General features: G+C 54.7%; 53 protein-coding genes and 1 pseudogene. 23 read left to right on the top strand and 31 right to left on the bottom strand.

Annotated elements, in window-relative coordinates:
- Positions 1 to 28 precede the first annotated feature (28 nt).
- Entirely contained in the window at positions 29 to 445 is a 417-nt protein-coding gene (locus ACOSDM_RS14760) for a GIY-YIG nuclease family protein (protein WP_420725310.1), read from the top strand.
- Between the two features lie 88 nt (positions 446 to 533).
- On the opposite strand, the gene ACOSDM_RS14755 is transcribed toward ACOSDM_RS14760, so the two are convergent.
- From ACOSDM_RS14755 to ACOSDM_RS14720, 8 genes are all read right to left on the bottom strand, one after another.
- Positions 534 to 1,433, bottom strand: coding sequence for an alpha/beta fold hydrolase (locus tag ACOSDM_RS14755; RefSeq protein WP_420725309.1), 900 nt, complete (start codon positions 1,431 to 1,433; stop codon positions 534 to 536).
- Between the two features lie 18 nt (positions 1,434 to 1,451).
- Entirely contained in the window at positions 1,452 to 2,396 is a 945-nt protein-coding gene (locus ACOSDM_RS14750) for a DMT family transporter (protein WP_420725308.1), read from the bottom strand.
- 87 nt (positions 2,397 to 2,483) lie between these two features.
- A complete protein-coding gene (ugpQ, locus tag ACOSDM_RS14745) occupies positions 2,484 to 3,230 on the bottom strand; it encodes a glycerophosphodiester phosphodiesterase (RefSeq protein ID WP_420725307.1) in 747 nt (248 codons plus the stop codon).
- A gap of 25 nt (positions 3,231 to 3,255) precedes the next feature.
- Complete coding sequence (locus ACOSDM_RS14740) at positions 3,256 to 4,827, bottom strand: alkaline phosphatase family protein (protein ID WP_420725306.1); 1,572 nt, start codon at positions 4,825 to 4,827, stop codon at positions 3,256 to 3,258.
- An 82-nt stretch (positions 4,828 to 4,909) separates the two neighbouring features.
- Complete coding sequence (locus ACOSDM_RS14735; RefSeq protein ID WP_420725305.1) at positions 4,910 to 5,872, bottom strand: calcium/sodium antiporter; 963 nt, start codon at positions 5,870 to 5,872, stop codon at positions 4,910 to 4,912.
- A gap of 153 nt (positions 5,873 to 6,025) precedes the next feature.
- The gene (locus ACOSDM_RS14730) at positions 6,026 to 7,330 is read right to left on the bottom strand and encodes a TRAP transporter large permease (RefSeq protein ID WP_420725304.1); all 1,305 of its coding nucleotides are present in this window, start codon (positions 7,328 to 7,330) and stop codon (positions 6,026 to 6,028) included.
- Positions 7,330 to 7,842 carry a TRAP transporter small permease subunit gene (locus tag ACOSDM_RS14725; protein ID WP_420725303.1) on the bottom strand — a complete coding sequence of 171 codons (513 nt, stop codon included), beginning with the start codon at positions 7,840 to 7,842 and terminating at the stop codon, positions 7,330 to 7,332. Before ACOSDM_RS14725 ends, ACOSDM_RS14730 begins: the two co-directional genes overlap by 1 nt.
- 44 nt (positions 7,843 to 7,886) lie before the next feature.
- A complete protein-coding gene (locus ACOSDM_RS14720) occupies positions 7,887 to 8,867 on the bottom strand; it encodes a TRAP transporter substrate-binding protein (protein ID WP_420725302.1) in 981 nt (326 codons plus the stop codon).
- A 277-nt stretch (positions 8,868 to 9,144) separates the two neighbouring features.
- On the opposite strand from ACOSDM_RS14720, the gene ACOSDM_RS14715 reads away from it, so the two are divergent.
- The 10 genes from ACOSDM_RS14715 to ACOSDM_RS14670 all read left to right on the top strand — a co-directional run bounded on the left by ACOSDM_RS14715 (position 9,145) and on the right by ACOSDM_RS14670 (position 19,587).
- Entirely contained in the window at positions 9,145 to 10,011 is an 867-nt protein-coding gene (locus ACOSDM_RS14715; protein WP_420725301.1) for an AraC family ligand binding domain-containing protein, read from the top strand.
- A gap of 64 nt (positions 10,012 to 10,075) precedes the next feature.
- Entirely contained in the window at positions 10,076 to 10,786 is a 711-nt protein-coding gene (locus tag ACOSDM_RS14710) for an AzlC family ABC transporter permease (protein WP_420725300.1), read from the top strand.
- Positions 10,783 to 11,082, top strand: coding sequence for an AzlD family protein (locus ACOSDM_RS14705; RefSeq protein ID WP_420725299.1), 300 nt, complete (start codon positions 10,783 to 10,785; stop codon positions 11,080 to 11,082). The genes ACOSDM_RS14710 and ACOSDM_RS14705 overlap by 4 nt, the downstream gene beginning before the upstream one ends.
- An 81-nt stretch (positions 11,083 to 11,163) precedes the next feature.
- A complete protein-coding gene (locus ACOSDM_RS14700; protein WP_420725298.1) occupies positions 11,164 to 14,811 on the top strand; it encodes a hydantoinase B/oxoprolinase family protein in 3,648 nt (1,215 codons plus the stop codon).
- Positions 14,812 to 14,815: 4 nt separating this feature from the next.
- Complete coding sequence (locus ACOSDM_RS14695; protein ID WP_420725297.1) at positions 14,816 to 15,325, top strand: winged helix DNA-binding protein; 510 nt, start codon at positions 14,816 to 14,818, stop codon at positions 15,323 to 15,325.
- A 192-nt stretch (positions 15,326 to 15,517) separates the two neighbouring features.
- Positions 15,518 to 16,579 (top strand): Glu/Leu/Phe/Val family dehydrogenase, encoded by a 1,062-nt coding sequence (locus ACOSDM_RS14690; protein ID WP_420725296.1) that lies wholly within the window; start codon positions 15,518 to 15,520, stop codon positions 16,577 to 16,579.
- Between the two features lie 12 nt (positions 16,580 to 16,591).
- Entirely contained in the window at positions 16,592 to 17,122 is a 531-nt protein-coding gene (locus ACOSDM_RS14685; RefSeq protein ID WP_420725295.1) for a gamma carbonic anhydrase family protein, read from the top strand.
- A gap of 144 nt (positions 17,123 to 17,266) precedes the next feature.
- Complete coding sequence (locus ACOSDM_RS14680; protein ID WP_420725294.1) at positions 17,267 to 18,601, top strand: S41 family peptidase; 1,335 nt, start codon at positions 17,267 to 17,269, stop codon at positions 18,599 to 18,601.
- 5 nt (positions 18,602 to 18,606) lie between these two features.
- Positions 18,607 to 19,119: a GNAT family N-acetyltransferase gene (locus tag ACOSDM_RS14675; protein WP_420725293.1), complete on the top strand. Its 513-nt coding sequence runs from the start codon at positions 18,607 to 18,609 to the stop codon at positions 19,117 to 19,119.
- 96 nt (positions 19,120 to 19,215) lie between these two features.
- On the top strand, positions 19,216 to 19,587 hold the full coding sequence (locus ACOSDM_RS14670) for a response regulator (protein WP_420725292.1): 372 nt from the start codon (positions 19,216 to 19,218) through the stop codon (positions 19,585 to 19,587).
- A 1-nt stretch (position 19,588) separates the two neighbouring features.
- On the opposite strand, the gene ACOSDM_RS14665 is transcribed toward ACOSDM_RS14670, so the two are convergent.
- The 7 genes from ACOSDM_RS14665 to ACOSDM_RS14635 form a co-directional block, all read right to left on the bottom strand.
- A complete protein-coding gene (locus ACOSDM_RS14665) occupies positions 19,589 to 20,137 on the bottom strand; it encodes a hypothetical protein (protein WP_420725291.1) in 549 nt (182 codons plus the stop codon).
- Positions 20,138 to 20,311: 174 nt separating this feature from the next.
- Entirely contained in the window at positions 20,312 to 21,166 is an 855-nt protein-coding gene (locus ACOSDM_RS14660; protein WP_420725290.1) for an ABC transporter permease, read from the bottom strand.
- Between the two features lie 5 nt (positions 21,167 to 21,171).
- A complete protein-coding gene (locus tag ACOSDM_RS14655; RefSeq protein WP_420725289.1) occupies positions 21,172 to 22,437 on the bottom strand; it encodes an ABC transporter permease in 1,266 nt (421 codons plus the stop codon).
- Between the two features lie 136 nt (positions 22,438 to 22,573).
- A complete protein-coding gene (locus ACOSDM_RS14650) occupies positions 22,574 to 23,674 on the bottom strand; it encodes an extracellular solute-binding protein (protein WP_420725288.1) in 1,101 nt (366 codons plus the stop codon).
- 97 nt (positions 23,675 to 23,771) lie between these two features.
- Positions 23,772 to 24,860: an ABC transporter ATP-binding protein gene (locus ACOSDM_RS14645; protein WP_420725287.1), complete on the bottom strand. Its 1,089-nt coding sequence runs from the start codon at positions 24,858 to 24,860 to the stop codon at positions 23,772 to 23,774.
- Positions 24,861 to 25,270: 410 nt separating this feature from the next.
- A complete protein-coding gene (gene hemA / locus ACOSDM_RS14640; RefSeq protein WP_420725286.1) occupies positions 25,271 to 26,482 on the bottom strand; it encodes a 5-aminolevulinate synthase in 1,212 nt (403 codons plus the stop codon).
- Positions 26,483 to 26,626: 144 nt separating this feature from the next.
- Entirely contained in the window at positions 26,627 to 28,009 is a 1,383-nt protein-coding gene (locus tag ACOSDM_RS14635) for an aspartate aminotransferase family protein (RefSeq protein ID WP_420725285.1), read from the bottom strand.
- 241 nt (positions 28,010 to 28,250) lie between these two features.
- On the opposite strand from ACOSDM_RS14635, the gene ACOSDM_RS14630 reads away from it, so the two are divergent.
- Together ACOSDM_RS14630 and ACOSDM_RS14625 are read left to right on the top strand one after the other, a co-directional pair.
- Positions 28,251 to 29,177: a ribokinase gene (locus ACOSDM_RS14630; RefSeq protein WP_420725284.1), complete on the top strand. Its 927-nt coding sequence runs from the start codon at positions 28,251 to 28,253 to the stop codon at positions 29,175 to 29,177.
- Positions 29,178 to 29,283: 106 nt separating this feature from the next.
- Positions 29,284 to 30,981 (top strand): hypothetical protein, encoded by a 1,698-nt coding sequence (locus ACOSDM_RS14625; protein ID WP_420725283.1) that lies wholly within the window; start codon positions 29,284 to 29,286, stop codon positions 30,979 to 30,981.
- Between the two features lie 22 nt (positions 30,982 to 31,003).
- Here the strand turns inward: ACOSDM_RS14625 and ACOSDM_RS14620 are convergent, their stop codons facing one another.
- The 5 genes from ACOSDM_RS14620 to efp all read right to left on the bottom strand — a co-directional run bounded on the left by ACOSDM_RS14620 (position 31,004) and on the right by efp (position 36,274).
- Positions 31,004 to 32,299 (bottom strand): peptidoglycan -binding protein, encoded by a 1,296-nt coding sequence (locus ACOSDM_RS14620; RefSeq protein WP_420725282.1) that lies wholly within the window; start codon positions 32,297 to 32,299, stop codon positions 31,004 to 31,006.
- A gap of 64 nt (positions 32,300 to 32,363) precedes the next feature.
- Positions 32,364 to 33,512 (bottom strand): flagellar motor protein MotA, encoded by a 1,149-nt coding sequence (locus ACOSDM_RS14615; protein WP_420725281.1) that lies wholly within the window; start codon positions 33,510 to 33,512, stop codon positions 32,364 to 32,366.
- Between the two features lie 61 nt (positions 33,513 to 33,573).
- On the bottom strand, positions 33,574 to 34,719 hold the full coding sequence (locus ACOSDM_RS14610; RefSeq protein WP_420725280.1) for an OmpA family protein: 1,146 nt from the start codon (positions 34,717 to 34,719) through the stop codon (positions 33,574 to 33,576).
- 158 nt (positions 34,720 to 34,877) lie between these two features.
- A complete protein-coding gene (locus ACOSDM_RS14605; protein ID WP_420725279.1) occupies positions 34,878 to 35,693 on the bottom strand; it encodes an inositol monophosphatase family protein in 816 nt (271 codons plus the stop codon).
- A 14-nt stretch (positions 35,694 to 35,707) separates the two neighbouring features.
- The gene (gene efp, locus ACOSDM_RS14600; protein WP_420725278.1) at positions 35,708 to 36,274 is read right to left on the bottom strand and encodes an elongation factor P; all 567 of its coding nucleotides are present in this window, start codon (positions 36,272 to 36,274) and stop codon (positions 35,708 to 35,710) included.
- 129 nt (positions 36,275 to 36,403) lie between these two features.
- On the opposite strand from efp, the gene epmA reads away from it, so the two are divergent.
- Positions 36,404 to 37,459: an EF-P lysine aminoacylase EpmA gene (gene epmA, locus ACOSDM_RS14595; protein ID WP_420725277.1), complete on the top strand. Its 1,056-nt coding sequence runs from the start codon at positions 36,404 to 36,406 to the stop codon at positions 37,457 to 37,459.
- 81 nt (positions 37,460 to 37,540) lie between these two features.
- A complete protein-coding gene (sthA, locus tag ACOSDM_RS14590; protein ID WP_420725276.1) occupies positions 37,541 to 38,938 on the top strand; it encodes a Si-specific NAD(P)(+) transhydrogenase in 1,398 nt (465 codons plus the stop codon).
- On the opposite strand, the gene ACOSDM_RS14585 is transcribed toward sthA, so the two are convergent.
- Together ACOSDM_RS14585 and ACOSDM_RS14580 are read right to left on the bottom strand one after the other, a co-directional pair.
- On the bottom strand, positions 38,935 to 39,276 hold the full coding sequence (locus tag ACOSDM_RS14585; RefSeq protein WP_420725275.1) for a DUF2794 domain-containing protein: 342 nt from the start codon (positions 39,274 to 39,276) through the stop codon (positions 38,935 to 38,937). The two genes, sthA and ACOSDM_RS14585, sit on opposite strands and share 4 nt — an antisense overlap.
- A gap of 253 nt (positions 39,277 to 39,529) precedes the next feature.
- Positions 39,530 to 39,889: a hypothetical protein gene (locus ACOSDM_RS14580; RefSeq protein WP_420725274.1), complete on the bottom strand. Its 360-nt coding sequence runs from the start codon at positions 39,887 to 39,889 to the stop codon at positions 39,530 to 39,532.
- 232 nt (positions 39,890 to 40,121) lie between these two features.
- Here ACOSDM_RS14580 and ACOSDM_RS14575 point away from each other — a divergent pair, with 232 nt between their 5' ends.
- From ACOSDM_RS14575 to ACOSDM_RS14560, 4 genes are read left to right on the top strand one after another with little or no spacing between them, the layout of a single operon-like run.
- The gene (locus ACOSDM_RS14575) at positions 40,122 to 40,772 is read left to right on the top strand and encodes a tetratricopeptide repeat protein (protein ID WP_420725273.1); all 651 of its coding nucleotides are present in this window, start codon (positions 40,122 to 40,124) and stop codon (positions 40,770 to 40,772) included.
- Between the two features lie 49 nt (positions 40,773 to 40,821).
- On the top strand, positions 40,822 to 42,165 hold the full coding sequence (locus ACOSDM_RS14570) for a PQQ-binding-like beta-propeller repeat protein (RefSeq protein ID WP_420725272.1): 1,344 nt from the start codon (positions 40,822 to 40,824) through the stop codon (positions 42,163 to 42,165).
- 45 nt (positions 42,166 to 42,210) lie between these two features.
- Positions 42,211 to 43,626, top strand: a complete 1,416-nt coding sequence (gene der, locus ACOSDM_RS14565) for a ribosome biogenesis GTPase Der (RefSeq protein ID WP_420725271.1) — start codon at positions 42,211 to 42,213, stop codon at positions 43,624 to 43,626.
- Positions 43,627 to 43,641: 15 nt separating this feature from the next.
- Positions 43,642 to 44,067, top strand: coding sequence for a hypothetical protein (locus ACOSDM_RS14560; protein ID WP_420725270.1), 426 nt, complete (start codon positions 43,642 to 43,644; stop codon positions 44,065 to 44,067).
- A gap of 6 nt (positions 44,068 to 44,073) precedes the next feature.
- Here the strand turns inward: ACOSDM_RS14560 and ACOSDM_RS14555 are convergent, their stop codons facing one another.
- The gene (locus ACOSDM_RS14555) at positions 44,074 to 44,661 is read right to left on the bottom strand and encodes a TetR/AcrR family transcriptional regulator (protein WP_420725269.1); all 588 of its coding nucleotides are present in this window, start codon (positions 44,659 to 44,661) and stop codon (positions 44,074 to 44,076) included.
- 432 nt (positions 44,662 to 45,093) lie between these two features.
- Between ACOSDM_RS14555 and ACOSDM_RS14550 the strand changes: the two genes are divergently transcribed.
- From ACOSDM_RS14550 to ACOSDM_RS14540, 3 genes are read left to right on the top strand one after another with little or no spacing between them, the layout of a single operon-like run.
- Positions 45,094 to 46,380, top strand: coding sequence for an HlyD family efflux transporter periplasmic adaptor subunit (locus tag ACOSDM_RS14550; protein ID WP_420725268.1), 1,287 nt, complete (start codon positions 45,094 to 45,096; stop codon positions 46,378 to 46,380).
- The gene (gene devC / locus ACOSDM_RS14545) at positions 46,377 to 47,555 is read left to right on the top strand and encodes an ABC transporter permease DevC (RefSeq protein ID WP_420725267.1); all 1,179 of its coding nucleotides are present in this window, start codon (positions 46,377 to 46,379) and stop codon (positions 47,553 to 47,555) included. Before ACOSDM_RS14550 ends, devC begins: the two co-directional genes overlap by 4 nt.
- Positions 47,556 to 47,563: 8 nt before the next feature.
- A complete protein-coding gene (locus tag ACOSDM_RS14540; protein WP_420725266.1) occupies positions 47,564 to 48,253 on the top strand; it encodes an ATP-binding cassette domain-containing protein in 690 nt (229 codons plus the stop codon).
- 5 nt (positions 48,254 to 48,258) lie between these two features.
- Here the strand turns inward: ACOSDM_RS14540 and ACOSDM_RS14535 are convergent, their stop codons facing one another.
- The 7 genes from ACOSDM_RS14535 to alr form a co-directional block, all read right to left on the bottom strand.
- Entirely contained in the window at positions 48,259 to 48,948 is a 690-nt protein-coding gene (locus tag ACOSDM_RS14535) for an SDR family NAD(P)-dependent oxidoreductase (RefSeq protein WP_420725265.1), read from the bottom strand.
- A gap of 5 nt (positions 48,949 to 48,953) precedes the next feature.
- Positions 48,954 to 50,444 (bottom strand): amidophosphoribosyltransferase, encoded by a 1,491-nt coding sequence (gene purF / locus ACOSDM_RS14530; RefSeq protein WP_420725264.1) that lies wholly within the window; start codon positions 50,442 to 50,444, stop codon positions 48,954 to 48,956.
- An 11-nt stretch (positions 50,445 to 50,455) separates the two neighbouring features.
- Positions 50,456 to 51,121, bottom strand: coding sequence for a CvpA family protein (locus tag ACOSDM_RS14525; protein WP_420725263.1), 666 nt, complete (start codon positions 51,119 to 51,121; stop codon positions 50,456 to 50,458).
- A 91-nt stretch (positions 51,122 to 51,212) separates the two neighbouring features.
- On the bottom strand, positions 51,213 to 52,631 hold the full coding sequence (gene radA / locus ACOSDM_RS14520) for a DNA repair protein RadA (RefSeq protein WP_420725440.1): 1,419 nt from the start codon (positions 52,629 to 52,631) through the stop codon (positions 51,213 to 51,215).
- Positions 52,632 to 53,210: 579 nt separating this feature from the next.
- Complete coding sequence (locus tag ACOSDM_RS14515) at positions 53,211 to 53,999, bottom strand: ABC transporter ATP-binding protein (protein WP_420725262.1); 789 nt, start codon at positions 53,997 to 53,999, stop codon at positions 53,211 to 53,213.
- A complete protein-coding gene (locus ACOSDM_RS14510) occupies positions 53,996 to 54,769 on the bottom strand; it encodes an MlaE family ABC transporter permease (protein WP_420725261.1) in 774 nt (257 codons plus the stop codon). Before ACOSDM_RS14510 ends, ACOSDM_RS14515 begins: the two co-directional genes overlap by 4 nt.
- Positions 54,766 to 55,914 (bottom strand): alanine racemase, encoded by a 1,149-nt coding sequence (gene alr / locus ACOSDM_RS14505; RefSeq protein WP_420725260.1) that lies wholly within the window; start codon positions 55,912 to 55,914, stop codon positions 54,766 to 54,768. Before alr ends, ACOSDM_RS14510 begins: the two co-directional genes overlap by 4 nt.
- Before the next feature lie 235 nt (positions 55,915 to 56,149).
- On the opposite strand from alr, the gene ACOSDM_RS14500 reads away from it, so the two are divergent.
- On the top strand, positions 56,150 to 57,574 hold the full coding sequence (locus tag ACOSDM_RS14500; RefSeq protein ID WP_420725259.1) for a hypothetical protein: 1,425 nt from the start codon (positions 56,150 to 56,152) through the stop codon (positions 57,572 to 57,574).
- Here ACOSDM_RS14500 and ACOSDM_RS14495 read toward each other — a convergent pair.
- A pseudogene (locus tag ACOSDM_RS14495) lies at positions 57,558 to 57,671 on the bottom strand (IS5/IS1182 family transposase); the annotation flags it as partial. The gene ACOSDM_RS14500 and the pseudogene ACOSDM_RS14495 sit on opposite strands and share 17 nt — an antisense overlap.

Here is a 57,671-nt window from a genome sequence, read left to right as displayed (position 1 = left end):
AAGAAGAAATTTTCGGGGGGGTATCAAAATGGATGCATTGGCTGACATAAAAAAGTGGGCTTCTGAATATGCACAGCGGTATGGCAATTTGAAGCTGGAGTGGAGTGATTATTGGGATATTGAACTAGATTATGAAGAGACGTGGCCGAATAATTCAAAGCCGGGTTGTTATTTTATTTTTAATGACGGTATGGAGCTACTTTATATTGGGAAAGCTAGTCATATTGGAGCACGTTTAAGTTCATATTTTAGATTTGATGAAACAAGAACAAAAGGTGTGGCAAAAAACATTGAATCATGGAGTAGTCCTCCACGATTTATTGTAACTGTAGGATTAGAGCATTCCTACGAGGCTCCTTCGTTGGAAGAGTATTTACTTATTCACTTAAAAACATCAGACAATAAATTGTGGCAGAGCAGCAAGACGGGGGAAAACGTCTTGTAACGAATGAGATTTTTCTTGTGACTTAAAGCGAATGTTATCTTGATCTAGTAAGGATTAGTGAGGTGAAAATAAGCTTTAATAGAATTCTTTAGCACTTAAAGAATTTTTCAAACGCTGCCAGGGTGTCGGTCGGATTTTCTTCTGCCAGGAAATGACCGGATTCGATGGCATGACCTTCGGGGACGACAGCACGGTCGCGCCAGGTTTCCAGGACATCATAATGCGTGTGCATCGGGGCTTTCGCACCCCATAGGACCAGCAGGGGGCAGGTGATTTTCTGGTCCAGATCCGCTTCGTCATGGATCAAGTCAATTCCGGCCCCGGCGCGGTAATCCTCGCAACTGGCATGGATGACGGCAGGGTTGGAAAAGGCGGCTTCGTATTCCGCCTGGGCGGTGGGGTCAAAAAAGCTCAGGCCACTTTGGCTCAATCCGCCCGCCTTATGGCGGAAATAATAGATCGGATCTGCACCGATCAGGGTTTCCGGATAGGGTGCAGGCTGGGCCAGAAAATACCAGTGATAATAGGCCTGGGCGACGGCCTGGGTCGCGGTCTTAAATAGGGTGCGCGTCGGAATAATGTCCAGCACCGCTGCACGGATCACAGCATCAGGATGGTCCAGGCACAGCCGGTGCGTCACGCGCCCCCCGCGATCATGCCCCGCGACCTGAAACTGGTCATGACCCAGTTGCGCCATCAGGGCCACCATATCCGCCGCAACCGCCCGTTTGGAATAGGGCAGGTGATCCGCGTCGGTTTCTGGGGTGTCGGATGCACCATAACCACGCAGATCCGGACAGATGACGGTGAAATTGCGCGCCAGGGGACCGGCAATCTTGTGCCACATCGCGCCTGTCTGGGGATAGCCATGCAGCAGCAGTAAGGGGGGGCCATTGCCCCCAATGCGGCATTTCAGGGTCATATTATCTGCAAGACTGTGTGAAACGGTTATCCGGTCTTCACGAAAGCCAGGGAACAGATCTGTCATTATTCATCCCTTTCCAGATCACAACTTGGCAGGTTTCGCGCGCCCGCTATTGGCCAGCATCAGGCCGGGTAAAACAAAGGCGGCCCCGATCCAATGATAGATCTGGGGTACTTCACCCAGCAACAGCCATGCAAGACCTGCGCTGTATAGCGGCATCATGTACAAAAACAGACTTGTGCGGCTGGCCCCCAATGTCCGCTGAACAAATCCATGCAGCTGATAGGCCCCAAAGGAGGCGAAGACCGCCAGTATCGCAACCCATCCAAAGACATCCCAACCCCAGTCGGGAGATTGACCCTGCATTGTTTCCCAGACCGTGAAGGGGGCCAGGATAATGATCCCGGCCAGGACGATGGCACCAAGGCGTGTTGTCAGACCCATTTCACTGGGGCGGTGGCGCAGCAGAACTGAATACAGCGCCCAACTGATCATAGAGGCCAGAATCCAGATGTCGCCTTCTGTAAACGACAGGGACAGGAGGACATTTAAATCCGCACGGGTAATAATAATCATGACCCCGGTCAGGCTCAGAATCATCCCCACAATGCCCAGGCGGCGGACCTGTTCCTTATAAATCAAGGCCGATAGCAATGTGATCAGAACGGGAGAGGCGGAATAGATCAGGCCGATATTAACCGCTGATGTGGTATCCGCTGCGATGTAAACAAAGGCCCCGCATATCCCCATACCAAGGCCACCCAGAACCAGCAGGTCTTTCCATTCCCGCATAATGGCACCCCGTCGCACCCATAACCGCCCCCCAACAAGGGGCAGCAACAGCAGGAAGGTTGCCACCCAGCGCAGGAAGGCGAGATGCACCGGCGGGATGAAATCCGCCGTCGCCTTTGCAACCAGGATATTGGTGGCAAAGAAGATGGGAACGACAAATAACAGGATGGTTGCCAGACGTTCGTCAGAAAGGCCCGGAATGATACCTGTGGGGGGATGGATTCTATCGGTCATTGCATCTGTTTACAGGCATTTACCGCGATGCAAAAGCGCCGATGGTTCCTTGGATTTGTGTGCGCCGGGAACACATCGCGCCCCGGCTCAAGCAAATCGATCCGGGTAATCCGTGAAGATCGTCTCGCATCCCAGGGCGAACAGACGCTCCGCGTCGGCTGGGTCATTGACGGTATAGACGCGAAATGGGACGCCAGCATCCCGGAATGCAGCGGCGTGGCGGTCACTTAACTTCTTGGCGCTGACATGGGCAGCGGACGCGCCTAAACGCATGTGATGGTCGTGCCAGTCTTCGGGAATGTTCCACCACAGGATGGCCCGGTCTACCTGTGGGGCGACCTTCATTGCTTCCTCCAGAGCCTCAAGAGAGAAGGAGGAGAGCAGGGCTGGCGGCAGGCTGGCTGGCCACAATTGGGCTGTTTGGGCCGCGACGATCTGTCCGGTGCGGCGTTCATGACCGGTGACGGGCTTGATTTCCACATTCGCCCCCAGCCCCAGCGATGTCAGTTCTGCGATGGTCTGATCAAAACTGGGAATAGCGGTCCCTTTAAATTCTGGCCCAAACCATGCCCCCGCATCCAACCGACGCAATTCGACGAAGGATTTTTCTGACACCAGCCCTGTGCCGTTTGTAGTCCTGTCCAGCGTATCGTCGTGATGCAGCACGACCACCTCGTCCATTGACAGCATGCAGTCGAATTCAACCCAGCGCGCGCCAAGCTCTTTGGCCTTCTTTAATCCCGGAATTGTATTTTCGGGGGCATGGGCTGCGGCCCCGCGATGACCAATCATGCGGGGAACATCCGTGCGGGGGGCTGTGGAATTAGATGTCATTTAAAAACCTTACTGTTATGGCTGCTTACAGAAGATCAGCATAGCGATCATCTGGCAATTCATAGGCACCATTTTCGATGTGGAAATAGGATAAGTCCCGGTCTTCTGTCTGCATGCGCCAGGTGATAAGGCGCTGGGCCATGTCCAGCATTGCCGCCTGATAGGCAGGATCAGCCGCGCGATTGACCAATTGATATGGGTCTTCTTGAAGGTCATAGAACAAGGGCGGTAAGGCGGCGAAGTGGACATATTTATATCGATCCGATCGGATCACCGTCAGGCTGCATTCGTCTGTTCTAAGGCCCAGGGCCTGTTCCGCAGTTCGCGCGACAGGATCGCCAAAATCAAATTCAATATGGGCTTCTGTCCGCCAGTTTTCGGGTGTTTGCCCTGCCAGCCATGATGATAGGGGTTTGCCGTCAACCTGGCGCGGGATGGGGGCACCAAGGGCGTGTAGAATGGTTGGTGTCACATCAACGGATTCTGTAAAGGCCTGAACCTTGCGCCCTCGCCCGGCCTTCGCTTCCGGTCTTGGGTCCCGGATGATCAGTGGCACGCGATAACTTTCGTCAAAAAAACCGGTCTTGGAAAACAGCCAATGATCGCCGGATTGTTCCCCATGATCGGATGTGAGGACGATCAGGGTCTGGTCATATTCGCCACTTTCCTTCAGGCGATCCAGGATGCGGGTGAAATTATCCTCCACCTCGTTGATCATGCCGTAATAGGTCGCGCGCAATTGACGTTTTTCCGCGTCTGACAGGGCGGTTGCGGCGGTTTTCTGACCCACCACCATTTTCTCCACCAGGGCGGAATTCGTGTCATAGGTCGCCAGGTGATGCTTCAACCACGGATGAACATCCCCTTCCTTTTCCGGGCTGACGGCACGGTTGGGCATTGGGACAGCATCGGCATCATACCGCGCATTGTAAGGGGCGGGCGCGATGAAGGGGGGATGCGGGCTGATATAGGTCACATGGGCAAAAAATGGCTTTCCCTGGCGTGCATCCAGATAGTCCAGAACCGCATTGGTCAGGAAGGCCGTGTTGCTGTCTTCCGCCTTGAACCGCGCGGGGGCAAAGCTGGCAGGTTTATCCTCATATCCTTCTGAGGGTCGGAATATGTCCCAAGGCCGCTGCGGCAGGGTGTATCCCTTTTTCTTGAGGTCCGCGAACCAGGGGCCGAAGTCTTCATCCAGCCGGCATAGTCGGGTCATCCCTGGCAGAACACCTTCGTAGGAATTGAACACGGGGTCGCGGTGATCCGCCCCCCGTGGATCGGGTGAGATGTCGGTGTAGCCAAACAGGACAGGATCAAAATTCAGCTTGCGGGCTTCCAGCGCGACATTGGTGAAACGTCGGTCCAGTGGTGTGCCGTTGCGCAAGGCACGGTTCTTGTGCTGATAGGTGCCGGTTAACAGAGCACTGCGCCCCGGTCCACAGGGACAAGTGACCGACCAGTGGTTCGCGAAATGGGTCGCATCCTGGCAGAAGGCATCCAGATTCGGCGTACGCAAAACCGGATGATCCATCGCCGACAGACAATCCCATCGCCATTGATCGAAGGTCACGAATAGGACGTTTTTGACAGCGCTCATAGGGGCTCAATTCACATATGGGTTACGAAAGCCAGGCCACCCCATCATGATTTGATTGCCATCCTATGACGATTTCTAAGATTTACATCACTCTTGGCGCCAGGCTGGCAATATAGGCGACATAGGCCAGTATCAATACCGCCCCTGTGGCGCGACCGATTTTACAATTCTTCAACAACATAACAGTGACGAAAAGCGTCGCCGCCAGCATCACCCAAAGATCGATGTTCCGGATATCCGGCTCCACGACAAGGGTGGAAACCATAGAGGTAATCCCCAGTATCGAGAGAACATTAAAGACACAAGAGCCCAGAACATTCGCAATCGCCACATCGGTATGTTTACGATAGGCCGCAACGGCGGTTGCTGCCAGTTCGGGCAAAGACGTCCCCAGGGCAACGATTGTCAGGCCGATGACGGTTTCTGGAACACCGAAACTCTCCGCGATTCCAATGGCACCTTTGACCATCAAATCGGCACCAACGACTAGGCCAACCAGGCCCAGCGCTGTAAACAGAAAGATCAAAGGCACCGATGTCGGGGCGCTTTCCAACTCTTCCAGTTCCTCAACTTCTCGCTCATGCAGCTTTCGTGAGGCCTGATCTTTCTTATCATTAAAATAGGTCGCACCCAGATAAATCAGCAACAAGCCAACCATTATGATGCCATGCCACCATTCAATCTGGCCATACATCCCAAGGGCAACCAGAATGACGGCGGAAAAAACCATCATGCCGGCATCCCGCTTGGCCGCGGCAAGCCCACAGGTCAGCGGCCACATGACAGCGCCAACACCCAGTATCAGCAGCAGATTTGAAATATTGGAGCCAACGACATTCCCAATCGCCAGGCCACTTTTACCGGCAAGGGCTGCTTGGACTGTAACCACCAGTTCAGGTGCTGATGTTCCAAACCCCACCACAGTCAAGCCAATCACTGCGGGAGAGACACCCAGAAACCTGGCCAGTCCCACCGCGCCGCGCACCGTCAATTCGCCCCCAACGAAAAGTATGGCGAGACCGGCGACCAGAAATATTATGTCCATAAAAGATCAAGACCTCGTGTAATGTTTGCAGATGGGGCTTCTCCCCCGCCATCTGGTACCGCTGTCTCCCTCACATCACGGCACTTCCCCTGTGCATATGGGTATTCCGAGCAGGTAGTCAAATACAAGATGTAAAACGGTTGAACGGCGCGTTTACTTGAATAAAATCTGCGGTAGCCACAGGGCGATTTCCGGCCAGATGGTGATAATCGCGACAGCGGCCCCCATCAGAATGAAGAAAGGCAAGGCGGCAATTGCGACACGATTGACCGGTATCCCCGTTAAGCCCTGCAAGACGAACAGGTTAAAACCGACAGGCGGCGTCATCTGACCCAGTTCCACCATCAGCACCAGAAACACACCAAACCAGATGGGGTCGAATCCCATCGCGATGATCGGGGGCAGGGTTATGGGCAGGCTCATCACCACAATCGATATGCCATCCAGGAACAGCCCAAGGACGATGTAGAAAACCGCCAATATCATGATCAGGCCATAGGGTCCGATATCCAGAGCCGCAATCGCGGTCGCGACATCCTGGGGTACATGCATATAGCCCATTGCAGTGGACAGGAAGGCTGCGGCAACCAGAATGGAACAGACCATGGCAGACGACCGCACTGCCCCCATCAGGCTTTCCGTGATCATTTTCCAGGACATCTGACCTGTGCCGATAACCAGAACCAGGGTTCCCAGCACACCAACAGCGGCGGCTTCCGATGGGGTTGCCAGGCCGGAATAGATAGCCCCTAGAACAATGATGATCAGACCCAATACTGGGCTTAGATCCTTGAATGACTGAAACACAGTGGTTGCGTCATCTGTATTTTTGGGCGCAAGGGCCGGGTTGATTTTGCATCTAAGTGCAATATACGCGGAATATAGGAAGGCAACCAGAAGCCCGGGCAAAACGCCTGCAGCGAACAGTTGGGAAATTGATACTTCTGCCAGGACACCATAGATGATCATGACGATCGATGGTGGGATTAACAGGCCCAGACTGCCTGCTCCGGCCAGCGACCCAATGGACAGTTTTTCGTCATAGCCGCGACGTTTCAGTTCCACGGATGTGATCTTGCCTACGGTTGCCGTGGTTGCGGCTGATGATCCAGAGACAGCGGCAAACAAAGTCGACCCAACAACATTTGTATGGATCAGGCCGCCGGGAATATGGCGCACCAGCGGCGCCAAGCCCCGAAACAGTTTGGAAGATATGTCCGTGCGCAGAATCATCTCCCCCATCCAGATGAACAGGGGGATGGCCGCCAATTCCCATGAACTGGCGCTGCGGAACAGGATCTTCCCCAGAATCGCGCCAATGCGATGCGCCGGGAAATCCAGAACCAGGAACAAACCGCTGGTCGATACCAACAGCAGCCCGATGAAAACCCAAACGCCGCTGCCCAGGAAGAGAAGAATCAGGAGCAGAACGGTCAAGCCTGCGACTATCGCATCCATTATTCGGTTCCTTCGCTGTCAATCGGGTTGCCGCCCGCCGCAACGCGCAGGAAATATGCGAATAGTTGGAGCATAAGAAAGATCAAACCCAGCCATACCGCCCCGACGGGGATCCATAATGGGACTTCTGCGATGCTTTCTGACACCGATCCCCGGGTCCAGTTGCGCAAGGCATCACGACCGACCCACCAGGCGCAGAATCCGGCCATCCCAAAGCTGCTGGAGATACAGAAGAGTTCAACCCACCGACGCAGACGGCCCTTTAGACGGGTGATTGCAAGATCAACCCGGATCAAAGAGCCGGTTTCCAGCGCATAGCCAAGGGAAAGGAACGTCATCGCCGCAACGGCGTATCCGACAAATTCATCCAGCACGAAGGTTGATGTCGAAAACAGCGTGCGCAGGATAATCTCATAAATGATGTGAACGAGTACATAAAACAGCAGAAGGGCGGCTATGGCCCCGGCGATCCGATTGATCGTCGACACCACACGATTGATCATTGCGATCATCAGGCCGCCCCCCCGGTCGTTAGCTTACTGTGTCAAACCTAGTCTTACTTAAGGTAGGCGTCGAGAATTGCCTGACCTTTGGCCCCCGTTTTCTCGAGCCATTCCGACCGCGCCTTTTCGCCCGCTTTGTTCAGCGCCTCAAGGTAGCCCGCATCTACGCCGGTTACGACGGTCAAACCATTGGCCTTCATTTCGGCATAGTTCTGTTCCACACGCTTTTCAAGGGCAGCCCAGACATGGTCTTCCGCTGCCTTTGCTGCGGTTAGGACTGCTTCTTTATTGGCGTCCGACAGGTCATTCCAGACATCCAGATTAATGTGGATCATGTTCAGGGGCATGGCATAATTCACTTCCGTGAAATGGCTCAGTTGCTCCCAGAACTTTGCATTCGTGCCCCCTTCTGCAGAAGTCAGAACCGCGTCGATCCCACCAGTGGAAAGCTGCGGTACAACATCCGCCCAGCTGAGCTGGATTGGGGCTGCGCCTGCTTCCTGAAGGGTAATCGTGCCGTTGGCATCATAGGTGCGGATTTTCAGGTTCGCCAGAGCATCCAGGCTATCAACTGGCTTCTTTGCCCAGATGCCTGATGGGGGCCATGGAGAGGCCCACAGCAGTTTTTGGTTATTCGCTGCAAATACTGCGTCATAGTCCGCCTTTGCTGTCAGGTACAGCTTACGCGAATCAGCAGGCGTCTTTGCCAGGAAAGGCAATGATGGCAGCAGAAACATTGGGTCAATGCCGCCCAGGGGGCCGACATATGTGTCTGCAATAGGCAATGCACCATCGGCAACGGCATCCAACTGGTCTTTCGACTTAAAGCCAATGGACCCGCCGAAATGGTGCGTGATTTCAATCGCACCATTGGTCAGTTCATTTAATTTTTGAGAGAAGACCTTATCGCCTTCCGCGTGGATTGACGTATCGTTATATTCGTTCGCCATGTCCCAGGTGATTTCAGCGGCCTGTGCAATGACCGGGCTGAAAGCCAGCGCTGCCGCGGCCAATACGGTGGTTAGTTTGCTCATAATAATGATCCCTATTCTGTCTGAAGTCACCGGTCTGCCCAGTTCATCCGGGTCAAGTCCGCGACTGATGGTCCCCAAAGGGCACAGTCTATTGACCAATCTTAGCTGGTCAGGTCTGTGCCGCCAACATCTTCCCGTCCGCAATTATGCTCATATCGGTGAAGGCGTAACAACAATCACGATTTATCAATAAATTGTCAACGTTCAATTTTGTATCACTGGTTTTTGCAATTTTATACAAGCCTGTGCTTGGATTCGGTGATAGGAAAACGCCATTATGTCGATGATAACGCAAGAAGCCGCCGTAAATCAGGACAGCTTGTCCAAGCGCGATCAGGTCAATTTCTGGCGTGATCCGCGATGGGAGGACTTGGAATGCCTGCATGCGACTTTTGTTAATCACAGCTATTCACCCCATACCCATGATACCTATGTCATGGGCGTTATAGAACAGGGTGTTGAGTGTTATCGCCTCAACGGGGTGAATCGTCGCGCGGTTGCGGGCGATGTGTGTATCGTTAATCCTGGTGAAGTGCATGATGGAAGCCCAGGTGAAAACGGATATCGCTATCGCATGTTCTATCCCTCTGTTTCTTTGATATCGGGAATAAGTGAGCAGGTGACGGAACGCCCGACTGGTCAGGTGCATTTCAGGAATGCCCTGTTTCAGGACAATGAGGTTTGGCGGCTGTTGGCCGGGGCCCATTATGCCCTGCAGACCGCCCCACAATCACTGGAGCGGGATTCCGCCTTGACTGAGGCCGCGACACTGTTGGTCAAACGCCATGGTGAATTGCGCGGACCCGTCATCGGGATCGGGCGGGAGGCCTCTGCGATTCGGCGCGTTTGTGAGTATATTCAGGATAATCTGGATCAGGATTTGGATCTTTCCATTTTGGCCCAACTGGTCGGGTTCAGCCCCTATCGATTGATCCGCAGTTTTCGATTGGCGCTTGGAGTGACACCCCATGCCTGGGTTATCGGGTGTCGGGTGAAACGGGCCAAAGAGTTTCTGGCACAAGGTCACATGCCGGTCGATGTTGCCGTATCCTGTGGCTTTTATGATCAGGCGCACATGACTCGACTCTTCAAAGGCGCCATCGGTGTCACGCCCGGTAAGTACCGCACGGCCTTTTTGCAATAATCTACAATAATGACCGGGTCGGTCCTGATAGACCCCTTCTCATCAATGAGATGGGGAGTGTGTTATGGACCGACCTGGTTTCTGGCCCGAATTGCGGCGGGGGTTTTTGGATATTCTGCCCCTGATGGCGGGGGTTGTCCCCTTTGGCTTGCTGTTTGGGACATTGGCCGTCCAAAAGGGCCTCAGCCCGCTGGAGGTCATTTTGATGTGTGCCACGACCTATGCCGGGGGCGCGCAATTCGTGTCTATTGATGTCTGGGCAACACCGGTGCCGGTCTTTGCCGTTGTGCTGGCCACCGCCCTTGCCAATACGCGCTATTTCCTGATGGGGGCAGCCCTGCGCCCGCATGTCCGGCACTTGCCTGTCGCGACCAAGGCCTGGTTTGTTGCAATCCATTCTGATGAGACCTGGGCATTGGCGATCAAGCGCGGTGGCAGTGCCCAATTGACGACGGGTTATGTCGTCGGGTTGACGGTGTTGTTTTATCTGAACTGGCCCATTTCCTGCGCGATTGGCGCCTGGCTGGGCAGCGCGATTGAAAACCCCGCGCGGTTTGGCGCGGATTTTATGTTCGTTGCCATGTTTCTGTGTCTGATCCGGGGGATGTGGCAGGGGCGCACGTCCTTGGTCGCAGTGCTTGGGTCGGCGCTGTGCGCGCTGGTGGCGCATCTCTGGTTGCCCGGATACTGGTACATATTTCTTGGCGCATTAGGAGGGATGGCCACTGTCGCCCTGTTGTATCGTAACACTGTGACTGCAGGGGCATCGGCATGACACTTGATCCTGTTCATCTGCTGACCTTGTTGGGTATGGCGGCAGTAACGCTGTTGTTTCGAGTCGGTGGGTATATCCTGGTGCGCTATGTAACACCGGTTGGTCGTGTGAAGGTGGCAATGGAAGCAATGCCTGCCGCCGTATTGACGGCCCTGGTCGTCCCGATGACCCTGACGACCGGCCTGGCGGAGAGTGTGGCCGCATTGGTTACCGTTCTGGCGGCGTTGCGATTGCCCCTGATCGTCGCGGTTTGCCTGGGCACAGCGACAGTAGTGGCACTGCGCATATTTATTTGAGTGAAATGTCTGCACCATCGTTGACAATTTATTGATAAATTATCATTGTTGCTGTGTTCGGATATAAGGAAAGACAGCATCATGACCAACACGGCGCAAGAAAATCAGGATCAACGGGACGGCTGGCAGTTCTGGATTGACCGGGGTGGCACGTTCACTGATGTGGTGGGGCGCAAGCCGGATGGTACGCTGTTGACCCACAAGCTGCTGTCGGAAAATCCTGAAGCCTATTCTGATGCGGCGGTTCAGGGAATTCGTGACCTGTTGGGCCTGAAGAAGGGCGACCCTATTCCGTCTGACAAGATCGATGCCGTGAAGATGGGAACGACCGTTGCCACCAATGCGCTGTTGGAGCGCAAGGGCGACCGCACTTTGTTGGTGGTCACGAAAGGCTTCCGCGATCAATTGCGCATTGCCTATCAGGCGCGCCCGCGTCTGTTCGACCGCAATATTATCCTACCGGAATTGCTGTACGACCGGGTTGAGGAAGTGGTGGAGCGGATTGATGCCAGGGATGCTGTTCTCACGCCTCTGGATTTAGACGATCTGCGCCCGAAGCTACAGGCTGCTTTTGATGATGGCATTCGCTCTGTCGCCATCGTGCTGATGCATGCCTATCGCGTGTCGGATCATGAAATTAAAATCGCCGATCTGGCGCGGGAAATCGGGTTTACTCAGGTTTCGACCAGCCATGAAACCAGTCCACTGATTAAATTTGTCGGGCGCGGCGATACCACTGTGGTGGATGCCTATCTGTCGCCCATTTTGGGGCGCTATGTGCGCCAGGTTGCCGGTGAATTGGGAGATGTACGTCTGCAATTCATGCAATCTAATGGTGGATTGACGGATGCAAAGCTGTTCCAGGGCAAGGACGCCATTCTGTCGGGTCCAGCAGGTGGCATTGTCGGGTCGGTAAAGACGGCGGAACAGGCTGGCTTCGATCAGGTCATTACCTTCGATATGGGGGGCACCTCAACCGATGTTGCCCACTATAATGGCGAATACGAGCGGGCTTTTGAGACCCTGGTTGCGGGTGTGCGCATGCGCGCGCCCATGATGCTGATCCACACCGTTGCTGCGGGTGGGGGATCGATCTGTCAATTTGATGGGGCGCGATTCCGCGTTGGGCCGGAAAGCGCCGGGGCCAATCCAGGACCGGCTGCCTATCGTCGCGGTGGTCCTTTGGCGGTGACCGATTGCAATGTGATGCTGGGGAAATTGCAGCCGCAATTCTTCCCGCCTGTCTTTGGTCCCAATCAGAATGAGCCACTGGACGCTGATGCGGTCCATAAGAAATTCGCCGCCCTGGCGAAAGAGGTTGAGGCCGCGACGGGTGAGGCGCGCAGCCCCGAAGAGATTGCTGAGGGATTCTTGAAAATCGCGGTCGAAAACATGGCCAATGCGATTAAGAAAATCTCCGTTCAGCGTGGCTATGATGTTACCGAATACGCGCTGCAATGCTTTGGTGGGGCCGGGGGACAGCATGCCTGTCTGATCGCCGATACATTGGGCATGACAAAGGTTCTGATCCATCCCTTTGCTGGGGTTCTGTCGGCCTATGGCATGGGTCTGGCCGATATCCGCGCGATGCGGGAACGCTCTGTCGAGCAGCCCATGGATGAAAGCCTTTTGAGTCGCCTGAGCACGGAACTGGATGGCATGGCTGGGGAGGCAGAAAAAGAACTGATCCGCCAGGACGTGCCTAACGATCGCACCGAAATCCTGCGCAAGGTTCATATCCGCTATGATGGGTCTGATACAGCGCTGGAAGTCCCCTTTGGGTCCCTGGACGCTATGTCCGAGGCCTTTAAGGAAGCGTATCGTTCGCGGTTTGGCTTCCTGATGGGCAGTAAGGGGCTGGTTGCCTCCGCCCTGTCCGTCGAAGCAATTGGCCGGACTTTTGACCTGTCGGTGGATGATCTGGCGACCCGTCAGGCAACGCCGGAACCAATGGAGACCATCACCGCCTATATGGCTGGGAAATCGGTTCAGGCGCCCGCTTATGACCGCGATAAAATGGCCCCAGGCCAGAAGATCAAAGGCCCCGCAATCGTTGTGGAGCGGACCGGGACCAATATTGTCGAGCCCGGCTGGGAAGCGGAGATGACCGCGATTGGCAACTTGATCCTGACCCGCGTGGAGGCGCTGCCCCGCCAGGTTGCCATTGGTACGACCAGCGACCCGGTGATGCTGGAAGTCTTCAACAATCTGTTCATGTCGATTGCCGAACAGATGGGTTACACGCTGCAGAACACGGCCTATTCGGTCAATATCAAGGAACGTCTGGATTTCTCCTGCGCCGTCTTCGATTCCTCGGGTAATCTGATCGCCAATGCCCCGCATATGCCGGTACATCTGGGGTCCATGGGGGAAAGTGTCCGTGCCGTTGTTCGCAATAATGAAGGCGCTATCAAGCCGGGCGACGCCTATGTCCTGAACAATCCCTATAATGGCGGGACCCATTTGCCAGACGTTACCGTTGTAACCCCTGTTTTTGATGACGCAGGCAGTCGCATCCTGTTCTTTGTCGCCAGCCGCGGGCACCATTCCGATATTGGTGGGCGCACGCCAGGGTCGGCCCCGCCGGATTCAAAGCATATCGATGAAGAAGGTGTGTTGATCGACAATTTCAAACTGGTCAATCAGGGTCGCTATCGGGAAGAAGACTTCCGCAAGGTCCTGTTGGGGGCGAAATATCCCGCCCGCAATCCAGATCAGAACCTGGCGGACCTGCGTGCCCAATTGGCCGCCAATGAAAAGGGCGTCCAGGAATTGGGCAAGATGGTCGATCATTTCGGATTGGACACGGTTGAGGCCTATATGGGCCATGTGCAGGATAATGCCGAAGAATCGGTGCGCCGCGTGATTGATGTCCTGAAGGATGGCAGTTTCGACTATCCCATGGATAATGGTCAGACCGTTCGCGTCAAGATCACCATCGACAAACCCAATCGCGGTGCGACGGTGGACTTCACCGGCACCAGCCCTCAGGGTCAGAATAATTTTAATGCCCCGGCGGCGGTGTGTAAGGCGGCGGTATTGTACGTCTTCCGCACATTAGTCGAAGATGATATCCCGATGAATGAGGGGTGCTTGAAACCCATCGACATCATTCTGCCGGAAGATTGCATGCTGAACGCCCGCTATCCCGGTGCTGTGATTGCCGGGAATGTGGAAACGTCCCAGATCGTCACCGATGCGCTGTATGGCGCGCTGGGCGTGATGGCTGCAGCCCAGGGGACGATGAATAACTTCGTCTGGGGCAATGATCGGTATCAGTATTACGAAACCGTCTGCGGTGGATCAGGGGCAGGGCCAGACTTCGATGGGACCGATGCTGTGCATACCCATATGACCAACAGCCGCCTGACCGATCCGGAAATCCTGGAATGGCGTTTGCCAGTATTGCTGGAAAGCTTTGAAATCCGCAAAGGGTCGGGCGGTGTCGGGCGTCATCATGGGGGTGATGGCGTGCGCCGGCGCGTGCGCTTCCTGGAGGCGATGGATGTCGTCATCCTGGCCAATCACCGCATCGTGCCACCCTATGGCATGGCAGGCGGGGGAGACGCCGCTGTTGGCCGCAACTGGATCGAGCGCACGGACGGCAGCATTGAGATGATGACCGCAACCGACATGCGGGCAGTTGAAGCAGGCGATGTCTTCGTATTGGAAACCCCGGGCGGCGGCGGCTATGGCAAGGCCGATGAAACAGCCCAGGCGGCGGAGTAGGCCAATGACCAAAAGCCGTATCGTCTCTTCCTCGCATTTGGTTTCCGAAAAGGCCGCAGAGCTGAGTGAGTATGAATATGGCCTTATGGTCAGTTGGCATGCCTTCCAACGCTGGGTATCGCGCTGCATGGCGGCGGCTGGTTATGCGGATCTGGCGTCACTGGATATTCTGGTGCTGCATTCGGTTAATCACCGCAACAGGGCGAAGCGCCTGGCGGATATTTGCTTTACGCTGAATGTGGAAGATACCCATACGGTCACATACGCGTTGAAGAAGCTGTTAAAGGCGGATCTGGTCACTGCTGAGAAGCGGGGAAAGGAGGTTTTTTACACAACCTCAGACCAGGGCCGGGATGCCTGTCAGAAATATCGTGAGGTCCGGGAGGCGTGTTTGGTGGATGCCTTTCAGGGCCTTGGGGGTGTAGACTCTCAGGAAATTACCGATGCGGCCAGGACTTTGCGGGCGCTCAGTGGCCTGTACGATCAGGCCGCGCGCAGTGCAACCAGCCTGTGATCTGAAGCACGTATCCTAAGAGAATTTCTCTTTTTCAGGGTATTGTGATCAATAATTGCGTCTCTTCGGCGCTGCTTCATGATTTTCGGTCTTTCTTTGAAGACCTGTAGAATCCCCCTTTTTTCCTATCAAAATCAGGCTCATATTTTGGGTAATAATATTTCAACTTCACCAAACAGAGGAGAAGTCCCCATGAGTGTGTTTTCGTCGAAAAGCTTTGATGGTCATGAAACCGTCGCCTTTCACAGTGATGCGAAAACCGGTTTAAAGGCGATTATTGCCATTCACAGCACGACCCTTGGCCCGGCACTGGGGGGCTGTCGCATGTGGGATTATGGGGATGATCAGGCGGCGCTGACCGATGTGCTGCGCCTGTCGCGGGGCATGTCTTACAAGAATGCGCTGGCCGGTCTGCCCTGGGGCGGTGGCAAGTCTGTCATTCTGGGTAATGCCAAGACCGATAAGACGCCCGCCATGATGCGGGAGATGGGTCGGTTCGTGGAAAATCTGGGCGGCCGCTATATCGTGGCGGAAGATGTTGGCACCAGTCCTGATGATATGTTGGAGGTTTCAAAGGAAACCCCTCATGTGCGCGGTGTGAAAGGGGTCGGTTTTGATCCGTCACCCGGCACCGCCTATGGCGTATTCAAAGGCCTTGAGGCGACTGTGCGCGCCCGGTTGGGTGCAACGGACCTGCAAGGCATCCGTGTCGCCGTTCAGGGTCTGGGGCATGTTGGCTATGATCTGGCGCGCCAGCTTCATGAGGCCGGTGCTGTCCTGACCGTCACCGATATCGATCAGGCGGCTTTGGCGAAGGCAGAGTCAGAATTGAACGCAACCGTGGTCGGTCTGGACGATATCTATGATGCCGATGTTGATGTTTATGCGCCCTGTGCGCTGGGGGCGTCGATCAATGACAAGACTGTGGATCGATTGCGCGCCAGTGTTGTGGCTGGGGCTGCCAACAACCAGTTGGCCGAAGATCGCCACGGGGATCGCCTCGCCCAGCGCGGTATTCTCTATGCGCCCGATTATGTGATTAATGCCGGTGGGGTGATCCACATCTATCACGAAGGTCCGAATTTTGATCGGGAAACGACCTTTGCGCATATCGCGCAGATTGGCGTTACCCTGGAAGAAATCTATCAGCGGGCCAAGAAGGAAGGCATCGCGACCCATATCGCCGCGGATCGATTGGCGCTTGATCGATTGAACCCGGCTGGGCACTCTGCGGGTCTACACGCCGCAGAATAGGGATCCCGTTCCATGACCGCTGAACCGATCATCCTGGCCTATGCTGGGAAGACGCCAAAGATCGACCCCAGCGCCTATATTGCCCCAGGGGCCGTGCTGGTTGGTGATGTCACGATCGGGGCAGGCGTCAGTATCTGGTTTGGCTGTGTCCTGCGCGGTGATGATCAAAGCATCACTGTTGGCGATGGGTCGAATGTTCAGGATGGCACGGTTGTTCATGTCACCCTGGATACAGGGCCCACTGTGATCGGACAGAATGTGACGGTTGGGCATGGGGCCAGGCTGCATGGCTGCACGCTGGAGGATGGATGCCTGGTCGGGATCGGGGCCATCGTGCTGGATGGGGCTGTCGTGGGACAGGGTGCCTTTGTTGCTGCGGGCGCTTTGGTCGCACCAAACAAGAAGATTCCTTCCGGCGAGTTATGGGCAGGCAATCCTGCCCGGAAAATGCGCGATCTTCGCCCTGAAGATGCCGACTTTCTGGTCTTTGATGCACAGCATTACCAGCGTCTTACCCGGCAATATCGTGATGGGTCGCAATAGCGGCGTTAGTGCAAATGGCACGGTTCTAGCATTGGCTGGGCGAGATGCTTGCGCGGTCTAAAAGCTGCGCTACGGTACTTTCTGCTAAATGCCTTGCGGCCCTATCAAGTGAATTGGCGAATGATGGATAGATCGACTATAATTATGCGCATGAAACGTGGAACCAAACTTCTCCTTGCGGCGGGATTTGCCGGTGTCGTTGCGGTTGCCTGTGTCATGGGCGGCGGTATCTCCGCACCCGACGCGCGCGATACAGCCGCAAAAATGGATCAGTTTATCAGCGCCTATCGCGGGGGGCGGATCGGTCCAGAAGATCCCCATCGCGCCGACAGTCGCCTTTTCGCTCAGGCCTATCAGCGCGTCCGATATGCTTATGTTCGACCGACAGAGGATGTCGATTTGATGAAATCGGCAGAGGAGGGGATGCGGGAAAGCTTCCCAGACCCGACGGTGGCGTCGGACTCCGATTTGGTCGAGGCCGCGATCAACGGGATGATGCATTCGCTGGACGATTATTCTGTCTATATGGACCGAGATGCCTTTCAGAAATTGAATCAGGAGATCAATGGGGCATTTGGCGGTTTGGGGATTGAGATTAAGAAGGACCCCAAAGGGCTGGCGGTAATTTCCCCCATCGATGGGACGCCAGCGATGCGCGCGGGCGTGAAGTCTGGCGATGTCTTAACCCATGCCGACGGCGTTTCGCTGGCGGAAATGGATTTGCGCGATTCTGTTGAACTGCTGCGCGGCCCGCCTGGATCGGTGATTACCGTCACCATCGCACGGGAAGGCCAGGCGGATTTCGATCTGCCACTGACCCGGGAGGTTATTCGCATTCAGCGTGTGCGATATAGAATTGAAGACGATGGGATTGCCTATCTGCGCATTACCCATTTCGTGCGCGATACAGGCAGCGCGCTGCGCCGCGCCATGTCGGAGTTGAAACAACAGGCCGGGCCGAACGGCTTGAAAGGCTATGTGGTTGACCTGCGCAGCAATCCGGGCGGCCTGTTGGATGAAAGTATCGATGTCGCGGGAGCCTTTCTCAGAGGGGGGCTGGTTGTTTCCACGCGCAGCCGGACAGATAGTCAGGAATTTGATGCCGATTATGCAGATCCCAGCGAAGGCCTGCCGGTCGTCGTTTTGATCAATAAAGGCTCGGCCAGTGCATCAGAGATTGTCGCCGGTGCAATCAAATATCGCGACCGCGGTCTGGTGATCGGCGAGCGCAGCTATGGCAAAGGCTCTGTTCAAACGACCTATGAATTCAGCGGCGGCGGCGGTCTAAAACTGACGACGGCGCTGTATTATACGCCCAGTGGCAAGTCGGTTGACGGGGGCATCGAACCCACCATTGCCGTGCTGGATGATCCAGAGACGGAGGAAGTGGATGAGGCCTTGGATAAGGCGTTGAGCCTTGTGAAAGATCTGTCCAGCGGAGCCTTGACCCTGGCACCATCCGGCGTTGTGCAGAACTAAAGCCTATGACAGCATTTCAGATTGTCCCTGCCGGACCGGGCGATATGGCGAAAATCGGTCCTTTGGTCGCCGAAATGCTGGCTTTCTATAAAACACCAATGCCTGTTGAAGAGGCTGAACTTGCGACCATTCTGGAACAGGATGGCCCGGCAGGGGCGGGTGCCTATGACTGTCTTATTGCCTGGACCCAGCCAGGAGAGCAATCGAAGCCCCTCGGCTTTGCAATGTATTCGACCGTCTATGAAGCGGCCTTTGTGGGAAATGGGATTTTCCTGCGGGACCTCTATGTGACAGAGGAAGCGCGTGGCAAACGGGTTGGAAAGGCCCTGATGACGCATCTGGCGCAAATTTGTCTGGACCAGGGATATCGCCGTATCGACTGGCATGCTGATAGACTGGATCTGCATGCCCGCGCATTTTACGAGTTGATTGCGCCGGACAGTTTCAAACTCAATCGGTTAAGCTATCGCGTTGAAGGGGATGCGCTCACTGCGCTGGCCTCCATTCCTATTGAATAAAAATGACAAAAGTCTTTCCATTTTATTAAGAAGACGCACTGTAAGATACGGTACATCGTCGCACGTGATGGAAAAGAATGCACAGGTTTAAGGCTCATGACAGCATCTGCACCAATACTGATAGTTGAAGATAATATCATCAATATGAGGTTGTTCAGCGATCTTCTCGTGGCGCTGGGCTATACCGTCTTTAAGGCCGGTGATGCGGAAAAGGCCCTGGAATTGCTGAAGGAAATTCGCCCTGGTGCGATTATAATGGATATCCAACTGCCGGGTATGTCAGGGGTGGAATGCACGAAGGCCATTCGGGCGAATCCTGACCTTGCAGATATTCCCATCATCGCTGTTACCGCGTTTGCCATGGCAGGGGATGAAGCACGGTTTCTGAAAGCGGGCTGCGATGATTATCTGTCCAAACCTATATCCGTTCCTGTTTTCGTAGAAACGGTCGCCCGGCATTATCGTTAAATCAACTCACAGAGAGTTTTTTAAGAGCCGACTCTAACCAGGTGATGCGCCGGTCGGCCTGTTCAATGTCAATTGCCAGCCAGTCTGCGATGGGATGTTCCCCGAATTCTTTGACCAGCTCTGCGGCACGGGCACGTTCGGTACGGACGATATCACTCAACAGGTCCAATTGGTCTTCCTGTGCCTCTTTTGGCAGATAGGTAAGAAACCGCAGTTTCAGTAGCAGTACCAAACGCCCGACATCATTTATCGGTGCTCTCAGTTGCGCACTCATCAGGTCTTCAAAAAGGCTGCGACCGGACTCCGTAATACGCAAAAGGGCGCGTTCATCATTTTCCGCATGTTCAACTGCGTCGGCCAACCCCTCTATTCGCAACAATTCCAGCGAGGACCCCAACAGATCCAGAGAGGGGCCTACGATACGTTGGGTGAAGAAACGAATTTCAGTCGCCAGATCGCCATAGCGGCAATCCTTTTCCATCAATGCGCCCAGGGCGAGCAGTCGGACCGCTTCGCCAGGGACCAAACTTCTATCGCCATACATCAGCATACTTTCTATTAGTTGCGAGTCGCTCGCAACAGACTTAAGGCCTTCGCCGCAGAAAATCCAGAAATGATTTTCGCAATGCGTCCAATACGATGGAACGCTATCCAAATGCCTTAGGAACAGCAATGCGGATTGCTGACAGTCAGCGCATTTTATGATGCAGTTACTCGGTGCAAATTACCCTGGTGACATGCCCCGCAACCGCTCGGAACGGCGACGTAACAGTTCCAGCGTGCTGAGCAGCAGGATGGATATCGCGATCAGCACGGTTGCAACGGCCAGAATGGTCGGGGATATCTGCTCCCGCAGGCCCGTGAACATCTGCCAGGGTAAGGTTTTCTGTCCTGCCGATCCAACGAATAGCACGACCACAACCTCGTCAAAGGAGGTGATGAAGGCAAACAGGCCACCGGAGATAACACCGGGCAGGATCAGGGGCATCTGAACCTTAACGAAAGTTGTGACCGGATTGGCCCCCAGACTGGCAGCCGCCCGAACCAGACTTCGGTCGAAACCAACCAGCGTGGCCGTGACGGTAATGATAACAAAGGGCGTTCCCAGGGCGGCATGCGCCAGAACCACGCCCCAATAGGTGCCCTGCAGGCCGATGCGGGAATAAAAGAAATACATGCCTGCAGCAGAGATAATCAGCGGCACGATCATCGGCGAAATCAGGATCGCCATGATCGCCCCTTTGAATGGGACATGCTGTTGTGACAGGCCAATTGCAGCCAGGGTGCCAAGACCGGTGGACAGCAATGTCGCCATTGGGGCAATGCGCAAACTGTTCCCCAATGCGCCCTGCCAATCGGAATTGGTGAAGAAGTCATTGTAGTGCTTCAACGAATAGCCGTCTGGATCCAATGCCAGCATTGCTTTGGTAAAGGTGAAAAAGTCTTCAGCGTTAAAGCTGAGCGGTACAATCACCATGATCGGCAACATCAGGAAGATGAAAATCAAGGTACAGATCGTCCGGAACCCGTAGTGCCAGGCAATTTGCGCCGATGATGCGTAGGGAGGAAGAGCAGCCATTGATTTTACCCCAGAGCCACGTTGTCGATGCCCACGATCTTATCGTAGAGCCAATAGAACACGAGAATCAGTGCCAGCAGAATAACGCCAAGCGCTGCAGCCAGTCCCCAGTTCAGCGAAGAAGAAATGTGGTAAGCGATCCGGTTTGAGATAAAGATCCCCGAGGTGCCCCCAACCAGTTCCGGTGTGATGTAGTAACCAATAGACAGGATAAAGACCAGAATAGCCCCCGCCCCGATTCCTGGAATTGAATTGGGGAAGTAAACTTTCCAGAAGGCCGTCCAATCATTTGCCCCCAGAGATTTCGCCGCCCGGACATAGGAGGGAGATATCGTCTTCATGACCGAATAAAGTGGCAAAATCATAAAGGGTAGCAGGATATGGGTCATCGCAATGATCGTCCCGAACTGATTATACATCAGTTCAAGTCGATTCTGATCGTCCAATATTCCAATGGAAACCAACAGATCATTGATAACCCCCTGTTGCTGCAACAGCACGATCCAGGAGGATGTGCGCACCAGCAACGATGTCCAGAACGGCAGCAGGACCAGAATCAACAACATGTTGGATGTGCGCATCGGCAGGTTCGACAGCAAAAAGGCAATTGGATATCCTAACAGAACGCAGGTCAGGGTAATCGTGAAGGACAGGACCAGCGTGCGGACGAACAATGTCAGATATATGCGCTCGTTCTCCGGGACCAGTTCAATGCCGTCTGGCGTCAGTTCCGCATCGGCGGCAGACAGAAAATACCCGGAGGTGTAATTGCCGGAAAAACGATGGATCGTCTGCCAGATTTCTACATTGCCCCAGTCCTTATCGATCGCGAGGAACTGTTCTTTGTAATTGCCAGGTTCCATCCGGTCTACCCGGCGGCCCGTTTTTCGGAACAGGCTGGAAACGCCGGGCGCTTCATAGTTCAGGCGCTGGCCCACACGGGTGTGGATTTTTTGTTCAGCGGCGATAACAAGATCGGCATGCATTGCCGCAAACACGGCTTCGCCTGGCGCTTCATTCGAGGCAGGATCCCACTCCTGAAGGGCGACAACGGTTTTCGGCAGGGTATCTGGTACGATGGAGTTTTCGACAGACCGGAACAACATATCCGCAATCGGCGCAATGAAGCTGATGACAACGAATATCAGCAGCGGGGCGATCAGCATCAGGGCGCGAATTTTCTGGCGCCGCAGCGCACGTGCTAAACTGACTTTCAGCGGCACACCATCTGCGGAAATTACTCCGGCATTACTTGCCTGTGCGTTACTCATCGTCATCCCCCATTCACGCTGAACCGATTACGCCAAACCCAACCAACACTCAGTAAAATCAAAATTTACAAAAAAATAAAAATCATCTGAAAGGAACAAACTGTCGGGGACGGCGCTCCGCCCCCGACAATAGGCATTACTGAGCCAACCATGCCTGGAATTTAGCATCCAGATCATCGCGGTTATCAGCCCACCACTCGTAGTTATACAGCAGTGTGTTCTTGGCGTTGTTCGGATCGGTCGGCATATGCGGGGCCATTTCGATGCCCAGTTCTGCATGCTTACCAACCAACGGTGCCGAAGACTTACGCGCCGGGCCGTAAGAGATATACTTGGCCTGATCCGCAAGACGCTGCGTATCGGTGGCAAAGTAGATATAGTCCATAGCGCGCTTCAGGCGGTCTTCAGGCAGACCAGCCGGAACGATCCAGCCGTCCAGGTCAAATACCTGCCAGTCCCACAGCATTTTAACCGGCTGCTTCTGTTCTTCGATGACAGAGAACAGACGACCGTTATAGGTCGAACCGATTACCGCTTCGCCATCGGCGAGGCGCTGGGGCGTTTCTGCACCGGCAGACCACCAGATCACGTCGTCACGGATCGTGGCGAGTTTAGCCAATGCCTGCTCAACGCCTGCATCGGTGGACAGCACGTCATAGATCTTGTCTGGTGCAACACCGTCACACAGCAGGGCCCATTCGACGTTGTTGATCGGGCGCTTTTCCAGGCTGCGTTTGCCGGGGAAGGTTTTGGTGTCGAAAACGGCACACAGGTCTTCCGGCTCTTTGCCGCCCCATTCGGCGACATCGGTGCGATAGCCAAAGGTCGTCGAATAAACGATCTGTGGGATATAGCAGGGGGAGACCAGCAATTCGCCAAAGTCTTCAGAAGCCGGGGTGCCGTCTGGCGCAGGGGCCAGATCCTTGTCCGGATCGATTTCAATGGCCAGGCCTTCATCGCACAGACGGATTGCATCCGCTGCAACGACGTCAACGACGTCCCAGGTGATGTTTCCCGCTTCCGCCATGGCGCGCATTTTGGCCACGGCTTCGTTAGAGCTTTCATCGTTGATGATGTTCACATCGGGATTAAGCTTCATGTAGGGATCGTGATACGCCGCCTGCTGAGAGGCAGAGTAGGCTCCGCCCCAGGACACAATGGTCATATCTTCTGCTTGTGCAGAAGACATCGCCATCAGTGCCGCGGCTGCGGTAGCAAGGGTATACATGGATTTCATGGATTACTCCCTGGTTTAGCTGTTTCATGTCGTCCGAGTTTCGAGAACTCGAATTCGTCTCGGACGGGACGAATCCGATAACGGTTAAATATTTTACCTAGAGCACATCCAGCGCCCGGCAATCCTCTGTGACCCATCCGATCGGGGTAACTTCTCCGACTTTCAGGGCTGCGTGAGCATGGCTGTTGGCCACTTTCACAATAAATTCACTGCTGTCGCCCACTTCCATCCGGCACCGGATGTGGTCGCCCAGGTAAATCAGTTCGACGACCTTACCTGACATCTTATTGGGGACATCTTCATCGCCCAGAATAACGCGCTCGGGGCGGATCGACAGTTGGCTTTTCTCACCAACGCCACCGCATTTGACCGCCAATGCAGCCACCTTGTCGCCGCCGCCATCCAGCGTGACCTGTGCGATATCACCATCGACGGCGGTCACTTTGCCGGTCAGCTTGTTATTCTCACCAATGAATTGCGCAACAAAGGCATTCTCTGGCTTTTCATACAGGACTTCCGGGGCTGCTAACTGCTGCACCACACCATCGTTGAAAACGGCGATCCGGTTAGACATCGTCAAAGCTTCTGATTGGTCATGCGTTACATAAACCACGGACACACCCAAAGATTCATGGATGTGTTTGATTTCAAACTGCATTTCTTCGCGCAGGTTTTTATCCAGCGCGCCCAGTGGTTCATCCATCAGCACCAGATCCGGCTCGAACACCAAAGCGCGCGCAACCGCGACGCGCTGCTGTTGACCACCAGACAATTGCCCAGGACGGCGACCACCAAAATCATCCAATCGCACCATTCCCAAGGCACGCTTAACCTTTGCGTCTGAATCCGACTTGTTCATCCCGCGTACTTTCAACGGAAAGGCCAGGTTCTCAGCGACGCTCATATGCGGGAAAAGGGCGTAGTTCTGGAACACCATACCAATGCCGCGCTTGTGTGGGGGCACATTGTTGATGGGGCTGCCATTCAGATAGATTTCGCCATTCGTTGCCGGCTCAAACCCCGCCAGCATCATCAGACAGGTCGTCTTTCCGGACCCCGATGGGCCCAGCATTGTAAGAAATTCGCCACGTTCAATATCAATATTGAAGTTTTTTACGACGAGCGTCTCCCCATCATAGCTTTTCTGGACGTTCTCAAACCGAACGATGTAGTCGTCCTTATCCATAGCTGCCCTCACCCCTTCAAAACAAAAATTGGTAGCAGTTGCGCAGAAGCTCAGGCCCGCGCACGACCGACGCGGTCATGTTGATAGTGGTTGAATTGCTGTGTGGTTTGGCAAAGCTCAAACCTACCCCCAAACTGTTGCAAACGTACCGACACTCAAACGCAAACGCATTTGTTGCTATATTTTCCGGTCGTTTTAACCCGTCCTTGGACGGGGTATCCCTGTCGACGAAATGGATCGTGAAAGTTGCCCATTCCTTAACCACTTGAAGCCTAACGCGTTGTGAACCGAATTGAAAAGCCCTAATTTCCCGAACATTGAAACTTTTGCGTCATATATTTTAATAATTCCGTCAAATCTGTGTATATTTATGGTGCGGCGCAAAAAAAATGCAATTCGGTTTTGGTTAATTAAGCGGCGCGTTTCAAATCCAACGCACCCCAGACATCGACCAGAGCGTCGGTCAATTTGGCGATAGCAGCGTCATCATGATAGGGCGTTGGTGTCAGTCGAAGACGTTCCGTGCCGCGATCCACTGTTGGATGATTAATGGGTTGTACATACAGGCGGTGTCGTTCCATCAACAGGTCGCTTGCCCGTCGACAGGCGACAGGGTCCCCAACCAGGACCGGAACGATGTGGGTCACAGACGGCATAACCGGCAAGCCAGCTTTTAACAGGGATGCCTTCAGGGCTGCCGCGCGGTCCTGATGCTGATCCCGCAGGTTTTGAGAGGCCCGGACAATCTGAATGCTTTTGCGGGCGGCAGCGGCCACGCTGGGGGGCAGGGCCGTGGTGAAAATGAATCCATTGCCAAAGGACCGGACGAAATCCACCAGGACGGCAGATCCGGCAATGTAACCGCCGATAACGCCAAAGGCCTTGCCTAACGTGCCTTGAATGATGTCCACACGATCCATCACGCCGTCGCGTTCGGCGACACCGGCCCCTGTCGGGCCATACATGCCAACTGCGTGGACCTCGTCCAGAAAGCTCAAAGCATTGTGGCGTTCACAGACATCCAGGATTTCGGCAATGGGGGCAATGTCACCATCCATTGAATAGACGGATTCAAAGGCAACCAATTTGGGGGCGGCCGGGTCGTCCATCAGGATCAGCCGTTCCAGATCCGCGGGGTCATTGTGCTTCCAGACCCGCTTTTCAGCCCTGGAGTGACGAATGCCCTCAATCATGGAATTGTGGTTCTTTGCATCAGAATAGATGATACAGCCAGGAATGCTGCGCGCCAGCGTCGACAAAACCGTCATGTTGGCGACATAGCCTGAGGTGAATATCAGGCCCGCATCCTTGCCGTGCAGCGATGCCAGTTCTTCTTCCAACAATACATGCAGGTGATTGTTGCCAGAGATGTTTCGGGTTCCCCCTGCGCCGGTCCCATGGGTCTGCACTGCTTTCACCATTTCGGCGATCACATCGGGGTGCTGGCCCATGCCCATATAGTCATTTGAACACCAGACGGTGATGTCGTCCCGCGATCCAGACACGTGCTTCAGCGCCGACGGAAAATGACCTGCACGACGTTCCAATTCCGCGAAAATGCGGTAATCACCGCGCGCTTTCAGTGCGTTAAGCTTCTCACTGAAAAATGCATCATAATCCATTGGGTGCCTTTCCCTAATCGCTGACACGGCCGATACCACTGCCATATCGTACCCAGCCTGGGGTCAAATAGTCTCTCCAGGCGCGTTACATAACTGTTACGCCGACAAAAGTCCCTTGGTAAGGGTGTCGCAGGTGCACCGATCTCAGGCAGCCGCCTTTGACAGCGATTGCTCAACTTCATTCAAGGCTGTGCCAAAGCGGCTCAGCATTTCATCGATTTCCGCCTTGCTGATAATCAATGGCGGGGAGAAGGCCAGCGTATCGGTTGGCATGCTGCGCAAGATCAGACCATGCTCTTGGGCCGCCATCATCACCTTTGCGCCAACGGCCAGGCTGGGCTCGAAGCTTTTCTTACTCGCCTTGTCCGCCACAAGCTCAATCGCGCCGATCAGACCGACACCGCGCACTTCGCCGACCAAGGGATGATCGGCAAATTCACGCAAGCGCGCTTGCAGATAGGGACCGACTTCCCGGATATGGGTCAGGATGTCGCGTTCCTCATATATATTCAGGGTTTCCAGCGCGACAGCCACGGCGGCTGGATGTCCTGAATAGGTATAGCCATGACCGAAAGTTCCAATCTTGTTGGAATTCTGTGACACGGCGGACGCAATTTTCTCATTCACCATCAAGGCGGAAATTGGCAGATAGGCAGAGGACAGCGCCTTTGCGACGGTCATCATGTCGGGCTGAATGCCAAATGTTTCGGACCCGAACATATTGCCTGTGCGCCCAAAGCCACAGATCACCTCATCGGCCAACAGCAGAATGTCGTACTTTTTCAGGATCGGCTGAATTTTCTGAAAATAAGTGCGGGGCGGAACAATCACGCCACCTGCCCCCATAACCGGTTCTGCAAAAAAGGCGGCAACGGTTTCCGGGTCTTCTTCCAGAATGCGCTTTTCAAGGTTTTCGGCCAGTCGGGTCGCGAAATCCTCTTCGCTTTCGCCTTCATGGGCGAACCGATAGTGATGCGGGCAATCGACATGCATGATGTTTTCAATCGGCAGGTCGAAATCCCGATGATTGAAAGGCAGGCCGGTCAGGCTGGCGGTTGCGACGGTCACGCCATGATAGCCCTTAAGGCGCGCCAGGATTTTCTTCTTCTTCGGCTTGCCGATGGCATTGTGATAATACCAGATCAGCTTTACAGCCGTATCATTGGCCTCAGAACCGGAATTGGCGAAAAACACCTTGTCCATATTTCCGGGCACCATGCCACACAGACGCTCTGCCAGATCGATGGCGGGGGTGTGCGTTTTATGGGTGAACAGGTGATAATACGGCAATTCCTGCATCTGCTTCGTTGCGGCATCGACCAGGCGCTGCTCCCCAAAACCAAGCGATGTGCACCACAGGCCAGCCATGCCCTCGATATACTGTTTGCCCGCATCATCTGTGACCCAGACGCCAGACGCCTTCTCAACGATCAACGGCCCGATTTCCTTGTGCTTCTCCATATTTGTATAGGGATGCATCACGTATTTGATGTCGCGGGCGGCGGGGGAGTTGACGAGGTCTGACATGGATAAAGTCCCGAGTTTGTCCAGAGTGGCGACAATCATTGCGCAACAGCTCTGGATATGTGATCACAAGGCGCGAATACTATACCCCTGAAAAACCATCGGCAACCCGGCTGAACCAGATCGGGCAATGGAAATCCGCACTCTTCCAAGCTGCGTCAAATTGGCGTAGTAAGGAAGAGATAGATACGGTCGGCGCAGATCGGCAAAACAAAAAGTATGAACAGCGGAAAGGGGTGGAGGCGTGATTGTCGTCTTCGGATCGGTAAATATTGACATAGAAATGCGGGTGCAACGCCTGCCGCGCCCTGGGGAGACCTTGCTGACGCGCGATTATCTGATGACGCCGGGCGGAAAAGGGGCCAATCAGGCGCTGGCAGCGGCCAGAGGCGGCGCAGAGGTCCATCTGATCGGAATGGTTGGAAACGACAATTTCGGATCATTCGCTTTGGATTTATTAAATGAACAGGGCGTGGATGTCGCCAATGTTGGCGAAGCGGTAGATCAGCATACCGGCTGTGCAACAATCTGGGTCGATGATTCCGGCGAAAACAGCATTATCGTCGGCGCCGGCGCCAATATGGCCACAACGGCCTCTCAGGTTCCGGATGCTGTTCTTAATGAGTCCACAGTGCTGTTGATGCAGATGGAAGTTTCGCCGACGGAAAACTGGGCCCTGGTAAAGCGCGCCAAAGCCCAGGGTGCCCGCATTCTATTAAATGTTGCGCCTGCCGCCATGGTGCCAGAGGAAATCCTGAAAGCCGTCGATTATCTGGTGGTCAATGAACTGGAAGGCCAGACCGTCGCGAAAGAGGTTGGTCTGGGGGTTGAACAGGCGACCCGTGTGCCGCGCGCATTGGCCAGCCGCTATGGGCTGACCTGCATTCTGACACTGGGCGGTGCCGGGCTGTTATGCTTTGGGGCTGACGGGGGCTGGTCAATACCCAGCCTGCCAGTGGCCGCCATCGATACCACAGCCGCAGGCGATGCCTTTGTTGGCAACCTGGCGGTTGCGCTGGATCAGGGCATGGATATAGAACAGGCCCTGCGATGGGGCTCTGTCGGGGCTGGCCTGAGCTGCACCAAAGAGGGCGCACAATCCGCAATGCCGCATCATGATGACGTGCTCGCAAATCTGGATCGCCTGCCCGCCAGTCGCAGATTGAGTTAGCTGGATCAGGGAGCGCTCGAAACAGATTACCCATAACGTTGACTTAAAGTAGTAGTTCTGGTACATTTCTCCTTGATGGGTGCTGAGGGTTTTCCTTTCGGGGGGCATGATGAAAGAACTTGTTTCCTATCTTTTCGGTGTGGAAAGCACTCTCGCTTTGCTCGCTTTTCTAGTTTTTATGGGCATCTTGTTTTGGTTGTTGCTGAGACGATACGCTAAGATTTCTGGCGATGTTGAGTTGCTTTCATGGTTTAGCGTGTTGACCAATGTTTGGACGAAACGGCATTGGTATCTGGGCACATTTTTGGTCTATTTCGCAGCTTATGCGATTTGTTTTCGGTTCATCCTCGAACAATCTGATCTTCTTTACGAAAAAGTCCCATCAGACGAATGGGCCAGTTTTATCGAAAACTTAGGCGTTCCAGGTGGGAACTACTTGGCTTATGCGTTAAGGGTGCCCGAGTTTTTTGGGCCTACAATTGCGTTTGTTGCTGTATTTTCGGTTTTGAAGTTTGGGGGCGGTTTTGACCGTTGGTTGCGCAGTAAGATCCAACAATTTGCCGCTATTCCAAAGAAAGTTCAGGTGTACCGAAAAATTGTAGCGTCATCCAACATCGACCTTGGGTCTGATGTCGACATAGCCGACAGATTGAAGGTGCCTCTTCGTCAACATTTCGGCACGCCAATTGATGAATCCAAGCCACTGGGGAGTGTTTTGCGCCGCTATACGCAGTTTGTAATCATTGTTGAATCCTGGAAAGATTCAGCGAACATTTTCCATGATTTTTGGGAAACGCACAGAAGCAAGATAAAAGAAACATGCTCTGAAGGGTATGATACGACGACGATGGATTTCGCTAATGCGCTAACCAACCACGAACAATTTAATTATCCGCCACCGGATGTTAATGAGTGGGAGGAAAAACTTCAGAACGAAATAAACAAAATAATGCTAATTATTTCAGCGGGTTTAATAAAATTAGTAAATTCCGGTGAGTCAGTATTTAGTATTTTAAGTAAAGTTGGGATTGAAGGGCACATTTTATTAAATCACGTTGTGAGAGTAAAAAAAGAGCGCACCAAAGAAATCGTCTCCTTCTCAATTTTCTTCTCCTATATTGCGTATTATTTTATTTTAGTTGGTGTTATATCGATTCTTAGTCTGTTTGGTGTTGACGCGATCCCTGATGAGGGTATTGGGCCTAAGACAATGATTGTTTGGCCCTCGCTTTTGGTTGCGTTTCTTTTCTCTATCGCATTCTTTCCTGTATATGTCGCGTTACGGCGCATGGAGATAAATGTGGAAACTCGGGACAGCTTGTTTATTGATCGATCGTCCTGGTCGGATTGTGCCGTTTCTCTGATCCTGTCTAGCGTATCATTTGTACTATTATCTGCTGCAATTTTGGGATTGTCAGCTTTTCTATTGCATGGAGGATTTCTGGAGTTTCGAGAGGAAATGTGGAACCTTCTTCCATTTACACTGATCGTCGGGTCGGTTTCGGCTAGTTTTACTTTTTTACTTGAAAAGAAAACCGAAAGCACTGCGATGACAGTGCCGGAGACCTGCGGATTTGGTGCCCTGCTGATGCTCTCTACCTGTTTGGTACTTACTCTGAAGCGGCTAGCGCTTTCACAAGCTTCATCGCCTGAATTTCAGCAGATTTTTGCAGAATCGGCAGTAATTCGTGAAGTTTTCATTTCCGCAGCATTGTGCATCATCGGTGTTTTTATGGTTATTTGGTCGGTTTTACGGGAATACCGTCGGGGGAATAACGCCCTTCCGGCGCATATTCAGACATAAATTTATAGCGAATTGCGTGTTCTTAGCGATTGGTGAACTTCATTTCGATGCGGCGGTTGCGGCGGAGGGCTTCGTCGCTGTTTCCAGTATCCAGGGGCTGATATTGGGCAAAGCCCGCTGCGGACATCCTGTTCGGATCGATCCCCCGGCTTTCCAGGAATTTCACCACTGAAATCGCCCGGGCTGTTGACAATTCCCAGTTTGACGGGAATTGCGCGGTTCTGATCGGAATCTTATCGGTATGACCATTGACTTGCAGGACCCAGTCAATATCGGACGGGATCCGTGCGGCGATTTCTTTTAGCGTATCGGCAAAGCTGATCAACTGGACCTGACCGGCTGGCCCCAATTCAGCCTGGCCCTGTTCGAACAGGACTTCTGATTGGAAGACAAAGCGGTCCCCAACGATGCGGATGTCGCTGCGATTGCCCAGGATTTCGCGCAGCTTCCCAAAGAATTCAGAACGATAGCGCGCCAGTTCCTGAACCTTTCCGGCCAGGGCGACATTCAGACGTTTGCCCAGATCGACGATCTGTGACTGCTGCGCCGCGTCGCGCGCCTCTGAGACTTCCAGCAGCTTGTTCAATTCCGCGATCTGGTCATTCAGCGCCTGAATCTGGTCGTTCAACAGCGCGGTTTCAGCCCGTGCGGCGACCAGATCCTTTTGCTTGTCATCCAGTTTCAGCGCCTCATTGGCCAGTCGCCCCTGCAATTCGTCCCGCAGGGAGATCAGGGCCTCAACTTCGCGTTCCAGTTTTGCCAGATCGCTTAATTGCGTCTGGATTTTTTCCTTATCGGCGTCGATGATTTTGTAGGCGTCTTCCAGTTCTTTTGAGACCTGCTCCCGCTCTGACTCCAGGGCTTCAAGCCGGGTTCGCGCCTCATTCAGGTCTTTTTGGACAGCGGCCGTTTCATCATTTTTAACGGCAAGGCGGCTCAGAAGGTCGCGGTTGTTGTTGTTCACGGCATCCAGTTCTGATGCCAGCGACGCATTCTCGCCGCGCAATTGAAAGATCTGGGATTCCAACGCGTCCTGACGCTGCAGCGATGCGCGCAATTGTTCGGTCACATTGGACAGGTTGGTTCGTATTTCAGCAGAAGACTCCCGCTCCAGAGCCAGCATATCGGCCAATTCCGAAACCCGGTTCTGCAGCCTGTCCAGGGCCTTATCGCGGCCAATGATTTCTTCATTCAGATAAAACTGGGAGACGACAAAGATCATCAAAAGAAAGATGATGACCATCAATAGCGAGGCCAGCGCATCCACAAAGCCGGGCCAGATATCCAGATTGGCGCGTTGTCGACGGGCATATGCCATAGACTATCGGCTCCTCACGCCATCAGATTGTCGGGCAGAATATCGGGAAAACAGTTTGGACGTATTACGCATTACCGCTGTCCTTCAGACCCGCAATCGTGCGGGCCAGAATACGCAACTCACCGCGCAATTCCTGGACCGTTTCGGCACGACCCCGCGCGGTATCTTCCAACAGGCGCGCCAGATGCATATCGATGTTGCGGATATGGCGGCCGGATTCTGCATCAAAGGCGCCTTTGCCAGACGTTTCTGACAGTTTGACAAGCACATCTTTCAGGCCCTTTTGCCCCTCTGCCAGGCGCAGCATCAGGTCATGTTCGGTGCGCATCGTGTCGACCAGGGTCGACAGCTTTTCGTTCAGCAGGCCGAAATCCTGTTGTGATGATTGGCGGTTTTCTTCGGCCCGCGCCATGGTGCGTTGCAGGCTTTCCAGGCTGTCGGCCGTTTGCTCAAGCAGGGCCTGAATGTAAACCGGCACGGATTGATCGCCATCGCCACCGAGGGAACCACCCCCGATGCGCGTCAGGCTGGATAACCAATCTTCCAATTCATTGTAGAAACGGTTCTGTGCTTGTCCCGCCTGTAGGGCCAGGAAGCCCAGGATCAAAGATCCGGCCAAGCCGAACAGAGACGAAGAAAACGCCGTGCCCATGCCAGACAGGGGTGTTTGCAGGCCCTGTTTCAAATTCTCAAACGCGCCGGCAACATTGTCAGAGGCAAGATCAAGGCCACTGATAACGCCGCCAACGCTTTGGACTGTGTCCAACAGGCCCCAGAATGTGCCCAACAGGCCCAGGAAGACCAGCAGTCCGACCATATACCGGCCGGTTTCGCGACTTTCATCCAGCCTGGCCCCGACACCATCCAGAATTGTCTGCATCCCGCCTGCGGAAATGTGCAACTGCCCGCGTTCGCTGCGCTTGGTCAGCAGCGTTGCGGCAGACGCCATTAAGCGGGGTGCTGCTTCGGTATGCTGGTAGCCATTTTCAAAGCTCAGCCGAAAACGCTGGATCCAGTTCGTCTCTGCAAATAATCCGGCCACGGTTCGGAAGGCATGGACGATACCAATCACCAGAACGCCCAGAATAACCCCATTGATCACGGCATTTGCCAGAAAGGCATCCATCAGGGTTGGATAGATCAGAAAGACACCGATGGCGATGATGATAAGAAAGATGCCCATACGTATAAGAAACGGGGTTGGTGTACTCATTGTTCGCCATCTCGCTTTCTAAAGATACGGTTGGGTCCACTATTCTTGATTCTGATGTGCCTTAAGCACCCGATACGATCAGGTCTACGCGATTCTTCGGTCGATCGGGACTTTCATCCTTCGTCCCAAGCGCTTGAACCGTCATCCGGCGACTGTCTATGCCCTGTTTCAGCAGATAGGTGCGTACGGCAAGCGCCCGGAACAGCGACAGGCGTCGCGGTTTGCTCTGTGCTTCGCCGATTGGCTCAGAATATCCCAGTAATTTCAATGTCAGGCTTTCGTTGCCTTTTAACTCTTCAGCCAGTTCCGCTAAGGCGGTTTCGGCGGCACTGGGCAGGTCTTGTGAATCCCGGCTGAACAGGACGCTCAGACCATCATTGTTTTTCATGACGCCAGACGAATCCACTGCGGTCAGGTCAACCGACGCCACCTGGGGCTCTTCTGCTGCAGCAGGTTGGGCCGGCGCAGATTGTGCCGGGGCAGGCTCTGGCGTGATTGCGGGGGCAGGCGGTGGGGAAGCTGGCGCTGGCGTGGCGGCCTGTTCTTCGGTCTGGGTCGCAGTGGGGGCCGGCGCAGGGGAGGGTTCAACCGCTGCGGTTTGAGGTGCTTCTATTGTGGAGGCCGGAGGCGCTTCAGGGGCAGGCTGGGGGACCGCGGGTTTCGGCGCAGGTTCTGCGGCGATCTGCGGCTTGGGTGGCGGTGACGCTGGCGTTGGGGCGGGCGTTGCGGCCTTTGCCGGTTTTGGCAAGGGCAGGGACGGCACAGGCGGTGGCGTTGCAGCAACGCTATTCCCGGACCCGGACGGGGCATTTGGAACCAGCAATGTCGATTGCGGTGCCTGGCTGGGCGGCGGCGCCAGACCGGCGGTCGGGGCTGGTTGTGGTTTTGTCGACATAGGCTTTGGTGGCGCTGTCTGAGAGATCACAGGGGGTGCAGTGGGGGTTGCAAAACTGGGTGCCTGCAGCGGGGCTGGCCCGCCTTTAAGCTTGTCGATCACAGACAAATTCACGGTCACGGAGTCGTTTGAATTTGCTTCCCCCCGAAAATAAGCCTGCTGTGCCTGTGCCGATGTCAGCATGGTCGACAGCATCAGCGCGGCCAATCCCACAGTCCCGCCGGAAAGGCGCCAAAATTTAGGCTGACGCCAAAAACGGGGCAGGGCGTGCCGGTTCACACAGGGGCTGACATCTTTCATAGGATCGCTCACGGTTGTCGCTCTTACACAATGATATGGTGCTGTCCCGCTCTTTTTTGAGGGGGCGTCACCTGATCAGCAAGACCATAGCGTGAGCCGGGGGCGCGGGACAACCGCCCAAAACAGGCAACCGGCGCTCAGAAACAGATTAAATTGGCACCAAAAGCGCGTTAGGCGTCTTCCGTGGGCGATGATTTTTTCAGCATCGACAGCAGTTTGCGCTGTAATTGTTCGTTGCTGGCGACGATTTCCGGACTGTTGAAGGTATAAGCGCGCCCCTTGATATCCGTGACGAAACCGCCCGCTTCCTTGACGATTACAATACCGGCCGCAACGTCCCAGGGGCTTAATCCCCGTTCCCAGAAACCATCAAAGCGACCCGCCGCAACATAGCACAGGTCCAGGGATGCCGTACCCCATCGGCGCACGCCCGCAGTCTCGCTCATGGCAGTTTGCAGATGGCGTGTGAATTTTATGTGATCGTCGGTTTCTTTCCCGATATGCGGAATACCGGTCCCCAATACGGCGTCATGCAGGTTCTGGCGGGCGGAAACACGAATGCGCCGGTCATTGACATAGGCACCCTTGCCTTTGTCGGCCCAGAACAACTCGTCTTTGATAGGGTCATAGACCACGCCTGCGATTAATTCGCCGTTTTCTTCGTATCCGATGGAAACCGCCCAATGGGGCAATCCATGCAGAAAATTCGTCGTGCCATCCAGGGGATCGATTATGAAACGCTTTGTTGGATCATCCCCGATCTTGCCACCGGATTCTTCCGCCAGGATGCCAGCTTCCGGGCGGGCGCGGGTCAGTTCCTCAATGATCGTCCGCTCTGCTTTTTGATCGGCGGTGGAGACGAAATCGCCCGGTCCCTTGCGGGATACCTGCAATTGCTCCACCTCTCCGAAATCGCGCACCAGCATGCGACCGGCCTTTTCGGCGGCCTTGGTCATTACGTTTAAATGCGCAGAGCGAATTAGCATATCAGATCAAATCCTTAGTCTTTGGCGCGTTCGACGTAAGAACCGTCCAATGTGTTAACAACAATACGTGTGCCGGCATCGATATGCGGCGGCACCAAGGTGCTGACGCCATTCGACAGTTTGGCGGGCTTATAGGAAGAAGACTGTGTCTGGCCTTTTACGACCGGGTCGGCTTCGACCACTTCCAGGGTGACCTTGCCCGGCAGCGTGGCAGAGATTGGGGCCCCTTCATAGGTCTTGATTTGGACCGTCATGTTTTCCTGCAAAAAGGGAACCTGATCGCCCAGCACAGCGTGTTCGACTTCCATTTGTTCGAAGGTTTCGCCATCCATAAAGTGCAGCTTTTCGCCGTCGTCATACAGGAAGGTATAGTCGGTTTCGAACAGGTCGGCGCTTTCCACGGCTTCCTGGGTGCGATACCGCAGGCTGGTCTTGGTGCCGGTGCGCGCGTCGCGGGCTTCGATCTGGGCGACAGATGCGCCCTTGCCCGGCTGGTTGATCTCGTTCTTAATCACGACCAAGAGCTTGCCATCCTGCAGGAAGGCATTACCCGGCCGAAGGTTGATCGCGTTGACTTTCATGATTTCACTTCCTTTGTCATGGAGCGCACTGACGCGCCCCGAATCGCGCGCCTGTCTATCACCAGCGGACGGACTGAGCAACCGCAGAGACGCGCCAGGCAAAACCACGGCGCGGTTGAAAGGCATCCTATGACCGATCCGTGGTGGGCTCCGGCCTCTTTGGCAAAACGGCGGGACAATTTGGCGCTGCGCGGGCGGGCGAAATCGGCTCTGGCCGACTGGTTCCAATCGGCGGGATTCGTAGAAGTGGAAACACCCGCGCTGCAGATCTCCCCAGGGCTGGAACCCCACCTGGCTGCGTTTGAAACCCGGCTGTTGGCCGCAGGCCATTACGGCAGCGATGATCCAGGCCAGCCATACTATCTGCATACCAGCCCGGAATTTGCGATGAAGAAGCTGCTGGCAGGCGGGATGGAGAAGATCTGGCAGCTTTGTCCCGTCTATCGCAATGCCGAAGGGTCCCCCACCCACAGCCCGGAATTTAAGATGCTGGAATGGTATCGTGCGTATGCAGGGTATGAGGAGTTGATGTCTGATGCCCAGACACTGATTGGTGCGCTGGCAACGGCCTGTCAGGTCTCTGGCCTGCGGCGGGGGAATCGACACAGTGATCCAATGGGGCCCTTTCTCCGGCTGACGGTGGCGGAGGCCTTTACGGAATATTGTGGTCATGACCTGACCGCGACGATCTCAGAAAACCCACAATCTCCACCTGTCGCGCCCCTGATCGAAACCGCCAATCGATTGGGGATTCGGGTGGCTGGGGATGACAGTTTCGATGATGTCTTCTTCCGCCTGATGGACGCCCGGATTGAACCGCATCTGGGGGATGGCGCCCCATGCTTCCTGATCGATTATCCCATCAGCATGGCAGCCCTGGCCCGTCCGAAACCCGACGATCCAATCTGGGCGGAACGGGTAGAGCTTTATGCCTGTGGCGTGGAACTGGCGAATGGCTTTGGCGAATTGACTAATGCGGATGAACAGCGACGAAGATTTCAGGCCGATATGGACCTGAAGGCGCATCTCTATGGTCATCGCTATCCAATCGATGAAGATTTCCTGACCGCTGTCGCCACCATGCCCCCCGCAGCCGGCATGGCACTGGGTTTTGACCGATTGGTCATGCTGTTGGCGGGTGCGGATCGGTTGGATGACGTGCTGTGGGCGCGGGTCTCTTCTTGACCAGACATAGCCTTGCCCTGCATCGCGTTTCCTGCCACAAATTTGCTGCAGTGCGGAACGCTGTTTGGGGGATTTTACAGAATGAAGCAGCATTATGATCTGATCGTCATTGGCAGCGGACCTGCCGGGCGGCGGGCGGCCATTCAGGCAGCGAAGTTCGGGGCGGATGCTCTGGTGGTGGAAAAGGGCCGACGGGTTGGGGGCGTATCGGTCCATACAGGCACCATTCCTTCTAAAACCCTGCGGGAGACGGTGTTAAATCTGTCGGGGTGGAGAGAACGCGGATTCTATGGGCGTGCCTATCGCGTGAAGGAGGAGATTTCAGCGACCGACCTGCGCCATCGTTTGCTGAAAACCCTGGATCACGAAGTTGAAGTGCTGGAACATCAATTTGCCCGCAATAAGGTGACGACAATTCCCGGTCACGCCAAGTTCATTGAGCCCCATAAGATTGAGGTTCAGGGCGAAGATGGAGAAACCCATATTTTCTCTGGGGATCGTTTTCTTCTGGCCGTTGGCACGCGCCCCTTTCGCCCGGATACGATCCCCTTTGACGGTGTCTCCGTTCTGGACAGCGATGAGATTCTTGAAGTGGACCGGGTGCCGCGCAGCCTGACGGTGATCGGGGCCGGTGTGATTGGGGTCGAATACGCGACGATCTTTTCTGCATTGGATGTGCCTGTCACGCTGATTGAAGGGCGCGACACGATGCTGGATTTTGTGGATCGTGAGTTGATTGAGGATTTTACCCACCAATTGCGGGACCGGGGCATGGTTCTGCGGCTGGGCTGTTCTATTGAATCGGTCGCGGTTTCCGGCCCCAGCGTCATCGCGCATTTGAAGGGCGGTCGGGTGGTGAAATCCGACATGCTGTTATTCGCCGCCGGACGGGAAGGGGCGACCGACAGCCTGAATTTGGCCGCCGCCGGTTTGACCGCTGACAGTCGCAAACGCCTGAAAGTTGATCCCATAACCTTCCAGACGCAGGTCGCCCATATCTATGCGGCCGGCGACGTGATCGGTTTTCCCAGCCTGGCCTCAACGTCGATGGAGCAGGGGCGAATCGCGGCCTGTCATGCGTTGGGCAAGCCGATGCAGGACCCGCCTGACTATTTTCCCTATGGTATTTATGCCGTGCCGGAAATCTCAACCGTCGGCATGACCGAAGAGGAAGTGCAGGAACGGGGAATACCCTATGAATGCGGTATCGCCAGATTCCGGGAGACATCGCGCGGCCACATTATGGGGCTGGATGCAGGCATGATGAAGATGATCTTTTCCCTCAAGACCCATCGTCTGCTGGGCGTTCATATCTGTGGGGAGGGGGCGACGGAACTGATCCATATCGGACAGGCCGTGCTGAACCTGAAAGGGACCCTGGAATATTTCGTCGAAAATACGTTCAACTATCCGACCCTGGCCGAAGCCTATAAGATCGCCGCCCTGGATGCCTGGAACCGTATGCCGGATCGAGCTTAATTCTGTATCAGCCGCACGGGTTTATCGAAGGTTTTTAGGGCTTCGGATAACTCCCTGCATCGTTTCAAGGTTTGTCGACCAGACCGGACGATGAATTCGAAATGTTTTCCATTGCGCCGTTTCGCAACGGCAAACAGCGGCGTTTCATGGGTGTGACGAAAAATAGAAAACACGGCGACGGGGCCATTGAAGTCGATGGCATAGTCGCGCCATTCGCCGGTGGAAACCCGGACGGAATACATCGCCAGTAATTGTCGCAATTCGCCTTGATCGAAATAGGTGCGCTGTTTCCCGCCGCCGCGCCGCCGGTATTCGGAAAAATCGATCAGCTCTGTCATCAGCCTCGTATCCGTAACCTCAAGGAACCCTCAGCCTAGCCCATTTTTAACCGGTCACGGAAGTGTCAAATTTCAGAAATGAGAAATCGATGACGGGGTAATGATACCGAATGCTTTTTGAGTTCATGCGTATCCATGGTGCCTGCCGCTCTGGACCCCGGATCAGGGTCCGGGGTAACGATTTGCCCCCATCCGTCGTTATACCCGCGACGGCTGGTAATCAGAGTCATGCGTATCCATGGTGCCTGTCGCTCTAATTAATCTCTTGCTGGTCATAGCCATAGGGGTCGGGCTCTGCGAAGCAGTTTACATTGCCAAGCGTTCGATAGCAGAAAACCGGCGCTTCAATGACTTCTTCCCGGGGCGCCCGGCACAGGGGGCCTTTGTCGCGGCTCTTCCGGATCGTATCGCAATCCTGCCCGGTGACCGCACTGGCGATAAGGTCTGACGGGGTCTTGTCTTCGTTGATGATCACCGCCGTGGTAACCGCCGCAACACCAAATGGCGTCAGCAGGTCGGACCCGCAGGCACCAAGGGCCATTGGCAGAAAAAGCGCGGCTGCAATACCAAAAGGGGCGGACCTGCGATGGGGTTTCAGCGGCGGCCTGATCATCAATCATGACTCCAATACATTTGCGCGATTAATCATGACCTCTGTGAAGCAAGTTTTGGGCCACCTGCGACGAAATGGGCGCAATGATTGCGATTGGGGTTGGATCACCCTATAAAGCGATGGTTTTTGGGGCGCTTTTATTAAAGGGCATGGATAAAATCGTCCGGCTCGCCTAAATAGGGGCAACAACGCGCGCGTTAAGTATATGTACAAACCGGAAAGTGGATAGATCGTGGCCGATATTTTTAATGAAATTGACGAAGAACTGCGTCGGGACAAGGCACAGATCTGGTGGAAACAATACGGTAAATATGTTTTGGCCGTCTGTGTCGTTCTGGTTCTGGGGGCGGGCGCCTATACCTGGTATCAGGATCAGCAGAAATCTGAGATGCGGGCCTTGGCCGATCAATACAGCGCTGCGCAACAGACAGCCAGAACCGGCAGTGATGCTGATGCCCTGAAGGCCTTTGAAGATCTTGCTTCCAAGGCGGGCGAAAAGGGCATTGGTCTTGTCGCGCGGTTCCAGGCAGCAGGCTTGCATATCGAAGCTGGGGATCACGCCGCTGCTGCCACCGCTTTTGAAGCAATTGCAAGCGACAGTGCCGTTGAACAATTGTATCGCGACCTGGCAGACGTCATGGCGATCATGCATTCCGGGATTGCTGGGGGGAGTTCCAACGAGCTGTTGGCGCGGATTGAACCTTTGGCTGCGGATGGTGAACCCTGGCGCTATACGGCGCGCATGGTTGGTGCCTCTCTGGCGTTAACGTCTGGTGATATGGCCTTGGCCCAAGACTATCTGACGAAGGTTGCCGATGATGACGGCGCGCCGACCAGTGCCCGTGGGCAGGCGGCAGAGATTCTTCAGGCTATCAAATCCTGAGGCTGACTCCACAGGCCAATAGCGTCCATGATGTGAAAGTTAGGTAGGCATGAAACAGCAAGCAGTAAGAAAAGCGCATCGTCTGGCCGCATGGATCGTCCTTTCAGGGCTGGTATTCGCGGTGGGCGGATGCAGTTGGTTCGGGGATTCCGAAGCACCGCCGCTGCCGGGCAAGCGTATCTCCATCATGGTACAAGACACAGATGCTGAGCCGGACCCGCGCCTGTCGGACTTGCGTGTGAAATTGCCGCCCCCTTACATGAATGATTCCTGGCCTCAAGGCGGTGGGTATCCTGATCATGCGATGCATCATCTAAAATCCAGTGATGAACTGAAGGTTGCGTGGCGCGTTGATATTGGGAGCGGGTCCGATGGAAACCGCCGCTTGCTGTCTGGGCCGATTGTCGCAGAAGGCAGGGTCTATACCATGGATGCCGATTTTGAGGTTCGGGCGTTTGATGCTGAAACCGGGAAGCCGATCTGGGAGTATGAGGCAGAAGTGCCGGATCGGGATGGCGATGCGTTCGGTGGGGGTGTTTCTTACGCCGACCACATGATCTTTGTTACCACGGGATATGCGCATGTTTTCGCCCTGAATGCGCAGACCGGGCAACTGATTTGGGATGCAACTGCGCCGGGCCCGATCCGGGCGGCCCCTTCTGTTGGTGAAGGCAAGGTTCTGGCGATTTCCATAGACAACCGTGTTACCGCGTATAATGCGGATACCGGGGAGTCGATCTGGTTCCATGCAGGCTTTGCCGAAACGGCTGGTCTGTTAGGTGGCGCTAGCGCGGCGATCACGGACCGCACGGCCGTCGTCCCCTATTCATCCGGGGAACTGTTTTCCCTGCGTCTTGCCACCGGAAGACCGAACTGGTCCGACAGTCTGGTATCCGCGCGGCGCAGTGATGCCTTGGCATCCCTGGCGGATATTCGTGCCCGCCCGATTGTGGATCGCGGCATTGTTTATGCGATCAGCCACGGTGGGCGCATGGTGGGCTTTGACTTGGCATCGGGATCGCGTATCTGGGATCGCCGCATAGGTGGGGTGCAAACACCCTGGATCGCCGGGGAATTTTTGTATGTCGTCACCCTGGATCAAACCATTCTGTGCATGACGCGTCAGGGCGGTCGGGTGCGCTGGGCAACGCCCTTGCCTAATTTTGAAGATCCAGAAGATTTGGAAGACCCGATAACATGGGCTGGACCGGTCCTGGTGTCTGATCGCCTGCTATTGGGTAATTCGCTTGGGGAATTGTGGTCCGTATCTCCCTATGACGGGAAACCGTTGGGTCGGATTGATCTGGGGGACCCGATTTATGTGCCGCCGATTGTGGCGAACGGCATTGTCTATGTTCAGACGGATGCTGGTAATCTAATCGCGCTGCGCTGATTATGGCGTCGCGGCGAAACTGCAACCTGTAGAAAGTCATCGGCCATGGCCATTGTCGCCATTGTGGGCCGCCCGAATGTCGGCAAATCCACTTTGTTTAATCGTTTGGTTGGGAAGCGTCTGGCGATCGTAGACGATACGCCCGGTGTCACCCGTGATCGGCGCGAAGGCGATGGCAGTCTGGCCGAATTGCGCTTTCGTATCTTTGATACGGCCGGGTTTGAGGACGCAACCGACGACAGCCTGGAAGCGCGCATGCGCCGTCAGACGGAACGCGCCATTGTTGATGCAGATGTCGCCTTGCTGATGGTGGATGCCCGTGCAGGCATAACCCCGCTGGATGAGCGTTTCGCCAATCTGTTGCGCAAGGGCAAGACACCAATAATCCTGATCGCCAATAAATGCGAGGGCCGCGCCGCGCAGTCCGGGCTGATGGAATCCTTCTCATTAGGGCTGGGGGAGCCGATCGCCTTTTCTGCGGAACATGGCGAGGGGTTGTCAGAACTGTATGATGCCCTGAAGCCCTATGTGAAGGATCGCGCCAAATCCTTGCCGGGCCTTCAAATGCCGGACCTGGATGTTGATCTGGACCCCGATGCTGAAGAAACCGCAGAGGACGAGCGACCGGAAGCAGGCTCGCCCGAACGCCCGCTTCAAATCGCGATTGTGGGGCGCCCGAATGTGGGGAAATCGACCCTGATCAACCGCTATCTGGGTGAAGACCGCCTGTTGACCGGTCCGGAAGCCGGGATCACCCGGGATTCGATTGCCGTAGATTGGGTCTGGAAGGATAAGCATCTGCGCATGGTTGATACGGCAGGCCTGCGCAAGCGTGCCCGTGTCTCTGAAAAGGTAGAACGCCTTTCCGCTGCGGACACCCGCCGCACGATTGATTTCGCAGAGGTCGTGGTCCTGGTGCTGGATGCCGATGACATGCTGGAAAAGCAGGATCTGACCATCGCACGACAGGTGATTGAGGAAGGCCGTGCCCTGATCATTGCCGCCAATAAATGGGATGCGGTGGAAAACCGCCTTGAGCAGTTACAGAAGCTGAAAGACCGGTTGCAGACGTCCCTTACCCAATTGAAGGGCGTTTCCGTGGTGACGATTTCTGCCTTGCAGGGGCGGAATCTGGACAAGCTGCTGGCCGAAGCATTCCGTATCCATAAAATCTGGAACAAGCGGATTTCGACGTCTAAACTGAATACCTGGCTGGAAGGCATGGTCGCGGCGCACCCGCCCCCCCTGGCAAAGGGACGTCGTATTAAAATACGGTATATGACCCAGGTGAAAATCCGACCGCCGACCTTTGCGATCTTTGCGTCCCAGGCGGAAAACCTGCCGGAAGCGTATATCCGGTATTTAACCAATGGATTGCGCAGTGATTTTGGAATGGATGGCGTGCCGTTGCGGTTGAATCTGCGCCAGGGCAAGAATCCCTTCCAACCGCAGAAACGATAGGGGATCAGGCAAACAATGCTTTCACGTCAGTTCCATAGCATCCGCCAGCTTGTGGTCCGAATTATACTTCCCATGGCCCTAATTGGCTTGGCGGCCTGTGACGCGACGCGGCTGTTTACCCCTACATCGACAGAATTTGATGGGGCCTGGGTTGGCCAGTTAAGTGTCTCGCTCCGCACAGAAGATTGCTATATCGCGCGCGGGGGATTGCGGGTGAAGGTCGAGAATGGTCAGCTGTATGGGGAATTGCGCCTGCCCTTGGGGCGAGGCAACTTCACGGGCACTGTCGCAGAAGACGGCACGGTCGCGGGCATCAAGCTGACGGGTGTCCAGGGTGCCACGGATGCTGAATTCACCGGGACATTCCAAAAGAACACCGCCCAAGGAGAGTGGACCCACAAATATTGTCGCGGCGAATGGGAACTCAAGAAACTGCGGTAAGGGTTTCTAACCTGAGTCTGGCATTAGCAGTTTCTGGTGGGCTTCCAACAAGGCACCCACGTCAAGCGGGTCAATCTCTGCAAAAAGATCATCCCAAATCAGGGACAATATCAACGGGGCGATGATCAGGTGGGGAAAATTCCGAACTGCCGATGACAGGGCCTCCCCACGGTTTAAGGCGCGTTCTATAACGGTATTTAGAACGGCTGTGACTTTGGTGATCACTTCCCGGTGGTAGAAGGTTGCTATGGCGGGGAAATTAGCCCCCTCTTTCAGCACGAGACATATGATGTGTTTCTTTTCAGTTTCCAGAATATCGGTCTGGAAGTCTTGATACACCGTTGCGAGCAGGACAGCGGTTGGAACCTCCGGCAGGTCTGTGATTGATTCTAGTCTGGTGATGATAGGTGAAACAGCCTCTAGAATGATTTGTTCAAACAGGTCCTGTTTATCTTTGAAGTGCACATAGATGGTTCCTTTTGCTACACCAGCCCTCTGCGCCACAGTATCCAGTTTTGCAGCATTAAATCCCTCTGCGGCAAAGATATCCAGTCCAGCCTTTAAAATGGCTTCACGGCGTTGATCTGTCGTCATGCGCTGTCTTTTTTGGCTGGCTTTAGGGGACGCGCCGTTCAAGAAAACCTCCATTTCATCGAGGGAACCTGACTCCTCCCTTTGATCCTGTCTCTGAACTTGAAAAGTGCGAAGAGTCTATGCTATGACTGACTGGTCAGTCAATATGAATGGAATGAAATTTGAATAGCGTCCGTAATTGGTGATTGGGCCTGGGTGCGTTGACGCTTAGATGTCGCGCTCAAAGGTGCGAGGCCGGGGTACAGATTGGATTTTTGGGGCGTTGTTTATAGGTGGATCGCCTGCAGTCTGCATGATGCTTCATTAAGGAGTTCTTTGATATTATGTCCCTGAAACCGTCGTATTAATGTCCGCATTCGACGCTATGGTGTTTATGTTTGTATTTTAGGAATATCAGTTTGTGATTGGACCTGAAGGGTTGGGATTGGGGGCATGAAAGAGCGCGGATCGAATCCAAATACCCCCGGTGGGCCAGACAAGACGGCGGTATTGTCCCAAAAGGACAGTGGTGATCTGCCATTGCTTGCTGTGGACCGTGCAGCGCAAGATCACGAGAAACCGCGCAGAAGGACCTTCCTGTCAGGCTTGAAAAAATTAAGGTTTATCCCGCTGGTCGTTCTGTTGATTGGTATTGGTGGGTTTATTGGCCTGTATTTCCAGCCACCCGGATTGCAGAAATTCATGCAGATTACAGGCCTTGAGCCGGGGGCGGGTACATCCCATCCCATTGCTCTGCCTGTGGATCGACCGCCAGAATCTCCATCGAAGGACACGCTGCCGGATACGATTGTCGGTCTGGGGAAATTGATTCCGGATGGCGATGTCACAATTGTCGCCATGCCTTCTCAGGCCGGGGATGCGCGTGTTGCACAATTGCATGTGATAGAGGGGGAGCGCGTGACCGCAGGAACCCTGTTGGCCACGTTGGACACGGAAAAGAAGTTAAAGGCGGCGGTCGATGCGGCCGTGGCGACAGTTGAAACCCGTCAAGCGAATTTGGCGGAAATACGTGATACCGTTATGGCAAATCGGGCTGAAGCCAAGGCTGCCCTATCGCGTGCAGAGGCCGCCGTCAGCACAGCGAAAAGTGATTTTGAGCGGTTCCGGGATCTGAAAGAAAAGGGATATGCAACCGCGGCTGTTTTTGAAGCCAAGCGTACGGCCTATGAACAATCGGTTCAGGATGTGGAAAGCGCCCGAGCCAAATTATCCAGGTACGATTTCACCGAATTACAGATGCAGAAAGATGTGGTGGTCGCGACTCGGGAACTGGCCGCAGCACAAGCTGAATTGCGCCGTTCGGAGGCGCAATTGGACGATGCCTACGTCTGGGCCCCCTCATCGGGCACAATTCTTAGTCTGGATGTCAGAGTGGGTGAAAGGCCCGGATCCAAAGGATTGCTGAAACTGGGTAATATTGACCAAATGACAGCAGAGGTTGAGGTCTATCAATCCATGATTGCCGCTGTGGCGGTGGGGGCTTCGGTCACAATTGAGTCGGATGCTTTGCCCAATCCCCTGGAGGGGATCGTCGAGAAAATTGGATATCAGGTGAAGCCGCAAACCGTTACCGATAGTGACCCGGCCGCAAATACGGATGCCCGGGTGGTGACGGTGACGGTTAAACTGTCACCGGACGCGTCGGTTATCGCCCAGCGCTATACAAATCTGCAGGTTACCGCGCGAATTGCGGTCACGGCCGGCGCGGTAAGACCGTGACCGCGCTGCTGACGGCGTTGTTCGGACGATTGCCAATTGGCTGGTTGCAATTGCGCCATAATCGGGCGCGCTTTGCTGCCGCACTTGCCGGTGTCGCCTTTGCCAATGTTCTGGTTTTTATGCAAATCGGCTTCTTTGGAGCGCTGTTGGAAAGCATTCGGATGCCCTATACGGAAATGGATGCAGATCTGCTGATAAGCGCGTCGGACACAAATACTCTGACTGACGGCAGCCCGGTCCCCAGACAGCGGATGTATCAGGCCCTTGGCGTGCCAGGAGTTGCGCAGGCAACAGCCCTTTTACTTGGCAAGATCGATTGGAAACAACCCGATGGAACAGAGCGCGCCTTAAACGTTTTTGGCATTGATCCAACAGCGAACGTATTTCGATCTGATGATATCAACAAGCGGCAGGCGGATCTGATGCTTTCGGATACAGCCTTGATTGATCACAAGACCCGCAATGTTCTGCCGGCTGATCTGTTTGACCGCATTGATAGTGGACACCCCTATGAGTTCGAAACAAAAGGCCGCCGCATCACAGTTTATGGCACTTTTGGCATTGGGGGTGGATTCGGGGCGGATGGACATCTTATTGTCTCTGATCAGACATTCTTGAAACTATTTCCACAGCGTGTTGCCGGGGCACCAAACTTTATACTGGTGCGGGTGGACTCTGGCGTGGTGATTGCTGATATCCTGCCGAAATTGAGGGCGGTGCTGCCTGCATCGGACACACAGGTCCGGACAATTGCACAGGCGGTTCAGAAAGATCAGAATTTTCAAACCACCCAGAAACCGGTTGGCGTTGTGTTTGGGTTCGGCATCATCATTGGAACATTGGTCGGTGTGATCATTGTCTATCAGGTTTTGTCCAGTGATGTCGCCGATCACTTGAGGGAATATGCAACCTTTAAGGCGATCGGATATGGTCCTTGGTTCTTTATCGGTATTGTGTTTGAAGAAGCACTGATTCTGGCCTTGTTTGGCTTTGTTCCCAGCGTATTGATTTCCATGGGATTGTACAAACTGGTGGAGATCGGTACGGGGTTGCCAATCTATATGACCGCGGCCCGACCGATCTATATCCTGATCGGGACCATCGCTATGTGTACGATATCAGGCGCTATCGCGACCAGGCGTCTAGTGCGCGCCGATCCGGCCGATTTGTTTTAGGGGGGCCTATGGCGCAGACGTATCCATCCATTCAGATCAAGGGGTTAAACCATTGGTTCGGGGAGGGAGAGGCCCGTAAGCAGGTTCTGTTTAATATCGACCTGACTATTGAAACAGGCCAGTTGGTTATCCTGATGGGGGCGTCGGGCTCCGGGAAAACCACTTTGCTGACCCTGATCGGGTGTCTGCGTGTAATTCAGGACGGCAGCGCCCTGCTGATGGGGCATGAATTGCAAGGCGCGGATGAAGCGCTAATGATTCAGTCCCGAAAACGGTTGGGCTTTATCTTTCAAGCACATAACCTGCATGAAAGTCTGACGGCCATGCAGAATGTCCGCATGGGATTGGAAGTACATGGTCCGATCGCAATGCGCGATTGGAGGTCGGCAGCCAGCCGCTGCCTTATCTTGATGGGGCTGCAGGATCGGATGGATTATTTGCCGGGCAATCTGTCCGGGGGACAAAAACAACGCGTGGCGGTTGCCCGTGCGCTGGTTGGCAATCCTGATGTGATTCTGGCGGATGAACCAACGGCCGCCCTGGATAAAGACAGTGGCTATGAGGTTGTCGCGCTGCTGAAACGATTGGGAAAAAAACGGGGCACAACCACCCTGATGGTGACCCACGATCCCCGTATTATGGACATGGCAGACCGCATCATCACAATGGAAGACGGACGCATCCTGCCAGAAACATAACGGAACTATTGCAGGCTTGGCGCTGCCGAGTGATCCACGAAAAGATCAGTGATAGCGGGATCATCAGGATAAGGATGGGTCCCCTTTTCCTCACCCGGATAGGCTTCCGCCCTTAGGTTGGTTGTCAGCGGACCCGGGTCAATCAGATGAATGCCAAGCGCGGTCTTCTGAACCTCCAACTGATAACATTTCACCAGGCTTTCCAGGCCTGCCTTGCTGGCTGCATAGACACTCCAGAACGCTTTGGGCTGACTGGCGATCTGGCAGGTGACAAACAAGGCGCGACCCGATGGGGACAGGCGCAACAATGGGTCATAGGCGCGGATCAGCCGTTGATTGACCGTCAGGTTCAGGTGCAGCGTGCGATCCCAGGTCTTCTGGTCCAGATGGTGGGTGGGGGTCAGGACACCCAATTGCGCCGCCGCACTGACCAGGATATCCAACTTGCCGAACCGCTCGTGAATGGAAGCCGCCATTCGGTCGATATTGTCTGGCTCAAATAGATCCATCGGCGCCAGAGTGGCTTTTCCGCCGGCCTTGCGGATTTCGTCATCAATTTCTTCCAGGCCTCCGACCGTGCGGGCGGTCAGAATGACATGCGCCCCTTCCGCAGCAAATCGCTTGGCCACCGCAGCACCCAGCCCTCGGCTGGCCCCGGTGATGAGGGCGAGACGTCCTTCAAGGCGTTTTGTCATGTAAACTATCCTGCTTTCTGTTCTCTCAACAAAGAGAGCTGCGCTGGCTGACCCCCGCTGTCACCGAAATCCGTCAGGCGGATCGGGTAATCACCAGAAAAGCAGGCGTCGCAATAGGCCGGCTTTGCCGGGTCGCGACCCGTATGGCCCATTGCGCGATACAGGCCATCCATGGTGATAAAGGTCAGTGTGTCACAGCCAATGGCCTGGCGCATTTCTTCATGGCTCATGCGGGCTGCCATCAACTGGCTGCGTTCTGGCGTATCGACGCCATAGTAACAGCTGTATGTGGTTGGCGGGCTGGCGATGCACATATGAACCGCCGTTGCCCCGGCGGCACGGATCATTTCGACAATCTTGCGCGATGTGGTGCCGCGCACGATGGAATCATCGATCAGCACGACCCGCTTGCCTTCAATCACCGCGCGATTGGCATTGTGTTTCAGCTTCACGCCCAAATGCCGGATTTCATCGGTCGGCTCAATAAAGGTGCGCCCGACATAGTGATTGCGAATGATGCCGTACTCGAACGGGACGCCGCTTTCTTCCGCATATCCGATGGCGCTGGGCACCCCGGAATCCGGGATCGGGACGATCACATCCGCTTCGACTGGATGTTCCCGGGCCAGTTCACGGCCAATCGCCTTGCGCGCGGTATAGACTGAATGGCCTTCCACAATGCTGTCAGGGCGTGAGAAATAGATATATTCAAATACACAGAACCGTTCCGCCATTTTAGGGAAGGGGAATTGGCTGTGGACGCCCTTTTCGTCAATGACGATCAATTCGCCGGGCAGGACATCGCGGACTTTTTCCGCCCCCATAATGTCCAGGCCACAGGTTTCAGACGCCAGAATATAGGCCGTTGAGTCTTTGGATGGCTCGCTTAATTTCCCCAGAACCAGCGGGCGCACGCCCATTGGATCGCGCACGCCGATCAGCTTTTTACGGCTCATGCAGACCAGGGAATAGGCCCCTTCAACGCGACGCAGGGCGGCGACCAGACGTTCGGTCAGGTTGCCCTGGGCATGGGCCATCAAATGGATCAGGGTTTCCGTATCCGTCGTTGATTGGAAAATTGCGCCGTGTTTCACCAATTCCTTACGCAGCCGCAGCGCGTTGGTCAGGTTGCCATTATGGGCAACGGCCAGGCCCCCGAATTCAAAATCTGCAAACAGGGGCTGGATGTTGCGCACCATATCGCCGCCGGTGGTGGAGTATCGGTTATGTCCGATGGCGGCAAAGCCTTTCAGCTTTTCAACAATGCCCCGATTTTTATCAAAGACATCACCGACCTGACCGGTTTCCCGGTGGGCATGAAATTCTTTGCCGTCAAAGGAGACAATGCCCGTCGCCTCCTGTCCGCGATGCTGCAGGGCATGCAGGCCCAGCGCTGTGTGTTTTGAGGCATCTTCGGTGCCGAAGATACCAAAGACGGCACATTCCTCATGGAACTTGTCATCGTCGAAAGGGTTCGTACTGACGTCTAGGGTCATCGTGTCAGGTCCTATTGGTTGGCCGAGCTGTCGATTACATTTTGCAGACTGTCATTCTGGGATGAGGAATAACCAGCCTCCCCCGCTTTTTTGCCGCTATCGACGGGCGGCTGCATGACGCGTTGGACATCTTCCACTGTGTTTACTGTCTGGCGACCTTTTTCCAGCTTTTCCAGAATATAGCCGCCAACGTCTTTTGGCAGCGATTCCAGGATCGTAACACCGCCGACCCGAACCAGGGTATAGGATCGGCTGTCTCTTACGCTTTGCGGGATTGAGGATTCGTTAAAAATCAGGACGGCTCCCAGCAGGATGATGCACGCCAATACATACCCGACCCCAAGCCCCGCGACAAATCCCAAGGCGCGATTGATCGATCCCAACGGGCTTTCTTTTGCCACATGGGACAGGATGGAGCTTAAGATCATCAGGATCACCAGCGACCCGGCAAAAAGCGCCGCACCGGCTGCAATATCGGCGAATAATTCCTGAGAAATCTGTTCCCGCGCGAAGGCCTGTGCATGGGGATAGCCCAGCACCGTGACCGTCAGTGCCCCGACCCAGGCCCCAATGCCGGTGACCAATCCAACGAACCCCCAATAGGCCGCCAGCAAACCAAACAGCGCGATGCTGCCCAGAACCACCATATCGGTCGTGGTGAAGGGAAGGCTGTCCATTCAAGACCTCCGCCCAGTTCCGTCTTTCAATGCATGAAAGACGGATGGGAAAAAAGTTTCAGGTACCCAGTTAAACAAACACCGTTTGGTACTATCGCCTGGCGTCCGCGTCCAGAATGCGAATTGGCCCATCGCTGGACGATTCCAAATCACGGATCAATTGCGACACATCACTGATCGCGTTGATCGCAATATCATCCGCCTTACTTTCTTTCGCAGCCCGGCCTTTCGGCGCGATGGCGCTGGTAAAGCCCAGTTTTCCGGCCTCTTTAAGGCGCGCATCGGGTCGACCGACCGCGCGAACCTCGCCAGACAGGCCCACTTCGCCAAAAACGACTGTGCGCATCGGCACTGGAATTCCGGTCAGCGAGGACACAATCGCCGCCGCCACGGCCAAGTCTGCAGCAGGTTCGCCGATTCGCAGGCCGCCTGCGACGTTCAAATAGACATCTCGACCAGATAAATCCAGCCCCCCGCGCGCTTCTAACACAGCCAACAGCATCGCCAGGCGGTTGCTGTCCCATCCAACGACGGCGCGGCGTGGGGTTCCCAAGGCAGATGGAGCCACCAGAGCCTGGATTTCCACCAGCATCGGGCGCGATCCCTCTATCCCCGCAAAGACGGCTGCCCCCGCAACGCCATCCTGTCGATCCGCCAGAAACAGGGCAGAGGGGTTCTTAACCTCTTCCAACCCGCGTTCTGTCATATCAAAGACGCCGATTTCGTCTGTCGGGCCAAAGCGATTCTTAACCCCGCGCAGAATGCGGAAGGGATGGCCGCGCTCCCCTTCAAAATACAGGACCGTATCGACCATATGTTCCAGCACGCGAGGCCCGGCGATTGCCCCTTCTTTGGTCACATGGCCCACCAACAGGATTGCCGTGCCACGACGCTTTGCCACGCGGATCAATTCCTGGGCGCTGGCGCGAACCTGACCCACCGTGCCGGGTGCGGAATCCAGCAGATCGACATACATGGTCTGAATGGAATCAATGACCGCCACCCGCGCCCCGTCGGGTCGATCCAGGGAGGCCAGGATATCGCGCACAGAGGTCGCCGCTGCCAGTTCCACCTTTGTGTCAGACACATTCAGCCGCTGGGCGCGCATGCGGATCTGTTCAATCGCTTCCTCGCCAGAGATGTAGGCGACGCTGGCATGGGCACTTAACGCTGCGGCAGCCTGCAGCAGTAAGGTGGATTTCCCAATGCCCGGATCTCCGCCAATCAAGGTTGCGGACCCATCAACCAGCCCGCCCCCCAGAACGCGATCCAGTTCATCAATACCGGATTTCAGGCGGGGTCGTTGTTCGCTGTCGCCTTTCAAGCCAACGAAATCCAAGGCCTTACCCGACCCCCCGGACCCGGATCGCTTGCCCCCGCCAATCGGGGTCGCCTCAACGGTTTCCTCTACAATGGAATTCCACGCCTCACAGGCATCGCACTTGCCTGCCCAGCGCGGTGTCACCGCCCCGCATTCCTGACAGACGAATCTTTTCTGCGGTTTAGCCATGAAGCGACCGCCTGACGTCAGGGATCCATGAAATTGGCCACCATTGCTCATGCCCCGTCTCTTTTGAGGAGGGAGGATGCCTCTGTTTTCCCTCCCCCTTGAGGGGGGAGGATGGCTCTGTCTTTCCCTCCCCCTTGAGGGGGGAGGATGGCTCTGTTTTTCCCTCCCCCTTGAGGGGGGAGGGTCGGGGTGGGGGTGACAAGGCCGCAAGGCCTTTGCCTGTATCAGACTGGATTGCGGAGGAGAGATCACCCCCCTCCCAACCTCCCCCCCTCAAGGGGGGAGGGGTAAAATATGGGGCTCCCCCCCTCAAGGGGGGAGGGGTAAGATATGGGGCTCCCCCCCTCAAGGGGGGAGGGGTAAAATATGGGGCTCCCCCCCTCAAGGGGGGAGGGGTAAGATATGAGGCTCCCCCCTTTAAGGGGAGAGGGATCAACTCTTCAACTCTTGTTGGCATCTCCGCGCAGGCGCGACGCCTCGGCCAATCGCACAAAATGCCACGAGCCGTGATGGACGCCGGATTACCTCCGGGAGCACGGTAGAGGGCGACATCGTTCGCTTTGTGCATCGCTGCCATGGCTATAGTTTTCGCAGTTCCATCTTGATCGGACCTTCGGCGCTGCCGGTGATGAATTGATCGACATAGGGATTGCCAGAATGGTCGATATTCGCGACCGGGCCGTCCCAGATCACCTTGCCCTGATACAGCATCGCCATGCGGTCGGCGATGCGTCTGGCGCTGGCCATGTCATGGGTGATGGTGATTGCCGTCGCGCCGACCTGTTTCACACATTTTACGATCAGTTCGTCAATCACATGGCCCATGATCGGGTCCAGGCCCGTCGTCGGCTCGTCAAAGAAGATGATATCGGGGTCACCGGCAATGGCGCGCGCCAGCCCGACACGTTTGCGCATCCCGCCAGACAGTTCCGCCGGGGACAGGGCCCCGACATCGGCGGTAAGGCCAACCTGGGCCAGCTTTTCAATCGCAACCTCTTTCGCCGGTCCGCGCCGCATGCCTTTACCCTGGATCAGGCCGAAAGCGACATTCTCCCAGACCGGCAGGCTGTCAAACAGGGCGGCATTCTGGAACAGCATGCCAATCCTGGCATTGACCTTTTCCCGGTCCCCTTTGGACAGATGGGTGACGGGCTGGCCATCGATTTCTATTTCCCCCTGTTCCGGCTCCATCAGGCCCAGGATGCATTTCAGCATGACCGACTTTCCCGTCCCGGACCCGCCAATGATCACAACCGATTCCTGGGGCATCACATCCAGCGTGAATCCCTGCAGAATGCGCTTCTGCCCAAAGCTTTTATGCACATCGGTCAATCGGATCTTTGGGGTGGTTTCTGGGGCCTGGGTCATTGTGCGAAGAACATCTCCGTAATCAGGTAATTCGCGATCAGGATCAGGATCGAGGCGCTGACCACAGCATTGGTTGTCGCCGCCCCGACGCCCTGAGCCCCGCCGCGGCTGTTAAAGCCATGATAACAGCCCATCAGCGCCACCAGAAACCCGAACACGGCCGCCTTAACCAGGCCGGAGATAACGTCCTGCGCCTCAATAAAGTTCCAGGTGTTGATCAGATAGGTCTGTTCATTAAAGCCCAGCTTGAACACGCTGACGACATAGCCGCCGAAAATCCCCATGATATCGCCGATCAGCACCAGGAAGGGCAGCATTGTCACCCCGGCCAGAAGGCGCGGCACAATCAGATATTTCATCGGGTTGGTCGACAGGGTTTCCAGGGCATCGACCTGTTCCGTGACGCGCATAGTGCCCAATTCTGCCGCCATGGCCGCCCCGATCCGCCCGGCGATCATCAGGCCCGCCAGAACTGGCGATAATTCCCGCGTAATCGACAGCGCAACGACGGAAGGAATTGCCCCTTCGGCGGAAAACCGGGCAAAGCCGGTATGGCTCTGCAGCGCCAGAACCATGCCGGCAAACAGCGTCGTCAAACCGACCACAGGCAGGGAATAATAGCCGATATCAATGATCTGGCGCAGGATCAGGCGCGGATAGAAGGGCGGGCGCACGCAATGGCTGATCCCGGTCAGGGCAAAAACGGTCAACCGCCCGGTCGCCGCCAGGAATTTCAGAAAACCGGCGCCCAGCGCCCGGACCGGATTCATGCAGTCTCTCCATCTGATTGGCCAAGATAGTGACGCGCATAGCGCTGGCCCAAAGAGGTTAAGATTTCATAGCCGATCGTGCCCGCTTTGTCTGCAACCGCATCAATATCCTGATGCGGGCCGATCAGATTAAGGCTGTCGCCCGGGCCGATTTGGGGCGCGGCGGTGATATCGACTGTGATCAGATCCATGGAGACTCGACCGACAATCGGCATTTCGATATCTCCTGTCCAGGCAGAGGCATTGTTGCTGAGGGAGCGCAGAAACCCATCCGCATAGCCGACCGCGAGGGTGGCAATCCGGGTCGGTCCCTGAACCCGATGGCTGGCACCGTATCCGACGCTTTCCGGGGCGTCAATCTGACGGATTTGCAGGATTCTGGCATCCAGAGAAATCGTCGGTTTCAGCGGGTTGGGCGCGACCCTATTGGGGCGCACGCCATACAGGGCAACGCCCGGACGGATCCAGTCGAAATGCCAGTCCTGCCCCAGAAATGAGGCGCTGGACGCCGCCAGCATACCGCCTTCCGCCGCCTTTGGCAGATGTTTCAGGCAGGTGGCGAAGTATTGTTGCTGGCGTCGATTCGTCGGGTCGTCTGGCGTATCGGCACAGGCCATGTGGGACATGATAAAGCGCAGATTTATCCCATCGAGTCGCGATGGCTGCTCCATCAGCACCCGGGCTTCCAGCCGGTCCAGCCCGGTGCGGCTCATGCCCGTATCGATATGCAGCACGGCGGGCAGGGCCTTCCCCTGATCTCCACAGAAACGCTGCCAGCCCTCAACCTGTCCCAGATCATTCAGGCAGGGCCATATATCATACTGGGCATAGACCGCTGCCTGACCTGGCATCAGGCCGTTCATCACACAAATCCGGGGCCGCGTATTCCAGGGCGTGTTTGATCCCGGTTTCAGGGCGGATGCTAAGGCGATCCCTTCGTCCAGATGCGCAACAAAGAAGGTATCGCAGCCCTCCGCCACCAGACGCCGCGCCACCGGGGCCAGCCCCAGCCCATAGCCATCGGCCTTCACCACCGCCGCACAGCATTTATGCGCCGTCAGATCCTGCAAATACCGCCAATTCGACGCCACCGCATCCAGATCAATCGTCAATACCGTGGGGCTATGGGGAAATCCAGACGTCATGGGCACTCACCTTGCTTTTTAGGATGCCCTTTCATGACGGGCGAAGCGGGAAAGTGCAAGGGGGAGGGAGCTGGACAGGAACTTAACAAATTCTAACTTTTCTAAAATTCAATTTTTTAGTAGCGTGAAAGCAACAAAACATAATCATAGGTTGCTAAAGAAATTCTGAATGTAAGTTTTAGATTACAATTATCAACGGGTTTTTCCCGAAATATTGGCAAGGGAGATACACACTATGACTGTTTCGAATCATAAAAGTTCACCAATATCTGGGCAGCCGAGGCCCTTGCATCCGAAACCAAATCAACATTCTTTGAGACAGATACCAATTATTCGATTTGTGGGAAATCTTAGAGGAAATGATCCAGAAGATATTTCAAATCGGGCTCGGTTCGAAGCTATAAAGTGGTTGCGAAATCGATCCCCTGGATTTCCAGATGAAGCAATAAATGGCAATAGCTTCGATCATCCGGTTCCCGGAGCCCATACATCAGTTGTTAGGCTTCAAATAGAAAGTTTAGATTTTTGGGCCGCTCGTTTGGACTATTCTGCCGATAATGGTGTTTGGGTAACAGAGCAGTTAATCGCTATTAATAAAGAAGACTTATCTGTGAGTTATGGGTTGCGTTTAACACTTTCGACCCGCGAAGAAAATCCAATATATTCGGCTACAATACCAGGTGTGCTGAGGCAAATAGTTGAGAAAGTTGGAATGAGTAGAAATGGCCGAGATGTTTCATTGTTTCCAGGGCTCATAAGTAAAGAAGAAGAAGTTAATTCTTTAGTTGATCTGATAACGGATAGAAGACGAAAGAGACCAATAATAGTAGCATCTCTTGCAGAAGATGAGGAAAAATATACGAGCTCTTACCCAATTGATATGCATGGCCTTGCTAGAAAAACAGTAGGTTTGTCTCATGTCTATATGATCACAGGACCTGCCGCATTCATTTTGTCAGATCGTTTAGGTAAACCTCTTTCGGTTTTTAATCGCGCCATCAGAACATATCGCCCAGGACTAAATTTTGAAGATGTTGACCCATATCAACACCCTATCGCAATGCGGCATGTTGTTGAAAACTGGGATGGTATAGGTGGCAAAGCGTTTGAAGATTATCTTGTTCAAATGTCTGCTTTGGAAAGCATCAAGCAGTTTGACCCGGAGAGAGATGTTCCTGGATTTCTTGCTATAAAAACTGCCGCGACTGAATCACGCAGAAAAGAAGCGCTAGAAGAGCAAAAGAAAAATGTGGAGCATACGCAGCCTAATAAGGAAATCATTACTTTATATGAAAGTGAAATTGCTGATCTTGATAAGAATGCAAAGGAATGGCAGCAACTTGCACTTGGTGAGGAAGACTCTCGCAGAAAAATGGAAATTGAAAGAGATCAACTTAAAGCTCAGGTCGCCTGGATGCGGGATCGTATAGATCATCTAGAGAGCGTTGATGGAAAGGAAATGAACGACGCTAGAAATCCCCTTTTAAATATTCCTGAAGCATACAAAGATATAAAAGATTGGACAGATAAGTATTATTCTGGACGAATTGTATTATCAAGCCGAGCGACTAGGGCGTTAAAAAATGCTGAGTTCTCAGATATTGGACTAGTTTGTAAATGCATAAGTTTGCTAGGCTCAGGACTCATAACCAATAAATGACCGTCGCGGCGATAGCGATTGTGCTGAGGAAAGCGTGAGCGCATCTGTCGTATCGCGTGGCGACGCGCCGCCAGTCCTTGAGGCGTCCAAATAGTCG

This window comes from Hwanghaeella sp. LZ110 (assembly GCF_048892525.1).
GTDB lineage: Bacteria > Pseudomonadota > Alphaproteobacteria > UBA8366 > Aestuariispiraceae > Pacificispira.
This window is presented reverse-complemented; position numbering and strand designations above follow the sequence as displayed.

Coding starts and splice junctions, on each gene's coding strand:
- ACOSDM_RS14760 (WP_420725310.1), top strand. CDS start 29: ATGGATGCATTGGCTGACATAAAAAAGTGGGCTTCTGAATATGCACAG.
- ACOSDM_RS14755 (WP_420725309.1), bottom strand. CDS start 1,433: ATGACAGATCTGTTCCCTGGCTTTCGTGAAGACCGGATAACCGTTTCA.
- ACOSDM_RS14750 (WP_420725308.1), bottom strand. CDS start 2,396: ATGACCGATAGAATCCATCCCCCCACAGGTATCATTCCGGGCCTTTCT.
- ugpQ (WP_420725307.1), bottom strand. CDS start 3,230: ATGACATCTAATTCCACAGCCCCCCGCACGGATGTTCCCCGCATGATT.
- ACOSDM_RS14740 (WP_420725306.1), bottom strand. CDS start 4,827: ATGAGCGCTGTCAAAAACGTCCTATTCGTGACCTTCGATCAATGGCGA.
- ACOSDM_RS14735 (WP_420725305.1), bottom strand. CDS start 5,872: ATGGACATAATATTTCTGGTCGCCGGTCTCGCCATACTTTTCGTTGGG.
- ACOSDM_RS14730 (WP_420725304.1), bottom strand. CDS start 7,330: ATGGATGCGATAGTCGCAGGCTTGACCGTTCTGCTCCTGATTCTTCTC.
- ACOSDM_RS14725 (WP_420725303.1), bottom strand. CDS start 7,842: ATGATCGCAATGATCAATCGTGTGGTGTCGACGATCAATCGGATCGCC.
- ACOSDM_RS14720 (WP_420725302.1), bottom strand. CDS start 8,867: ATGAGCAAACTAACCACCGTATTGGCCGCGGCAGCGCTGGCTTTCAGC.
- ACOSDM_RS14715 (WP_420725301.1), top strand. CDS start 9,145: ATGTCGATGATAACGCAAGAAGCCGCCGTAAATCAGGACAGCTTGTCC.
- ACOSDM_RS14710 (WP_420725300.1), top strand. CDS start 10,076: ATGGACCGACCTGGTTTCTGGCCCGAATTGCGGCGGGGGTTTTTGGAT.
- ACOSDM_RS14705 (WP_420725299.1), top strand. CDS start 10,783: ATGACACTTGATCCTGTTCATCTGCTGACCTTGTTGGGTATGGCGGCA.
- ACOSDM_RS14700 (WP_420725298.1), top strand. CDS start 11,164: ATGACCAACACGGCGCAAGAAAATCAGGATCAACGGGACGGCTGGCAG.
- ACOSDM_RS14695 (WP_420725297.1), top strand. CDS start 14,816: ATGACCAAAAGCCGTATCGTCTCTTCCTCGCATTTGGTTTCCGAAAAG.
- ACOSDM_RS14690 (WP_420725296.1), top strand. CDS start 15,518: ATGAGTGTGTTTTCGTCGAAAAGCTTTGATGGTCATGAAACCGTCGCC.
- ACOSDM_RS14685 (WP_420725295.1), top strand. CDS start 16,592: ATGACCGCTGAACCGATCATCCTGGCCTATGCTGGGAAGACGCCAAAG.
- ACOSDM_RS14680 (WP_420725294.1), top strand. CDS start 17,267: ATGCGCATGAAACGTGGAACCAAACTTCTCCTTGCGGCGGGATTTGCC.
- ACOSDM_RS14675 (WP_420725293.1), top strand. CDS start 18,607: ATGACAGCATTTCAGATTGTCCCTGCCGGACCGGGCGATATGGCGAAA.
- ACOSDM_RS14670 (WP_420725292.1), top strand. CDS start 19,216: ATGACAGCATCTGCACCAATACTGATAGTTGAAGATAATATCATCAAT.
- ACOSDM_RS14665 (WP_420725291.1), bottom strand. CDS start 20,137: ATGCTGATGTATGGCGATAGAAGTTTGGTCCCTGGCGAAGCGGTCCGA.
- ACOSDM_RS14660 (WP_420725290.1), bottom strand. CDS start 21,166: ATGGCTGCTCTTCCTCCCTACGCATCATCGGCGCAAATTGCCTGGCAC.
- ACOSDM_RS14655 (WP_420725289.1), bottom strand. CDS start 22,437: ATGAGTAACGCACAGGCAAGTAATGCCGGAGTAATTTCCGCAGATGGT.
- ACOSDM_RS14650 (WP_420725288.1), bottom strand. CDS start 23,674: ATGAAATCCATGTATACCCTTGCTACCGCAGCCGCGGCACTGATGGCG.
- ACOSDM_RS14645 (WP_420725287.1), bottom strand. CDS start 24,860: ATGGATAAGGACGACTACATCGTTCGGTTTGAGAACGTCCAGAAAAGC.
- hemA (WP_420725286.1), bottom strand. CDS start 26,482: ATGGATTATGATGCATTTTTCAGTGAGAAGCTTAACGCACTGAAAGCG.
- ACOSDM_RS14635 (WP_420725285.1), bottom strand. CDS start 28,009: ATGTCAGACCTCGTCAACTCCCCCGCCGCCCGCGACATCAAATACGTG.
- ACOSDM_RS14625 (WP_420725283.1), top strand. CDS start 29,284: ATGATGAAAGAACTTGTTTCCTATCTTTTCGGTGTGGAAAGCACTCTC.
- ACOSDM_RS14620 (WP_420725282.1), bottom strand. CDS start 32,299: ATGGCATATGCCCGTCGACAACGCGCCAATCTGGATATCTGGCCCGGC.
- ACOSDM_RS14615 (WP_420725281.1), bottom strand. CDS start 33,512: ATGAGTACACCAACCCCGTTTCTTATACGTATGGGCATCTTTCTTATC.
- ACOSDM_RS14605 (WP_420725279.1), bottom strand. CDS start 35,693: ATGCTAATTCGCTCTGCGCATTTAAACGTAATGACCAAGGCCGCCGAA.
- efp (WP_420725278.1), bottom strand. CDS start 36,274: ATGAAAGTCAACGCGATCAACCTTCGGCCGGGTAATGCCTTCCTGCAG.
- epmA (WP_420725277.1), top strand. CDS start 36,404: ATGACCGATCCGTGGTGGGCTCCGGCCTCTTTGGCAAAACGGCGGGAC.
- sthA (WP_420725276.1), top strand. CDS start 37,541: ATGAAGCAGCATTATGATCTGATCGTCATTGGCAGCGGACCTGCCGGG.
- ACOSDM_RS14585 (WP_420725275.1), bottom strand. CDS start 39,276: ATGACAGAGCTGATCGATTTTTCCGAATACCGGCGGCGCGGCGGCGGG.
- ACOSDM_RS14580 (WP_420725274.1), bottom strand. CDS start 39,889: ATGATCAGGCCGCCGCTGAAACCCCATCGCAGGTCCGCCCCTTTTGGT.
- ACOSDM_RS14570 (WP_420725272.1), top strand. CDS start 40,822: ATGAAACAGCAAGCAGTAAGAAAAGCGCATCGTCTGGCCGCATGGATC.
- der (WP_420725271.1), top strand. CDS start 42,211: ATGGCCATTGTCGCCATTGTGGGCCGCCCGAATGTCGGCAAATCCACT.
- ACOSDM_RS14560 (WP_420725270.1), top strand. CDS start 43,642: ATGCTTTCACGTCAGTTCCATAGCATCCGCCAGCTTGTGGTCCGAATT.
- ACOSDM_RS14555 (WP_420725269.1), bottom strand. CDS start 44,661: ATGACGACAGATCAACGCCGTGAAGCCATTTTAAAGGCTGGACTGGAT.
- ACOSDM_RS14550 (WP_420725268.1), top strand. CDS start 45,094: ATGAAAGAGCGCGGATCGAATCCAAATACCCCCGGTGGGCCAGACAAG.
- ACOSDM_RS14540 (WP_420725266.1), top strand. CDS start 47,564: ATGGCGCAGACGTATCCATCCATTCAGATCAAGGGGTTAAACCATTGG.
- ACOSDM_RS14535 (WP_420725265.1), bottom strand. CDS start 48,948: ATGACAAAACGCCTTGAAGGACGTCTCGCCCTCATCACCGGGGCCAGC.
- purF (WP_420725264.1), bottom strand. CDS start 50,444: ATGACCCTAGACGTCAGTACGAACCCTTTCGACGATGACAAGTTCCAT.
- ACOSDM_RS14525 (WP_420725263.1), bottom strand. CDS start 51,121: ATGGACAGCCTTCCCTTCACCACGACCGATATGGTGGTTCTGGGCAGC.
- radA (WP_420725440.1), bottom strand. CDS start 52,631: ATGGCTAAACCGCAGAAAAGATTCGTCTGTCAGGAATGCGGGGCGGTG.
- ACOSDM_RS14515 (WP_420725262.1), bottom strand. CDS start 53,999: ATGACCCAGGCCCCAGAAACCACCCCAAAGATCCGATTGACCGATGTG.
- ACOSDM_RS14510 (WP_420725261.1), bottom strand. CDS start 54,769: ATGAATCCGGTCCGGGCGCTGGGCGCCGGTTTTCTGAAATTCCTGGCG.
- alr (WP_420725260.1), bottom strand. CDS start 55,914: ATGACGTCTGGATTTCCCCATAGCCCCACGGTATTGACGATTGATCTG.
- ACOSDM_RS14500 (WP_420725259.1), top strand. CDS start 56,150: ATGACTGTTTCGAATCATAAAAGTTCACCAATATCTGGGCAGCCGAGG.